This is a genomic window from Zooshikella ganghwensis, assembly GCF_018263875.1.
Classification (GTDB): Bacteria; Pseudomonadota; Gammaproteobacteria; order Pseudomonadales; family Zooshikellaceae; genus Zooshikella; species Zooshikella ganghwensis.
Map to the genome: position 1 here is coordinate 57,672 of NZ_JAEVHG010000019.1, position 41,514 is coordinate 99,185.

Below are 41,514 nucleotides of genomic sequence, written 5' to 3' on the forward strand. Positions count from 1 at the left end.
CTCAACTTCGTGACTATTGGAAACATCAACCTGATAAGTATAAAGGTTTAACTTATTCAGCCATTTTTTTTCAGAAAGTACATTAAGTGCAGCTTTGTCATTGTCTAGTGCAACAACATGTGCTCCCGTGTCCAGTAGATGATTTACCGTAGCTAAACCAATACCATTGGCTGCTCCTGAGACAACAATAATATCTTTATTAAAATTCATAGTATTTTTTTGTAACTCTGAAATAGTCCCAATACCAATTTATTTTTAGGTACAGTTATCAAGGGATGAGTAAATAAGAGACCACCGTAACAAAAGCTAGCAATACATTTGTGATGGGTATAAAAAATAATTGAGTGAAGTTAGCCTGATTCCAAAGCCAGGAATATCTCTGCTGAACACGCCGTATATCCTTCCCTGGAGGCTCAGTTGCCGCTTCCTTGCGGCAAATGGTTCAGCAGAAATAATCCAGCCTTTTCCATCCCAGCGAACATTTTGCAATAGCAAACATATTTAAGAAGTTCAAATTGATTCACGCGCGACAGGTATAATTAAAACGATAAACTCACCCCAGCATAAATCGTTCTCCCTCGCTCAGAAAACCCATAGTCTGAATCATAGCCCTGGGTTTTATCTTCAATATTGGTAATACCTGTCCTTAGTTGCAAGTCTTTGGTGAGCTGATATGTCATACCAATATCCGTCAGTGCATAGCCTTGCAAATCAACATCACCTTTCCTCCTGATTGAGTCTTCTTGCTCACCGACATAATGGGTTCTGACAAACGCGCCCATCGCATCCGTTACCTGCCAATCTAAACGCAGGTTAGCATTTTCACGAGGACGTTTATGAAGTATTTCATCGGTGTTTTTATCACGAGCATCGGTATAAGTGTAGTTTGCACTTAGAGAAACTGTGCTTGTTAAATCCACCCCAGCACTTAGCTCTAAGCCATCAATGCGGGCCGCATCCACATTTTCAAAAGTGATTGTGTCACCTACTATTTGTGCACTGGACTGGCGCTGAATCAAGTCATCAATATCCGTCCTAAATATTGTTGCACCCACATGCCAACCTGGCTGCTGGTAATTAATACCCAACTCATAACTGGTGGCCACTTCAGGTTCTAAGTTTGGATTACCCCGTAAAAAACAGCTACCACCACAACTTTTTAATCGATATTCCTCAGTCAACTGCAATAAAGAAGGTGCTTTAAAAGCTTTACCCACGCCCCCTTTAATGGTTAACGCTGCGGTTGGCGTATACACTAAATAACCACGGGGTGAAAAATGGGTTCCAAAATATTCATGGTCATCCAGACGACCACCTAAGGTGAATGACCACTCGGGGTTAATCAACCACTCATCTTGAAGAAATACCGCTTTTTGAGAAACAGTGGCTTCACCAGAGGTTTTAAAATCCCGCGAATTTTCAAGTTCGGTATGACGGTATTCAGCCCCCGTTGTCACCAAGTGATCACCAAACAGTTTAGAAACAAAACCATCCACGGTTTGGTTGGTTTGCTCCATTTTACCTGCCCCTGAAGCACCACGCTCGGTAAAGTTCATATCCTCTCGATAATAACGTAGCTGGGAATCACCCCATGCCCATTGACCAGAGTGAGTTAAACCATAAGTATAACGACGTATTTCCTGATCAGTAATGCTGTTTTTATTACGCTGTAAAAATTCACCATCACGCTCATCTTTATTATGGGTGATATCTAAATCCAACGTTTGCTGATCATTTATTTTCCAGTTTAAGTTACCTGCCACACTGTACAGTTCTTTTTTCTCAATAGGCGATAACTTATCTTCCTGGGCATTCGTTGTAGAAGGGTCATCCTGATAAGGTGTCCAGGCATCACGGTGTTGAGCATCCACACTTAAACTGTAGAATAATTTATTTTCAACCAGTGGGCCTCTTAGACTGACACTGTTGCGCGTTTCATTCCCCCCATCACTACCAAATGGTGATGAAAAATCAATACTGGCATTACCTTCAAACTGATTGGTGCCCTTTTTGGTAATGATATTGACCACCCCACCTAAGGCTTCTGAGCCATAAAGTGCAGACATAGGACCACGTACAATTTCTATACGATCAATATGGTCAACAGGGATTGTTGATAAATCAAAATCATTACCCCTAATCAATGTCACATTAGAGTCAACGCGACGGCCATTAACCAAAACCAGTGTATACGCACTGCTCAGCCCCCGGATATTAATTCCACGACGACCATTACCACCTTTTTGCTCCAGATGAACACCTTCAGTATGTCGTATAGCATCACTAATATCTGATACAGGTGTTTCCTGTAACTCTTTACCTGTAATCACTGACATCGATGCTGGCGCAGTGGTTAGTTCATGGGAAGTTTGTGTTGCAGTAACGACATACTTATCCAGCTGTAAAGTTTCATCATTAGCCTTATTGGCCATTGCAGATTGGTTAGCCACCGTCGCAATTACAGCAAGGGCGACAGGAGACATACGAACTGAGTTACCTGTTTTAGACGACATAAGCACCATCAACTTCTTTGACATGAGCCTTTTTTCGCACTTCTACCTTTCATCATGTCTAACCAGATAAGGCAGTGGCGACCCGGCAATTAACTGCTAAAAAATGTCTGTAACTCAGGCTTTCACGGATAAATTATATTTTATCCCTAATGATTTTAGGGTATCTTTTTTTAATCATATACCCATAGCGATGGGTATAAATGAATTAACTATTTTTTACACACATAATCAGCGTACAAATAAAACCATTCTGGTATGTATATGTACCTTGAAAACAATCACCCGCTTGATAATTTTCAGATAAACTCTGCGTTAGCTGAAGCAGAAAGGATTGTTCTACTGTATTTAGTGCGATGAGCTCTGCTGCATCAAAACCAAAAAACTGATTTATGTGTGGATATATTGCTTTGTAAAGGCTTTCTTTGGCGGAAAAAGCCAGGGTTAAAAACCAATTAAATGGACAGCCCCATTTTGCACAATTGTTTTGTTCCGTCAATGAGATAATTTGCTTAGCAATATCCCTTGCAACGGAAAGTGTAATTTCTTTTTCTAAATCAACTCCGAGTGCAGTTACATATTTTGAGTTAGCGACTACAGCCAGAGCAATATGCTCACTATGAGTAATAGATCCAATGATGCCTGCAGGCCAGCATGGACTTCGGTCACTATTTATGGGAATCATCACCGGCTGCTTAAAGCCTAAGGTATACAACGCCTGTTGTGCACTATAACGGCCCGCCATAAACTCAATTTGACGTTTTAATACCGCTTTGTTTAAGCCATCAGGTAATGTGATACCTAACTGCGAAAATGCTGATAAATAAACATCTTGCACCTTATAGTGACAACCACCTGAAAATAAAGTGCTTGTTGTGCTATTAGGAATAAGACCTGTGAATTTTACCGACTGATCTGCACCAATCATCGCTAATGCAGCAGCACGCGTTAAAGACGCATTGTCCTCTGGCTTATGCCTTTCTTTAAGCATTAAGCCACCTCCCTAGCAGTAAGTGCTTTGGCTACCACCACAGGTACCTCATCATCAGGAGACAGCAAAATATCTGCTTCAATATCGTACAGTTGCCTAACCAGCTCTGAGGTTAAAATTTCCCGCGGGGCACCACTAGCAATAACGCTTCCTGCCCGCATTGCCACCAAATGATCGGCAAAACGGGCTGCCGCGATCAAGTCATGTAAAACCAATACCATGGCTTTACCCTGTCGAGCTAATCCTTTGACTAATTGCAATACTTCCAACTGATGACCAGGATCTAGCATACTGGTCGGCTCGTCCAATAATACGACAGGTGTTTGCTGCGCTAAGACCATTGCCAACCAGCAACGCTGACGCTGACCTCCGGATAACGCATGCAATGAGCGAGTAGCCAAATCTGTCACTCCGGTTTTGGCCATTGCTTCCTCGACTGCCTGCTCATCATCGCTGGACCACTGACGAAATAGCCCTTGATGTGGGTGACGGCCAAATTGAATCAACGTTAACACCGACATTTCGCCGGGAGCTTCTGGCGTCTGAGGCAAGAGGGCCAACTGTTTTGCAACCTGCGCGGGTCGCGCCTGCCAAATATCATGACGATTCACTAAAACACGTCCCTGTTGGGGACGATGTAAACGCGCCATACTTTGCAACAAGGTTGACTTACCACAACCATTGGGTCCCACAATTACAGTCACTTCGCCCGCTTTAAGCTGAAGATCAACATTATTAACGGCAAGATAATCACCATAACTCACCTGTAACTGCTCGACATGAATTGCAACAGCCATCAACGTTTTACTTCCTTTTCCTGCAACAAAACCCATAACAAAAAAGGTCCACCCAGCAAGCTGGTCACAACCCCCACAGGAATTTCATTGGGTGCTAACACGATACGCCCTAAGGTATCTGCCACTATCACGACAATACCTCCCAACAAACAGCTATTACCGAGCCCTAGTACATGAGGGGGTAACCAGCGAGAAATTAAAATAGGGGCAGCAATCGCCACAAAACTGATAGGCCCACCAATCCCCACACCAAGGCCAGCCATTACTAATGCTAAGGCCAAGGCCATAAACTGGACTTGACGAACATTAACACCCAAGGACTGGACATGAGGTTCAGTGAACTTAAATAACCGTAAGTGCCAAGCTACGCCGAACGCGCTCACCAGGCAGAGCATCAGCAGTAAGCTGGCCGGCATCAGCTCGGTGTAATCACTATTGGCTAAATTGCCTAAAGTCCAACTATGCACTGCACTGGCATGCTGGGCTGTCGCCCTGGAAATCACCAAGTCATTCAGTGCTCTGGTAAAGTAGGCCAGGGCTACGCCAACCAATAGTATTTGATAGCCACGTCCTCCAATCCCCCCTGCCAAAAAGGCCAGTATAATTCCCACTAACACTGCTCCTAGTGGTGCTAACCACCAGGGTCCCAGTATATTCAAGGGACTTAACAGTAACCCCAATAATAATAAAAATGTGGCACCTTCATTCACCCCCAATACTTCTGGTGAAGACAAGCGGTTCTGCGTAATTTGCTGTAACAAGGTACCTGCCGCCGCTAGCGCAACCCCCGTTAACACGCCTGCTAATAACCGGGGCCAGCGGATATCCCACACTAAGAGTTGGTGAGCCGACTGCCCTGCTCCCTGACACAACAACCAAAAATCACCAAAGGAGATGGCTACCGAACCTTGCATCAGGGTAAAGAGGCTTGCGACGAGTAATAATAGCCACAGCAGCAAGTGAAGATAGAAAGCCCGCTTGGAGAAGGTTACCGTCCATTGAGCAAAGTGCAGACAAGCACAATCTATTTTTTTTATATTTATACTTTTTAATCGTTGCCTGCCAGCACGACCTGTATCCTTCGTGGCAACTGAATGAGAGCGACTCATGAACGCCGCCCTCCTGGAACCATCATCGGCTGGAGCCGTTTACTCCTCACTAACCAAATCAACAGTGGCGCTCCCACAGCAACCAGCATACTGCCTACAGGCATTTCAAAAGGTTGCATTATCCAGCGTCCTAAAATATCCATGGCTAGCAGTAAAGCACTGCCCAAGCCAAAGGCCATTAATAGCAAACCCTGGGTAGACTCACGCACTAACATGCGGGCTAAAAATGGCGCGAGTAACCCCAGAAAAGCAATGGGACCCGTCAAAGCCACCGCACTCCCTGCTAGCAAAGCAATAACCAACGATAATGCGAGTCGAGTCCGGTTCGGGTGATGACCTATTGCCGTCGCACTGGCATCCCCTAATTGTAATGCTGCCAACGGCCTGACTAATAACAACGCCACCACTATCCCTATTATGGTAAAGGGCAAAACAGCAAGTACCCGGTCCAGTTCAATGCCGGCTAATGAACCCAAAATCCAAAATCGAAACTGATCAAAAACCGTTTGCTTGGTTAGCAAAAGCATGGCTGTCAGGCCCTGGCCTGTTGCATTAACAGCAATCCCCACCAGCACCAAACGTAAGGGCGATATCGGTGCCTGCACACGATGACTGGCAAAGACAATAACCATATTCCCAGCCAGTGCACCGATTAAAGCTCCGACCATATAAGGAAAGCCCGCTTCTGCAGCAAAGAACACAATAGCCGCCACCACCCCCAGTGCAGCGCCAGCATTGATGCCTAACAGGCCCGGCTCGGCAATCGGGTTACGGGTAATACGTTGCATCAGCGCTCCTGCCAAACCTAAACTGCCTCCAGCTAATATTGCCGCCAGCGTCCTTGGCCAACGAATCGTCTCCATCACCACAGAGACTGTGGCTGGCAACTGCTCAGCAGGCTGGATAGTCGCTGGCGCTATCACTAATGACCTGAGATATGACAGGCTATCCTGTAAGCTGATATAGCCCGCCCCCACTAACATGGAAGCAACAATAAGCACGCCATTCACCAGGAAAACCAGCAGCAGTCGGTTGGCCCACGAGCTATGGTCTCTGGACGATAAACCCAATAACTGCTTTAACACTAAAAAACAGCGCCAGAAAGCTGAGCGCTGTGTCATCAGAGAACGATCAACGGCTTTTTCTGTGGACATGGACGAAAACCTTATGACTTGGGTGTCATACTATCCGCCACATCCTTGAGTACGGCCATTGCCGCTAAAGGTCCACCCACACTGGTCCATAGTGAGCCATCTACATTAACCACTTGCTTATTCTGTACCGCTTTTAATGACTGATAAACGGGCATCTGCTGCATCGTCTGCATGGCATCCACTGCTTTACCAGAAACCGTCAATGTCCCCACAAATAACCAGTCACCATCAATTAAAGACAACGCCTCCAGACTCAAAGGTGGAGAGTGTCCAGGTCCAGGCTGACGCTGTGCTGTTGGCCGCTGTAACTGAAGATCAGCTAATACATGGCTAACAAAGGCATCTTGCAACATGTATCCAGGCCCTTGAGGATTCCAGCGTACGACACTTACTGTCGCCTGCTGCTGATCACCAAGCTGCTGACGAATAGACTGAACCTGTTGTTGATAATCCTGAATAAACTGAGTAGCGGTAGCGTCTTTCTTAAGCCAACCTGCCACTCGCTGTAATGCTGTCTGCCAATCATCAGTAGACTGATAACTCACTGCAGTAGGTGCAATTTTCCTTAACTGCTTTAGCTGCTGAGGGTTAATGACCCCTCCTACTAAAATCAGGTCTGGCTGTAGTTGAACCAATTCATCCAGGCTAGGCTGTCCTAGCCGCCCAACCAGGCGAATATCCTGTAACTGCTGATATTGTGCTAAATAGCGTGGAATACCAGGTTGTCCACGACCTGCTGTTGTACCTACTGGCGTAATACCCAGTGCTAACAGCATATCCAGATCCATTTCACTGAGTACCACCAAACGCTGAGGTGCTTGTGATAATGTGACCTCGAATCCGGTAATATCGTTAAAACGTTGCCATTCCTGCTTATGGCGGGTCAGCTGTTCAGTACTGTGCTGTGCACTTTGTTGCACCTCCCCAGAGTTAGACTGTTCATCTGGTTGGCAGCCCACCAGTAGTAATCCTAAGCACAGCCAACATAGTGTGTTTAGTGCGCGGAACGCTGTACTTTCTTGAAAGCTAACCCTATGCATTACATCTCTCATCATCAGGTCTTATTGATTTAATTTAAGGATTATGAGTAGCGGTATTTTTCTGACTGTCAGTCACGTTTGAGGTATCAGGCAGCAATGACTGTAGACGCTGACGAAAGTCTTTAGGCAGCCGCTCTGTGCGCTGCCACATGGTACTTAGCCAAGCTTGGTCAGCCACCACCGATTCAGGTAGTTTTACCTCTCGCGCTAACCCTGAAAGAAATAGCACCCCTTCCACCATCGAGTTAACGGGAGGCACCTGCTCCGCAGAGACTGAAGTTTGAACTGGCAAATCAGCGTTTAAGGCTGCAAAGGGTAACGCCCCTAACCACCCTTGCTCAGAGGCAATGACCTGAGGCCAGACATAAGATGGCTCTGCATTATGGCTAGGAGTACTTAACAAACGATGCCGTAATTCAAACTGCAAGATATCCGTTGTCCACAACATATAGCTGCGTCCAGGCTGCTTTTCTGCCAACAGCTCTCCCAGTGTGGCCTTCACTGCCATTACCGAATTACTTGTCTTTTGCGCTGGAGTTTCAGTATTCGCTGAGGCTACTTGTTTAGCACGATTTCGCGATATCGGCTGTCGAGTGAGATGATAACCACCAAAGATCATCAAACCTTTACGCCCTTTGTTAAGCACCTCTAACTCAATGCGCTGGTAATAGCCTTGGTCACGAGCTGCCTGAAGCGCTTGCCAGTCACTGGGTTGCTTTATCTGGGCCCAGTCAAAAGCAGGCTCCGCAAGCACAATACGCAGCTGTTGGCTTTTTGGTCGTTGCTGGTTCAGCTGACGAACCATTTTAAAAAGCTGCTGATAGCCACTGGGCTGCCATACCACAAAATTCAACGTGTTTTGCCAGGCTTTTGCCAGCTCTGTCTCAGGAACTGGTGCTCCTGCCACGTACTCATCGACCACCGACTGATAGGCCGCATTACCAAATTCAACCACAATGTCATCGACTACCGCAGCCAGTTCATCTGAACGTAACAAGTCTGTAAATGCCGCAATAACGGCAGGATGCCAGTGCATCTCTGACACCCCCACTAAGTCATAGTGATCAAACAGCGCTGTTATTCCTTGGGCTGCAGGTTGCAGTGATGACAGTTTGGTCGCTTCTTCATCGCTGGATGGCTTATTCACAGATGGGATATTCATGACAACATCAGCCTGAGAGTCACTCCCTAAGTTTTGCTGTGCAATAAACTTCATACAGCATGCTTTGTAGGGTAAGGGTTCGTTTTGAGCATCATTTGACGCTCCAGGTAAAACAGCTGGCGATAACGAAGGTGTACTATCTGAGCTAAAACGTACCTGCCACCCTTGCGGTAACACCAGGGATACTGGCCAAATTGCCAGATCCCCTTGATGATTTTCCACCACCTGATAGTGAGCCATAGGTAAATCAAATACACTCATATCACATCACCTCCTTGTATCCACTTGCTTAGCGTATTCCCTATCAGTTCAACCATAGGTGGCTGTAGCATCATGCCATGAGTACAAGGCACATCATGACAATGAAGCTGTCCAGTGACATACGGCTGCCAACCATCACAATCCACACTGATCTCTGGGCGAGGTCCTGTTGCCTGGAAAAATACCGCATCACCCTGAAATACTTGGTGGTTTGAACTCCTTACCAAATGACTGTTATCAATCACCACCTGAGTAATCGCCTGCCAGGTTGCTTCAGATAAACTCGCAAGCGCACTACCCTGCTGCTTTAAGATTGATCGTGTTTGCATCGGCGTTAAGTGGTCAGGAAACCCTGTATCCGGCTCATAGCCTGCAATTCGTAACAATGCCTGCAGTGCTTCCTGCTCACCAACGGCTGGCATATTGCGCCATTGATCTGAGGGGTAAGCATCAACCAGTGCCAGTAGCTGAACCTCTTCACCTTGCTGTTGGAGCTGAGCTGCCAGCTCATGCGCCAACATCCCGCCAAAGGACCAGCCCAGCAATTGATAGGGACCTTCAGGTTGTACCTGCTTAATAACAGCCAAATAGTCACTGGCCATTGACGCTAAGGAACGCTGCTCATTTAAATATGGTCTAGCTTCTTCCGCTGCCAGTAAAGGTGCCTGTAGCCCATAAACTGGAGTATCCACTGGCAGGTAAGGTAACAGTCCGCTATAGCACCAGCACAAGCCTCCGGCAGGGTGAATGGCAAACAGTGGTCGTCCTGAACCTTGAGTGCGCAGTGGCAACAGCATTTCCAAACCATCATTGAGTGGTTTGTCTGCAGCCAGTGCCGTCACTAAGCCTTTTGCCGTAGGTTTCGCAAACACGGTACCCAGTGGTATCTCGACACCCACTACCTGTTGTAAACGACTTATTAATTTCACCACTGAAAGCGAGTTACCGCCTAGGGCAAAAAAGTTGTCATACGGACCCAGCACGGAAACACCCAAGACTTCAGCCATGATTGAAACTATTTGCTGCTCTCTGAACGAAGCTGGCGCATCTTTCAATGCCTGACTGCTCAACACAGGATCAGATAACTGTTTACGATCCAGCTTACCGCTGGGAGACAACGGCAGTGCTGATAGCACTTGAATGACTGGGGGTACCATATAATCTGGAAGCTGATTGACTATCACCTCTCGGACAGCCGTAATGAGTTCATCCTGATCTGCTGCAGAGGCCAATGTTGGCACAATATACCCCACCAGCATCGGTTCATTGCTGGGTGAGTGTTTGATCGCAACAGCCGCCTGGGCAACCAGTGGCTGCTGCGCCATCACGGCCTCAATCTCACCCAGTTCGATACGCAACCCTCTCAACTTAACTTGATGATCCATACGACCAAAATATTCCAGCTCACCTTGAGGGTTCCAGCTGGCCAGATCACCCGTACGGTACATACGCTGGCCATTCTCAGCGAAGGGATCAGGTACAAAACGCTCAGCAGTGAGTTCCCGTTGCCCTAAATAGCCTTCAGCCAGATTACGCCCCGCGATATACAGTTCACCCTTAACACCAACAGGCGTAGGTTGTAACTGCCGGTCTAATACATACATCCGGGTATTCCAGATCGGCTTACCTATTGGCACTGTTGCTGAATCCTGGTGCTGAGGACAGTCCCAATAAGTCACATCCACAGCAGCCTCGGTTGGACCATAAAGATTATGTAAAGTAGCCTGTGGTAAGCACTGATAAAACTGGATCACTGCATCACGAGGTAGTGCTTCGCCACTGCACATGACCTTTTGTAAGCTCGTACAGTTCTGTGCTGCTGGACAATCAAGAAAAGCTTGCAGCATTGAAGGCACAAAATGCATGACCTGGATAGCTTGCTGCTGAATCAGCTGCGCTAAGCCCTGCGGATCTTTATGAAGTTCTGGAGGCGCTACCACAAGGGTTGCACCAGTGATAAGCGGCCAAAAGAATTCCCACACCGAGACATCAAAGCTGGAAGGTGTTTTCTGCAAAACCTTGGAGCCAGAACGAATCACATATTGGTCTTGCATCCATAACAGCCGATTAACAATTGCCCGGTGAGAAACCACCACCCCTTTAGGCTTGCCAGTTGAGCCTGAGGTATAAATAACATAAGCAGGGTCGGTTGCCTGCAATGGCTGCCGCATTTCATTGGCTAAGGGCCAGTGATTTGGCATTGAGTGCCAGGGAACGTTCACACCAGAAGCATTGGCCCCATCATGCAACAGGTTATCAACAAAAACACAAGGAAAGCTGAACAGACTGGCCAGCGATTGGCAGGTCAGAATAAGCACTGGCTGAGCATGGTCCTGCATATAGCGAATACGCTCAGTAGGATAGTCAGGATCAATCGGTAGGTAAGCACCACCAGCCCGAATAATAGCTTGTTGGGCCACAATCAACGCCAGGCTTCTGGGAATAGCTAACCCGACAAATTTACCTGGCCCTACGCCTTGCTGAATAAGATAATGAGCCAGCTGATTCGCCTGATTAGATAGTTCGTCATAACTTAACCTGTGGTTTTCAAATACGACAGCTGTATTACTTGGTGATAAATGCGCTTGTGTCTTTAGTAAAGCATTTAGCGTGGTTTCGGGTACGACATGTGCAGTCTGGTTAAAGCCATTCACCAGCTGCTCAAACTCTCCAGGCAACAACATACCCAAACTGCCCAGAGGCTGTGAGAGGTCCGCTCGGCACCAGTTTTCTAGAAAATGCGGTAACCGTTGAGTCAGTAATGCCAGATCAGCATCACTATAACAGCTAGGGTTGCCCTCTAAGACCAATTGAAAACGTCCATCACGAACAAATAAATAGATTGATAAATCATCAACAGGGCCTGCAGCCAGATTATGAAGTGTCGCCGTTTCACCTAAAAAGTCGCTATCACCTTCAAAAGGCAACACATTGACTAAGGTATTAAACAGCGGACGTCCCTGCTGAATTAAGCCAAGGTCATGTTGAATTGCCTCAAACCGATAGCGTTGATGACGACGCGCGCCCAGAAACTGCTTAACCACTGTGCCCATCAGTTCACCCAGCGAGGTTTCTGCCGTCATAGCAATGCGCAATGGAATAACATTCACTTGCATGGTCGGGGTTCTTAGACTCACTGAGCCAAAACGCCCCATCATGGGTACCCCAAGTACCAGCGCTTCAGTATGCGTCATACGCTGCTGAAAGCCTGCCACTGCAGCGTAAAATACCAACTGCCAACTCACATCTGTCTGCTGGCTGATTGCTTTTAAATTCGCAACCAACTCATTACTCAGGGTAACCTGCTGACGACGTGGGCAAGATTGAGCATCTGCAGCGTAGCGACGGACACTCAACGAGCATGGCTCTGGTAAAGTAGCAAACTGCTCTAGCCAATAGTGCTTATCCTGCTGGCACTTTGCTGACTGCCAGTAATCCTGATCTTCCTTGAGCAGCACTGTAAGCGGTTGAAACAGGCAAGGTTTGATGGTGGAAGCGCTCACTAAAGCCCGATAGATTTCAGCAACGCGGGCAATCAGCAATGAAAAACCATAACCATCGATTGCAATATGGTGGATGCCTTGATACCAAAAATAGCGATCTGGAAATACCTTAATAATGGCCTGGCGAACCAGTGGTCCCTGCTGCAAGTCCATGGGTATTGATACATCATTCTGCATCCACTGCAGCGCATCTGCCACAGGATCAGCAGCACAACTACAATCAATGACCGCTACTTCAAGCTGCCGCTCATGATCAATACACTGCTGTGGCGCACCATCCACTAACTGAAATCGACAGTGAAGCGAATCGGCTTCTGAAACAGCTTGCTTAATTGCCTGCTGTAAAAAGTCCAGATTTAATTGCCCGCGAATATCAAGGTATTCCCCTGTATTGTATACGACACTTTGCGGGAATCGCTGTTGGGCATACCATATCCCAGCCTGGGCACGGCTCAGTGGCTGCCAATGACGTCCAGCCCTTTGTTGTGTATTCTTAGTGGGTAATCCCGCTGCTCCTGCTGTCGACTGCATTACTTACCTCACACAGATGCTGCTTGTGAACCCGTAACTAACTGTTCCCAACCCGCTAAGGTAGGATTCTCTGCCAGGTCCAGTAAGGTGGTTTTTACCCCTTGTTGTTGCCACTGTTCTAACAAAGTCATTACCCGTATGGAGTCTAAACCCAACTCTATTAAGTTATCGTCAGGCGCTAACTCGTCCAGCTCTACATCGAGCCAAGTAGCCACTTGTTGTTGCCAATTAACGATTGTTTTTACTGGTGATTTTTGCTGAGCACTGTGTACTAGAGTACTTATGTTATGTGGCCGAGCATTATGAACATCATCTGTCGTATGATCAATGTTATTTTCAATTAAACTATCCAGTAATGAGGCTGTTGATAGTGTAAAACCACAGCGCTGAGCAACATAATTAACTGCATTAAGATGCTCATCATAAGAAAAATCAGCGATCGCATCTGTGACAAAAAAAGCTTGAATATCATTCATAAAAGCATCTGCAGCGGTTAATTGACAGCCAATATGGGCATAAACACCACAAATAATAAGCTGATCCCGTCCCTGTTGGCGCATTTGCTGCAGCAAATCAGTACGCTGAAATGCACTGTACCGCCATTTTGTTAATACATGATCATCCGCTTCGGGAGCTAATTCGTTAATTATTGCAGTTTGGTTTGGGTCATCTGCAAGTCCTTTACCCCAAAAATCCGTTAATAAAGCACGCTGTTGTGGTGTTTGATTACCAGGCTGCGCTGAGTAGTAAACCGGCACGCCAAGCGTTTTTAATTGTTGTTTAATATGTTGAACATGCTCAATCACAGTGGCAATTAATGATGAATTATCACCATAAAAATCGAGAAAATACTGTTGCATATCATGCACCAGTAATACGGCACGTCTTGGGTCAACAGTCCATTTCACTTTATTTGCACTAAAGCAATCTTGTGATGGAATTTCATAACTACTAATCCGTGGAATAGCCACAGCAGCCAGCCTCCAACAAAAAATATTATCTAATAAAAAAACACTAAAAAAGCTGGAAAAATTATCCGCTCTTAATCCGATTACACTTACGTGTTTTCGCTTTCAAGCAAAGCACGCAACTGCTTTTTATTAACTTTACCAACTGGTGTTTTTGGAAACTGTTTGATAAACACAAATCGGTCAGGAATTTTGTAATTAGCAACACCCTGCGCCAACAAAAAACGCTTTAACTCAATTTTTTTCGGAGGGTCGATTGGTTGATTATCTTCTGTTGTCGGTAATGCAATAATAAATGCACAACTCATCTCACCGAGTACATCGTCCGCTACAGCCACTAATGCTGCATCTTGCACAGCTGGATGAGTCACTAAATAATTTTCAATTTCTTCGGCAGCAATTTTCTCCCCTCCTCGGTTTATTTGGTCTTTAGCCCGCCCTTCAACAACCAGATAACCTTGTTCTGTTAAACGAACACAGTCCCCTGTTCGATAATAACCATCATTAGTAAAGGCCTTTTGATTATGCTCTGGTGCATTAAAATAACCTTGAATAGTATAGGGACCTCGTGTTTGTAAATGCCCGACTGTACCCGTAGGAACCACTTCATCATCGTCATCAACAATACGAATTTCATCGGCTAATGACATCGGTTTACCTTGGGTATGAATGATGACATCTTCACTGTCATCCAGACGGGTATAATTCACTAAACCTTCAGCCATACCAAACACTTGTTGTAATTTACAACCTAATACTGGCGCTATCTGTTTGGCCACCTCAGGACTTAATCGAGCACCACCCACCTGCAAAACCTCAAGGCTACTGATATCCCACGACAACTGTTGTCTTGCTTGTAACCATACATTAACTAAGGGTGGCACTAGGGCTGTCATCGTTACCTGTTCTTGCGCTATCCATCGCCAACAATGGTCAGGCTGTGTGTCTGCAGCTAAAATAACCGTTCCACCGGCATAAAGTGTGCCCAATGTGCCAGGAGATGATAATGGAAAGTTATGTGCAACAGGCAACACGCATAAATAGTTACTATCAGACGTCAGTCGACAAACATCAACACTGGCTTTTAAACTATAAATATAATCATCATGAGTGCGTGGGATTAATTTTGGCGCACCTGTCGTCCCTCCAGACAATTGCAATAATGCTGGCATACTTGGATCAGGCTCAGATAGCGCTTGGACAAGCGACAAATCGCCTATCGTTAACAAATCATTAAATGATAAAAACTCTTCTGCCTCACCCACTACGATGACATGCTTAACCGTTGTCGCTTTTGCTCTTACCTTTCTGGCTAATGCGCGGTAATCATAGCCATGACTTTTATCCGCAATAACGTAGGCTTTTGCTTGGGCAAACTCACCAAAGTAGCTGATTTCTGCCTGGCGATGTCCCGGTAATGCCATAATTGGCCAAGCGCCTAGACGAAATAACGCAAAACAAATGGCAAAAAACTCAGCTTGATTTGGCATTTGCACAACAACAGAATCACCTGCTTGAATACCTAATTTAATTAAACCTGCTGCAAGTTGATCTGCCAGGTTATCCAGCTGTTGATATGTCCATCGATGGTTAGTATCAATAATCGCTAACTGATACGTTCGCTGTTCTGCCCACACACGTAACAGCTGACCGAAGGTAATGCCTTGCCAATAACCCGCCTGCCGATAATGCTCAGCAACTTCTGGCGGCCAAGCGGGTACCGATGTTAATCGTCCACTCATCGGTGTGTTATTCATGCCTTGCTCTAAATTACTTAAATTATTTACCGCAAAGGCATTTTTCTCTGCTGGATTAACCATAGTGATCAAGCAACCTCTGCAACATCGGTCAAGCCCACTGCATTTAGCATGGTTTTAAACTTAGTTGCTGTTTCCATTAATTCATGCTGTGGAATGGAACCTGAGACTACACCAGCGCCTGCGAATAAACGTAAGCGAAGGGCTTCAACCTCTGCACAACGAATCGTCACTACCCACTCACCATTCCCCTGGCTATCCATCCAGCCCACCATGCCTGTAAAGAAACCACGATCAAAGGGTTCAATTTCAGCAATGGCATCCCGCGCATGATTTGCAGGAAAGCCACATACAGCAGGTGTCGGATGAAGTGCTGACGCCAGCTCTAAAACCGTTGTGGCAGGATTTACCAGTTCACCAGAAATATCCGTTGACAAGTGCCACAATGTTTCTGTGTGAATCAGTGAGGGTTGATTTGGTACTGAAAGATTTTTACAAAATGGCTTAAGCGCTGAGTTCACTGACTCAATCACCAGGGCATGCTCATGTTGGTCTTTAGTGGAGTCCAATAAAGCATGTGCACGCTGTTGATCTTCATGGTGATCTGCACTTCGTGCCGCAGAGCCTGCAAGAGGATTCGTACGAATAGCCGTGCCTTGTTTATTAATCAGCAATTCTGGGCTGGCACCAACAAGTGTCTTACAGTGACTATTTTGCTGTTGTGTATCAACAGGTAAAGAAACGGCAAAGGTGTATCCTGCACGGTTATGTTGCGCCAATTTATGCAGCAGTTGAGACATATCTAATTGCTGAGGCAATGAAATATCCAATGCACGCGATAATACAACTTTACTGAGTTCTGAGTGTTTAAACCGCTGCAAAGCACTTTCAACCCCCTGCATATACGTTTCTGGCAAAGGTGTCTGCTGAATGGCGTAGCCGTTACTATTTGAACTTGTTATATTATTACTTTGATTTACATCACCTGCTGTATTTTTTGATACCTCAGGTAAAGGTTTACCCCAATTAACCGTTTCAGGCACCCATAAATGCATTGGCGCGTCTACAGCAAAGGGAATAGCTCCTACGATGATTGGATTCTCACTTCCTTTCGCTTGTGCTTCAGCCAACACCCCCTGTATGGTTGAAAACAAAGCGCGATCATTTAATGCCAAGTTTACTGAAGCTTGATTACCCGATGTTAATAATGAGTAATTAGCCGTTGTAAAGAAAAACGGGGTTTGCTGCTGATAAAACTGCGCAATCAAATCAACCCCAGTTGTTGTGGAACGTTTACTCTCATTCATGGAAACCTCGTAGCATACAACGACGACCTGTCTTATTTATCCCGTCTAGCGCTGAGGGGGGAACACAACAGTGTGTGTCCATGAATATTATTGCAAATGATAATGATTATCAATAAAATTTTACGACCGAACTGTCTTATTTGATTTTTATGAATGCTATTGGGCTAAGTAACGTTCATCTTCACAAGACCTACACTTATAGTTCGTGCACAGTCTTTAGACTTTTACCCCATGCATTGAAAGGTATACAACAATTAGCAGGTAGTTAATGAATATTAAAGCGTCCTTAACCCCATCTTCAGAACAAGCGGTCATCTTGCTGATGGTACTTGTGCAGTTTATTAATATGGTTGATTACATGATGGTCATGCCTTTGGGACCAGATTTTGCCAAAGCCTTATCCATACCTGTCGATGAGGCCGGTTTTATTGGAGGAGTGTATACATTTGCTGCGGCTTTTATGGCATTACTGCTAGCCAACCGCTTAGATCGCTTCGATCGTCGCTGGGCGCTTTTATGTTGCTTGGCCGGGCTCACTATCAGTACTTTTTTAGCCACGCTCGCCACCGGCTTTTATTCACTGATTGCCGCACGTATTGCAGCCGGTTTATTTGGAGGGCCTGCAGCTTCTCTGGCTACAGCCATTGTTATCGATCATGTGCCTGAAGAGCGCCGCGGCAAAGCCATGGCATTATTAATGAGTGCATTTCCTACCGCAGCAGTGATTGGTGTGCCTTTAGGTCTGGAAATGGCTCACTGGTTTAATTGGCAAGCGCCCTTTTATCTGGTCAGCGCCAGTGCACTGATTGTAATGGCGCTGATTTTCTGGATGCTGCCACCTCAAAGTGAACACTTAGCAGCAGCCCGTAAAAAACCACCATTTAAAATAACAGCTGCCTTAGCAGACCCAATGATGCTGCAAGGGCTGAGTATTACAGGTACAGCTATTTTTGCCAGTTTTCTATTTATACCTCACTTATCGCCTTATATTCAGTTTAACTTAGGCTTTCCACGTGAGGAAATTGGTACTTTATATATGATTGGCGGATTGGCCACCTATGTGATTATGCACATCACTGGTCGTTTAGTAGATCGCTTTGGACCTGTATCAATAACGTGGCTGGCTGCAGCAGGCTCTCTCACCATTATCTTCACAGGGTTTATGCCACCAGCATTATGGCCGGTGATGGTGACTTTTGCTGGCTTTATGGCCTTTAATGCCATGCGCAATGTTGCTGTACAGACAACCAACAGTCGTATTCCCGCGCCTCAACAAAGAGCGGGGTATATGGCAGCACAATCTGCCACACGCCACTTAGTCAGTGGTTTTGCCGTTGCTGTTTCAACGTTTATTTTAACCACCAGTGAAACAGGCGCCTTAGATCATATGGCAAGTGTCGCATGGCTTAGTGCATTATTTACGCTAATGCTGCCTTGGCAAGTAAGTCGTTTACACCGCTCATTAACATTACGCAAGCAGCAACAAGCAGAGAAGCGTGCTTTAGCCACATAATTCATTAAAGAAACCACTGTATTCACTACAGCTCGCAACTATTGGCCAGGTAATAGCTTGTGACCAGGTAATACGCTTGGTTGCAGCTGCCTGTCAACAGGCCCTAGTTTGTTTTAAACTGTTTAACCGCTGACTGCAATGTTTCAGCTAAAGAAGACAGGTCATGACTTTCTTTTGAAATTTGGTGTGTCCGCTCTGCATTGAGTTGGGTTTTATGGCTAATGTCTTCCACTGACTGATTTATTAATTCGGCCACACTGCTCTGCTCTTCTGCTGCACTGGCAATTTGCATATTCATACTGTTTATCGTATTTACAGCACTCGCAATATTTTTCAGCGATGCCTCCGCTTTTGTTGCACGCTGTACTGTTTCTGCCGCATAAGTACACCCTTCATCCATTTTAGTGACGGAGTTAGAAGCCTGCTGTTGAAGATTACGAATTAATGTCTGGATTTGTTGAGTCGATTCATGGGTTCTTAATGCTAAACTTCTAACCTCATCCGCTACTACTGCAAAACCTTTACCTTGTTCTCCTGCTCGTGCAGCTTCAATAGCCGCATTGAGTGCTAATAAATTCGTTTGTTCAGCAATGCTGCCAATAACATCTAAAATTGATTCGACATTAGCAGTTTCTTTAGCCAACTGTTTTATCACTTCACTGGTATTTTCGACACTGGTTACCAATGTAGAAATCGATTCAGTGACGCCAGAAACGATATCATGACCTTCAGTCGCCTGTTGATCCGCATGCTGGGTAGACTCTGCAGCGACATGGGCATTTTTTGATACTTCCTGAATAGAACTCACCATTTCAGTAATGGATGAAGCTATCTGCTCTATCCCACTTTGTTGCGCCTCGGTATCCTTTGCTGTATCTGATGTGTTGTTCGACAGTGTAGAGGCCAGTTGAGAAATATGCATGGAAGACTCTGTCACTTTACTAAGCACCTTACGAAAGTGCTGAGACATCAACTCAAGCTCCCTCAGTAACTGACCTACTTCATCCTGTTGCTGATTAGCTACAAACGATACGGCAAGATTACCAGAACTAAGCTGTTGTGCTACGGAAATACCTTTATTTAAATTAACTCGAATATTTTTAGCAATCATAAATGCTAAACATGTCCCTACCAATACTGATACCAAGGTAAAGATAACGGTGCGTTTGACCGCGCTACTTTCTAACTGCTCAGACTCCTGAATAATATCTAGTGTTAAACGCTCAACACCCGCCATTAATGAAATAATATGCTCATCAATCGTGTCCTGTTGTCGTTCTAGTTGTAAAATTTCACCTTCTATCAACTCAGAAGAAATATTTGAGGCAGCAAAAAAAGCTTGAACTTTAGCATCAAACTCAACAATTTCCCCTTTAAGCTTATTAAAGTCTTCGCGAATATTAACGATATTCTTCTCAATTTTCGCAGACCATTGTTTTGATAGTAAATTTACAACTAATTTATCGATTTCAGCTAGCCCTACTTGAACACCTTCAGTCGTTTTTTTGATAAGTTGTAGATTATGCTTGTTTACAACAGGTTCACTACCATCAAAAAAACTGGCACTCTCATTAAACTTCCTTTTTAAAATCAATCTTAACGCTCTTTCTATATAGATATTTTTTTCTAATTGCAGTGTAGATACTTCATTGGCGACACCTAAAAATGCAATTTCTTCCTTGGAAAGTGACTTGAGCTTATCAGACAATAACACTGTCTGGTTTAAACTATAAGCCGCAACAATAATGACAAAAAGCAGTAATAGCGTTGACAGTGACAGTATCTTTGCAAATATTTTTAAGTTTTTAAAAAAATGTAACATTGCCGTCTTCCCTGACGTGACTTAGCTTTAGAGGTACCCTTAGGTATTATCGTTTAAAATCATAGCGAATGATGATAATCGGTGAATTTTTTTTAAGCTAACCAATTAAAGGAAAGTATAGTTCGCAAAGCGCAATCGCACAGCAAACTACCCGTCAGCTATCCTCAAGACTACGGATCAACTTTAGTCTGTTAAAGATGCACACCGAAAGACCATGGATGTAAATTTATATACCCTTCACGAAGAGTATATTCTATAAGCTTACTGCGCTATCAATGATACCCTTAGCATTAACGCCATAGGGTAATGTTCCATATTGATGACTTGCTTCAGTTAGCCTGCTGTTGAAAAATGCATCTGCCACATCACTGTTACCATACTGAAGCAGTAAACTCGCCTGTAATAAAATAGCCATTTGTTCCACAATACGCCGCGCACTAAACTCCGCGTGCTGAACATCTTTAAATTGTGTTTTAAGCTTAGTTAGCAGCTTATCAAAGCGTAAGTCAGAACCTTTTGCTTGAGAAAGGGTTTGCATAAAAACATCAAGCACTTCTGGTTGCTTATTCATTGCCCGTAAAATATCAAGGCATTGAATATTGCCAGATCCTTCCCAAATTGCATTTACAGGTGCCTCACGATACAACCTTGGCATAACAGTTTCTTCCACAACCCCCATTCCACCAACACACTCCATGGCCTCATAGGTATGTTGAACTGCCCGTTTACAAACCCAGTATTTGCCCAATGCTGTTACCAAACGAATAAACATTTGCTGTTCTGTGTCCTCGGGCTGATCTAAAGCAAATGCTAAACGCATTCCTAAAGCCAATGACGCTTCTGATTCAACAACCAAGTCAGCTAACACATTGCTCATGAGCGGCTGCTCCACCAATAATTTTCCAAACGCTTTACGCTGTCGAGCATAATGTATTGCCTGTGCAACACCTTGCCTCATTAATGCTGAAGACCCCATAATGCAATCAAAACGGGTGAGAGATACCATATCAATAATGGTATTGACACCGCGTCCTTCCTCCCCAATCATCCAAGCCAGTGCACCACGAAATTCCACTTCAGAAGAAGCATTGGATAAATTACCCATTTTATTTTTTAGCCGCTGAATAAAAAATTGATTTTTTTCGCCTTCCGGACACCAGCGGGGCATTAAAAAACATGACAAGCCACCTTTACTCTGCGCTAATACTAAAAAAGCATCACTCATGGGGGCTGAACAAAACCACTTATGACCCACTATGTCATATGGTTCACCAGGTCCCCGTTTACTTAAAGGCTTAGCTGTTGTTGTGTTAGCACGAACATCTGATCCACCTTGCTTTTCTGTCATTGCCATGCCAATCGTTACACCTTTCTTCATAAAAAAAGGTTTATTATCAGGATCGTAATGTTGTGCATACACTTTAGGCAGCCATTCAGCCGCAATATTTGGCTGTTTTTTTAAGGTTGGAACCGCTGCGAAGGTCATGGTCAGCGGACAACCACTACCTGGATCAGCTTGTGTATGTAAATAGGCAATAGCCGCTCGAATTAAATGTGCATTAGCATAGTTTGACTGCCAAGGTAAACAATGATGTCCATGTTTTATCGCTGTCGCCATTAATTGATGATATGCAGGATGGTAATTAACCTGATCAATACGATGTCCATATCGATCATGTGATAGAAACTCTGGAATATACTTATTCGCGAGGAAGCCCGCTGACTGCAATTCATGTCCAACACATTTGCCATATTCCCAACACTTTTTTTCATTGCTATCAAACGCGTGGTTTGCTTTTGCTAATGACTGGCTAAACGTACGAAACCAATGGCCTAATATTGGATCAGACGAATAAGCATTATAGTTTTCTAAAGGTAAAGGCTGATTGATAACATTATGGGTTTCTGCATAACGTCTATAGCCCGATAATTCACACTCTTGTGAAATAATCTCTGTTTTAGTACTCACATCGCTAATTTGGCTGCTCATTTTTACATATCGTCCTTGATAATTATCTGTAAATAGCTGTCATAAGATAAAACACAAGCTTATTTTTATAAGCTAAGACATTGTAAACAAAGTTTCATATTAACTTTCAGGACTTTTTATATATTCACCACGCCGAGACTCAAGAATAAACTGGTCAACTCTACCTTGTTCCTGTAACATTTTAAGTCCTTTATTAAATAATTTCACTTTATATAAGTTTTTCGGTTTTTTCTTAGAAAACAGCATATGATAAACATAAGTAGTGATGACTTTAGGGTGATACGTCACCTCATCTTGCGCCGCTGTATCAAATTGTGTATTTAAAATAAAAAGCCCTAAATTGAGATCCATCGTAGTTATAGGAATACGACGCTTAAGTAATTTATCAAAGTTCATTTTATCTAAAGGAACTCGCTCCATTTTCAAGTGTATTCCCTTAGCAACTGCTTCATCATACCAAGTATACGATGCAGCCAAAACACCACCTATGGTTAAATTTTCTAAATCTTTCATCGTCCTCCAGTCAAAACGCATTGACTTCAGATGAAAAAAAACAGCAGGGCCTGTAATAATAGCGTCACTATAATAAAAATACTTCGCTCGCTCTTCAGTATATACCCATATAATAGTTGCATCCCAATGGCCTGCTTTTACATATTCATAACTTCGCGCCCACGGATAAAAGCCATATTCAACCTTTATATTAACTAGCGAAAAAGCTTCTCGAACAATATGAGCAGCGAGTCCATAATATTTTAAGTCTTCGGACAGGTAAGGAGGATACTCGCCAATAGCAATCCTTATTTTTTCACTTGAAAAGCTAAAACTAGCGATCATACTAAAAAGGACAGCAATTATTTTTATAAACACCTTATTCACCCTAAGGTTTTTAACAAAAAATTTATGACACATCCATAAACTCTAGCAAACGAACGACCACTAAATGAACTTTTGTTCCAATATATCTAAACACTAGGGCCTGTTAACACTATTTGAATCACCACTGCCGTAGACTATTTTTTCGCCTAGCAAGGCACAAGGAATGCCGTGTAGTCATTCTACATAAATGACTTGTAACACTGCTAGGTGGAAAAATAATCACGGCCCGAAGGGTTATGACGGTAAAAGCACTACTCGTTGTTGCTCATTGTTCATTTAGAATAACTAAACTTCACTCTTCGCGCCTAGATTAGTGCTTTTACCGTCATAACAGTGATATTCAAATAGTGTTAACAGGCCCTAGCATCTAGTAATATAATTCTTAAATACATATAATGAAGTAACCGCTATCATCAAGTGACTTGGCGGTAAATTAGCTGTTATCTACTAACTTACATTTATTTTTTTATGCATATTTTCAATATAGTAAAAAAATGGCCATTCTTAGGTTATTTAAAAGTGATAGCTTTTTGGCTTACTCTATGTAGCGCATTTGGTAGTAGCGTCTCAACTGCTAACACTAAATGCTCCGCCTCAGAAATCAAAAGCATCTGGGCCATCAGCCTTAGCTGTCGTGGTTGGTCTAGCCCTTGTTATGCCACTTCCAGTGGAGGATATAGCAGTAGAAGTGGCGCTAAAACGTTTGACTCTATTGATAGTGCACAGCGCTTTATCCGTCAGTTATCAAAGTCCATTCAACGCATGAATCCACAGGTAACTCAACTTGCTTCAGAGCAACATACCCCCTGCACTGAAGATGAATGAGGGCTTACTAGCCCTCATTCATCTTCAGTATTGTCAAATACAACAGAAAACAACTGATTAGCGATACATTTTAATACAAATAAAAACCGTCAATTATAACAAGGCAATCACACTTTAATGGACGCCTACCCACTAAAAAAACTGAATAGGGAACTTTTCTAGCAGGTTGCAATACCTATATTTCATATTTGCACATACGTGTAGTTATTTTAGTTACGATGAAGTTTATTAGCGATGCAATATCTATCTATTAAAAACAGTATAAATCACTAGCACTACCGCCATATCATACGTGACATTACGTATTCCCCTGACAAATATAATTCCATACATTTAATTGAAAATTTAAATCACTTTAAAACAAAAATAACAAAATATAATTTTTAATATTTTTTTATAATTTGTTTTATTTATATAAGTTGAAGATCGCCTATGCATAAAAAAGAAAACAAACGAAGTTTACCTTATTACTCTTTTTATACATTGTTAGCACTACTTTTCACCCATACTGTTTCAGCACATGCCAAAGATTACTTTCAAATAGAATCCAATAATGGCTACTGTCTTGATGTAAAAGGTAACGGCACAGGTAACTTAACGCCTGTTATTCCCTACCGATGCCATGGCCAGGACAATCAACTCTGGTTTATGGATCGTCGAGGTCGTATCCACTCTAAGTTTGTACCTCACATGTGTCTTGAAGCCGGTAACCCAAGACAGGGGAATACTGCATTTATCTATCAGTGTAATCGTGAAAAACACCAACGCTGGTACTGGAGTGGTCCTTATCTACATAATCGCCGCAATTCCAACTTTGTGCTTGATCACTTTACCGACAGAGGTCAAGTAGGTATATGGCAGTTCCACGGTAGATCCAACCAACAGTGGCGAGTGGTCAGGCAGCGGGTAAATGATGACTTTCCTTTCAGGTATCCAGAGGACCGTTACCAACCAAGATATAGCTGCAACACTTACAATATCAATGCAGGTCCTATTTGGGATAATCGAGATGCCAAATACAAATGCCCTCGGGTCTGCCGACAAGAAAGAGGAAAGTGGACCGGACATTGGAATACAACACAATGGGGGCAGGCCTCTGTTTGCGCGTGTAAAATCTGTGACTAGAGTGTCCTGATCACTCCACTCTCCTTCCTAAAGCCTCTTCCTTTTCCACTTCACTGGCTACTACTGTACACAGTAGCCAGATCTTTAACTGAAAACGCGATTGATTTTTTAAGGAAGGGTTCACCGCGTGTTAACAGGCCCTAAAGATTCTTGAAAAATCTGTTTTAAAGGCAAATTGATATGTGATTATCCTGTACAGTATACTATACCAAATCTGTAGTATAATCAGGCACTCTGTGTCATTATAGCGCTTCCCCTCTTAATCATTGGCTTGCAACCATTTTCACTCTGTATATAATCACAGTAACTGTATAAAAGACCAGTCATGGCGTGTATACTTTTAGTATGAGTTCTATCGGTATAGATACACGAACTTTTTTGAGCAAGCCTTGTTAATCAGGACAGTGTAATGACCAAGCTAACAGCGCGGCAAGCTGAAATTCTGCAATTTATCAAAGAGCATATTGAAGCCACCGGATACCCTCCTACTCGAGCAGAAATAGCAAAACAACTGGGGTTCCGCTCACCCAACGCAGCTGAAGAACACCTGAAAGCACTCGCCCGTAAGGGAGCCATTGAAATAATACCTGGCACATCTCGTGGTATTCGTTTACCCAGTGGCGACATATCAGGTCTACCTATTGTTGGTAATGTTGCCGCAGGAAGCCCTATTCTGGCAGCAGAACATATTGAAAACTACTGTGCTATTGAACCCGGCTTTTTTAACCCTAAAGCAGACTACTTCTTACGGGTGAAAGGCATGAGCATGAAAGATGCCGGTATTTTTGAAGGTGACCTTATTGCTGTTCATAAAACCCATGAAGCCCGTAATGGCCAAATTATAGTGGCACGTATTGCTAGTGACGTCACCGTGAAACGCTTCCATCAACTTCGCAACAAGGTTACGCTTTACCCTGAAAACGATGAGTTTAACCCTATAGATGTAGATTTAAAGCGTGATGAATTCACAATAGAAGGATTATGTGTCGGCGTTATACGCCACTAACTCCTGCTATGCTTAGAGGGTGATCCTATCAGGCAGGTTTAACCACATGCTGTCATTAGTCACTCTCAAGCGACTTATTCTTATCAAACAAGCAAAGGGTTGTATTGCCCAACTCCTCTGCATGTTGCTCATATCAGTGTCAAACCCAGCCATCGCAATAGACAGCATTCGCATTATAGTTCCCTATGGAGTGGGTGGTGGCTCTGACCAACATAGCCGAGCAATGGCACAAGCACTGGAGGATACCAGCACTCTCAAAGTCTTTGTTACCAATCGTCCTGCTGATGGGGGCACAGAAGCATTTAAGATATTTTTTAGCTTGCCCCCCGATGGTACCAACATCCTTCAAGCTACGGATAATCTTGTGAGTAATTATGTTACCGGACATATCCGCTACCACCCTAGCAAAGACCTTATTCCTATTGGTATTACTCAACTCACCTTCAATCAAATTTATGTGCGCAGTGATGACTCTCGCTTCAAAAACTGGAGTGAGTTTGTAACATTTGCTCAAAACAATGCCCCCATTACCATTGCTAATGTGGGTAATATAGGCTCTATGGAGCATCTCATGCTCAACCAGCTTCAACAAGCGCTTAACTTGTCCATTTTTCAAGAGAGTTATGATCGTCCCCAGCTGCGTTACCAGGCACTATTAAACCAGTCAGTCGATGCATTAATCGAGCAGCCTGGTGATGTTAAGTTTTTATTGGATAAATCTAAGATAAAGCCCATTATCAGCCTGGTTAACCAAAGACCTGCTGGCTTTCCAAGTGTACCTGCACTAGATGATGTGACGCTAAATATTACCCCTATGTATCGCTTCCGGGGTTTTTTTATCCATGCAGAAACTCCTCCCCACATAGTAAAAAAGCTAACACAACAGTTTCAACGAGCTTGGGCTTCTCCTTTATTTCAGCAGTTTAATGCAGATAGCTATATGGATATGTTGCCCCAATACATGGATCAACAATCTGCTATGCAATTTATTGATCAACTCATTATTCACTATCAATACCCGAAATAATAACTTCTGCCATGCATTCTTATGTCCACCTAGCAACCAAAACAACTAAACTGCACTGGCCGATCGTTAGGCTTTTTATATTTTTTTGGCTATTTAACAGTACGGTCCCACCTGTACTCGCTAAAACACTGGTACTGGGTGCTGAAGAATGGTACCCCTATATATCCCCAGAGCTTGAAGACAAAGGGTTTACTGGACGCGTCATCAAAGAAGCTTTCGCCCTTTCCCAGATCAACGTCGAGTTCCGCTTTATGCCTTGGGCTAGAGCCTTAAAAATGGCTCAAGAGGGAACCATTGACGGAACCTTTCTTTGGTATAAAACGCCTGAACGAGAACCTTTTTTTTACTTTAGTGAACAACCATTAGCTGAAATGACGGTCGTTTTTTTCCATTTAAAAAAATTTGACTTTACCTGGGAAACTCTTGATGACTTAAAAAAATATAGAATTGGTGCGGCTATTGGCTACCATATTTCAGATCAATTTGATGAATATGCCAAAGCAGGAAAAATTAACGTTAAACGTATTAAATCAGATACTCAAATATTAAAAATGCTGATACGCAGTCGTCTTGATTTATTTCCCCAGGATATTTTGGTGGGATATGGCCAAATCTATAAAACCTTTCCAAGGCATATTGCCATGCTTTTTACCAATAACACTAAACCTCTCACCTCACGTCCCGCTTACTTGCTGCTCACAAAACAAAGCCCTGACAACCAGGAGTTAATCAAATTATTTGATAAAGGCCTTCATACGCTTAAACAGAATGGCCAGTACGATGCCTACTTTGATGAACTCATAAGTGGTAGTTCACTACCATAACCTCCCCTGCTACCGACCTCTATCCTGTCACTGCTTTATTCCCGTCACAATACCGTCTCATTACTTTTAAACAGACTGCCCTATACTTAATTTGCCCAATAGCGAAAACCGTCACTGCTTAGGCCATGTCCGATTAATCAAGGACGCTGTTGTCAGCGTTCGAAAAACGTGAATGAACGACAGTTTGGGGATAAGTGCAGCATTATGATTCAGTCTGAGGAAATTATTCAGCATCCATTACCGGGTGAGCATATTGTTCACTATGCAGGCGATATAGTGACATTTCGTTTATCTGTACCCAATCATTGGCAAGGAACGGCCTGGTTACGCACTAATATTGGTCATGCTGATATCCAGCGCCAAGAGATCATTAACGAAGTCGACTATCAAGAAACCTCATTAGGCCGGGACTGGTTTGATATCCCCATGCCACAGTGTGCTAATGGTGAATACCAGCTGATGCTTGGCTTAACCGAAGTTGGCCACTTTGAAGCTAAAGCTTATTTTCTGCCAGGCAAGAAAAAAGATCCCTTATGGCCTACAGGCCACAACACCATCATCAATGTGGATACCGCTGAAGCTTGCTGTGCCAACAGTATCTACAATGCCTTTGTCCGCCAATTTGGCCGTAACAAGTCAGGCCTGGGATTTGGCCTCTCTCTCACGGATAAGCAACTTGATGACTTTGATAAATCCGGTTTCACGGTCATCCCTCCCTCAGGTACATTCCGTGATTTACGGGGTGAGTTGGACTTCATTATTAATGAGCTGGGCTGTCGCCATATATTACTGCTGCCTATTCACCCCACCCCCACCACTTATGCACGTATGGGGCGTTTTGGCAGCCCTTATGCCGCGCTTAGCTTTACCGCCGTTGATCCAGCACTGGCTGAGTTTGACCCCAAAGCCACTCCCTTAGAACAATTTATAGAGCTGGTTGATGCTGTGCACGCCCATCAAGGGTCACTATTACTCGATATTGCCATCAACCACACCGGGTGGGCTGCAGGGTTGCATGAAAGTCACCCCCAATGGCTCGCACGTTCAGCTTCAGGACAAATTGAAAACCCGGGAGCCTGGGGTGTTATTTGGGGAGATCTGACTCGGTTAGACTATGGGCATAAAGACCTTTGGCAGTATATGGCTAATATTTTTCTCACCTGGTGCCGACGTGGTGTCGATGGCTTCCGGGCAGATGCGGGTTATATGATACCTGATGCTGCTTGGCGCTATATTATTGCGAAGGTACGTCAGCAATACCCTGATACCATATTCTTATTAGAAGGTTTAGGTGGTCCTATAGCCAGCACACGTCAGTTACTTAATTACGCTAACTTTAATTGGGCCTATTCTGAGCTATTCCAAAACTATGACCGTAGCCAGCTTGAACACTATTTACCCGAAGCACTGGATATCTCACAGCACGATGGCATCACGGTCCATTTCTGTGAAACCCACGACAACAACCGGCTCGCGGCAACCTCACCAGTATGGGCGAGACTAAGAACTACTCTGTGTGCACTTCTTTCCCCACAGGGCGGCTTTGGTTTTGCCAATGGCGTGGAGTGGTTAGCCACTGAAAAAATCAGTGTGCATGGCTCTACATCATTGAACTGGGGCAGTATTGATAACCAGGTCGCGTTAATTCACCGTTTGAATACTCTCTTAAAACACCACCCAGTGCTCACCCAGCAAGGCCAGCAGCATATGTTGCAAACTGGACCTGGCAACTTCATCGTGGTACGAAGGCATCCCAACAACAACAGTTTTAACCTGCTTATTGTAGCTAACCTAGATACTCAAGCCTCATGCCAGGCATGTTGGCCCAAAGACAGAACACATTTAGAACCCCCTCCCTGGTATGATCTTTTATCAGGAAATTCTTATCACCCAGTTAACGAGCGTGATTTACAGAAACTCAACCTCAAGCCAGGGCAGGTGCTTTGTCTAACCGACCAGCATGATATGATTGCTCAGCTCAGACAGTATGAAAAAAACAGTCACCTGCCCTCCGCTCAACTCATCAAACAGCGCATAAGAAGCAAAGTACTTAAACTGCATCAGCATTATCAGGGTTGTGAGGATCTACGAGGGTTTAATCTAGACGAGCACTGTCAACTCCTGCAAAAAGATCCACGCGCATTTTGTACCAGCATTACGCCATTTACCAATGAACCCTATGTCATCACTTGGCGATATCCCCAGGATCAGTGGCGTGAAGTAATGATTCCGCCTCAGCATATGCTGCTGGTGCGCTGTCCTTACCCCTTTCACCTGACAGTCGGTGAGTCAAATAAAGCCGTACTGGTTAAAGAACAAAGTTTTCATCAAGGCTCACAGTACATAACTGTTATAGAGCCACTCAACACGCCAATACACCATCAACGGCGTATTCTGAAAATTAAGCTGTATACAACAGATAATGTCATTTCCTGCCAGGTCCCATTATGCTATCTAGCGGATGGCCTGCATGTTAAAACACGCAATATTTTTTTCCGCAACCAGCTCCTCGATCATCCTCATTTATGGCTGGGCACTAATAATCGTGGCGGTATGTCACGTGCTAGCAGCCAGTGGGGTTTACTCCGAAGCCGTTATGATGCTGCTTTGGCCGCCAATTTACATCCTGAGCATCCAGATGACCGCTGGATTATGCTGTCGAGAATACGTGGCTGGCTTAATTACCAGGGATTTACCCAAACCATTAGTCAGGCTAGCCTTGATGCTTTTGGCTGTCAGCCTGCACAGGGAGGTTATTGGTTATTTCATCTTCCTGTCGGACAAGGACAGCATGTTTTATTGAAGATTGGCATGGCAATGATTCCTGAACAAAATGCCGTACAATGGGTAATCTACCGCTGCCATCAAGATAATCACGAGGATCGTCTTGCTGACCAATCGGTAATTGATTTAGTACTTCGCCCGGATATTGAAAATCGTAATTTCCATGAAACAACAAAAGCCTACACAGGCTTGGAATCCAACTTTCCCAAAGCGATTCTTCCTAATTCACAAGGCTTCCGCTTTACCCCTGATCCTTACCATCAGCTCACCCTGCAAAGTACCCAAGGTAAATTTCATGTTTCCCCAGAGTGGCACTATATGGTGTACCGCCCTTTAGAAGGTGAGCGCGGACTCGATCCTGTTTCAGATTTATACTGCCCAGGCTATTTTGCTATTCCAATGGCCGGTGGTGAAACGATCACACTGACAGCACAAATTACTGCAGCAGATGAATCCCCCAAACAATACGACACCTTGCCTGTATTACTGGAAACCATCAAAGGTTGGATTAAGCAGTTTCCCAGCACAGAACCTTTGCCTGATGTATTACAGCCTGCCCTGCAACAATTTATTGTACGTCGTGGACAGTTACAAACCGTCATTGCTGGCTATCCATGGTTTTTAGACTGGGGACGTGACACTCTCATTGTAGTACGCGGCATAATTGCTGCGAAAAACTGGAACACGGCTGAGTCGATTATTCTGCAATTTGCTCAATTCGAAGAAAATGGCACATTACCCAACATGATACGAGGTAGTGATGCCTCTAACCGAGATACCTCTGATGCTCCACTATGGTTATTTGTTGCCTGCAACGACTTATGGCAAGCCACAGGGCGAGATGATATTTTTGGTCGCGATTGTGCAGGCCGCTCTCTGCACCAAGTACTTGTTGATTTAGCCAACGGCATTATCAAGGGAACCCCTAATCAGATAAGCATGGATGAAAAATCAGGGTTAATTTTTAGCCCTTCACACTTTACCTGGATGGATACCAATTATCCTGCAGGTACGCCTAGGCAAGGTTACCCTATTGAAATTCAGGCTTTATGGTTTGCCGCTCTGCAACTGTTAAGCAAAATTGCCCCCCATACATCTCGTTGGGCTGATCTGGCAGCGCAAGTGAAAAAATCCATTACTCAATATTATTACTTTCCTGAAGTGGGTTACTTAGCGGATTGTCTCCATTGTGTGCCTGACACTCCGGCAGCACAAGCTAAAGCAGACAACGCATTACGACCCAATCAGCTTTATGCCATTACCTTGGGAGCCGTCAGTGATCCAGACATCACTCACCGTATACTCGAAGCCTGTGAGCAACTGCTGGTGCCTGGTGCGATTCGAACCCTGGCAGATCAGCCAGTACAACCGCCATTAACCATTACCTTCCACGGCAAACCGGTCAATAACCCTCACCACCCTTATTTTGGTCACTACCGAGGAGATGAAGATACCTGTCGTAAACCAGCCTACCATAATGGGACTGCCTGGACCTGGGTATTCCCAGCCTATGCTGAAGCCTGGGTTGAGTGTTATGGCCCTAAAGCTGTGCCGACCGCCCTTGCCTGGCTGGGTTCTGCTTCACTGCTTATGGATGAGGGCTGTGTAGGACAGTTGCCCGAAATAGTTGATGGTAACCTCCCCCATCAGCATCGAGGTTGTGATGCTCAAGCATGGGGCGTGAGTGAACTATTGAGAGTCTGGCGAAAATTAACCATGCAAATGCCCGAAAATAGCGCCAAATAACTTAGCGGAAAAATGATTAATTATTCAGTATTTACCAATCGCTAAATGTTAAAAATTTTGTTGTATAGCCCAAGGTATAATCTACACTCTTTCATTGAGTCATAGACAAGCCAGCTATGCCTGGGTTGTTAATGGGGAATGCTGCAATGAGTTTAAAAAAACAATATTTAAAGTCTAAACCTGTGTGTAAAGTTACCTTTCGGATACCAAAAGACACCGTATCTGATGCACATAATGTGTGTATTGTTGGGGATTTTAATAATTGGTCAACCAACAATACCCCCATGAAAAATCTCAAAAATGGTGACTTCACTGCCACCCTTGAACTACGTCCAGGCCAGGAATATCAATTCCGCTATTTAATCGATAATCGCCGCTGGGAAAACGATCGAGAGGCTGACAAATATATTTTTAACAATTATGCCAATTGTGAAAATTCTGTGGTGATTGTATGACATTGTTCTTTCTTACTTTGCATTTGTCACACAAGGCTATTACTTCATGAAAAAGATCACTAGCTATCAGGTTTATCCACAAATTCCAGAATCCCTTGCTTTTCTGGAAACCCTTTCAAGAAATTTATGGTGGTGTTGGACACCTGATGCCATTGAACTCTTTCGTCGTATAGATCCTCATCTTTGGAGTAAGGCTAAACATAACCCACTGGCTTTTTTAACCTACATAGAACAAGATCGGTTAAATGCCCTGGCTGAAGATCGCAGTTTTTTGTCCAATTTAAATAAAGTCAAAAGTGAATTTCAGGAACGAGTCATTACATGCAAAGATCCCCAAAAAACGCCTTTTGGTAAAGAGGGCTGTATTGCCTATTTTTCTATGGAGTTTGGTATTCATGAAAGCCTGCCCATTTTTGCAGGAGGACTGGGAGTACTGGCGGGAGACCATTTAAAAGCCGCATCTGTCAATGATATTCCGTTAATTGGCTTAGGATTAATGTACCGCTATGGCTACTTCCGCCAATACCTTAACCAAGATGGCTGGCAGCAAGAAGACTACCCTCAAACCAATTTATTTCATCTGCCAATGGAGAAAGTAAAAGGTAATGATGGGCAAGATCTGATTATAAGCATTCCAGCCCCCAACCACCCCATTCGTTTTCAAGCATGGAAGTTACAGGTTGGGCGCGTTACATTGTTGCTAATGGATACCTATATCTCCGATAACACCGATGAAATAAAAGAAATCACTAATCGTTTATATGCAGCAGAACATAATACTCGATTGACTCAGGAAATTGTATTAGGCATTGGCGGGATGAAACTGCTGGATGCGATGGGTATTAACCCGTCAGTGGTCCACCTCAATGAGGGGCACTGTGCATTTGTCAATCTTGAGCGTATCAGCCAAGTGATACAAAAAGAACACGTCGATTTAAAAACCGCTATGGAAATAGTGCCACGCACCACCGTATTTACCACACATACGCCTGTGCCTGCAGGCCATGATAAATTTTCCCCCGAGCTTCTTGCGCCTTATTTTAAAGTGTACAGTGAGCTGTTTGGTTTGCCTGTCGAGCAAATTATTCGTTGGGGGCAGGAAAAAGATGAACAGCAACATGAGCCATTCTGTATGTCTTTGTTCGCGCTGCGTATGGCTCAACACTGTAATGGTGTCAGTGAGTTACATGGTCAGGTTGCCCGCCACATGTGGACCCATATTTGGCCCAGCCGTGCCGATGAAGAAGTTCCTATTGGTCATGTAACCAACGGCATTCATGTGTCGAGTGTTCTCTCACCAGAACTGGTCATGTTATTTGAACGGCACCTGGGTCCACAGTGGTACCTTGCTTCCCAATTAAAAGAGAATATGGCGCGAGTGGATGATATTTTTGAAGAGGATTTATGGCGTGCTCATGAACTCAGTCGATCACGACTGATTCGTTCGGTACGGGAGCATATGTCTCGTCAATATGGACGCAGGAATGCCTCTCGTCGCGTCATGCGTGCAGTAGAATCGGTGTTGGACCAAGATGCACTCACCATAGGTTTTTCAAGACGTTATGCAACGTATAAACGTGGAAACCTTATTTTCCGTGATCCTGAACGCTTAAATGCAATCGTCAATAATAAAGACCATCCCGTACAATTTGTTTTTGCGGGTAAGGCACACCCAAAAGATCATGAGGGTAAAGAAGTTATACGACAGTTAATTCATTATGCTGAACAGGAGCGTTTCCGCCATAAAATTGTTTTCCTTGAAGACTATGATATGCATACTGCACGACTGATGGTGCAAGGTTGCGATATTTGGCTCAATAATCCGAGAAGACCCATGGAAGCCTGCGGCACTTCGGGAATGAAAGCTGCTGTCAATGGTGTGCTTAATTTAAGTATTTTAGATGGTTGGTGGTGCGAAGGCTTTACCGATGATCGAGGCTGGCGGATTGGTAATGGTGAAGAGTATCATGACCCTGACTATCAGGATGCTGTTGAAAGCCAAGCACTTTATAATGTTTTAGAAAATGACGTTGTGCCCTGTTACTATGACCGCAAACCAGGAGGTATCCCTAATCAGTGGGTCTATAAAATGCGTGAATCCATAAAAATGGCCATGGCCGATTTTTGTAATTTACGCATGGTTAGAGAATATACAGAGCGTTTTTATGTTCCTGCCCATCAACGTATGCAAACCCTGCGTGAGAATCAATGGGCTGAAGCCAAACAACTAGCGGTTCAGCATCAACGTTACTTACAACACTGGCAGCATATTCATATTGAACCACCCACCTGCAGCTCAAGAGGTCCCTTTAAAGTCAACGACACATTCAATGTGACAACGGTGGTGCACCTTGGTCAACTCACTCCAGATGAAGTAGAAGTTCAACTTTATTATGGGCTGTTACATGGTGCAGATGACCTTTGTGAAGGACATGAAACTCCCATGATCGTTGCTGAGGACCGAGGTGATGGCGCCTATATCTATCGCTGTGACATTATTTGTGATGGATCTGGACAATATGGTTTTACCGTCAGGGCTGTCCCTCAATATGACGAATGGCTGAGGTTCCAGCCGCACTTGCTGACATGGGTTAATTGAAGCTGTGGATTAATTCATTAATATTTTATAAAACATTTGCAGTTAGTTTAACCGGGCTCGTCACCTAATGACGAGCCTGTCTTACTGATAATGTTTCATAAAAGTTAAAATGCCACAGAATAGCAATATTTGTTTGCTAGGATACCTGTCAGTCAGGTGACATTTTTATAGTCATTCAGTAACACGCTTACTGTTGTCTATTATTATCATACTACCCTGATGATTTTTTGGTTTCATTATGAAGCTTATCCACGAAGTGTACCCGCAGATTATTATGCCATGGAGTATTGAATGAACGGCGGTCGGAAGAATCCCCGTGTTTTGATTGTCACACCGGAGGTGACCTATCTTCCTGATAGAATGGGCAGCTATGCACAATACCTGACAGCAAAAGCCGGTGGCTTGGCTGATGTTTCCGCCGCACTGATCAGTGCCTTATTCAATCAAGGTGCTGATGTTCATGTTGCCCTGCCAGATTATCGTGCAATTTTTAAAGATCGTTTGGCGCCTTTTTTACAAAAAGAATATCGAAAACTACGACAGACAGTACCTGATAGCCGTTTACACTTGGCAGAGGATCGTGTTTTTTATTACCTTAACCGTGTTTATTCCGCCTATTATTTAGAAAATACAAAGCTATCATTAGCCTTTCAGCGAGAAGTCATTAATAACATAATACCCCGCGTGCAACCGGATCTTATTCACTGTAATGACTGGATGACTGGGTTAATTCCTTCTTATGCACGAAAGCTTGGTATTCCCTGTTTATTTACCATTCACAATATTCATAGCGTTAAAGCCACAATGGCGCATATTGAAGACCGAGGTATTGACGCAGCAGAGTTCTGGCAACACTTGTTTTTTGAACAGTACGCCGACTGTTATGAGTATGCCCGAGAATCAATTCCTGTCGACTTTCTAACCAGCGGGGTATTTGCGGGTCACTTTGTTAATACTGTCAGCCCTCGTTTTTTAGTGGAAATTGTTGAGGGTTATCATCATTTTGTACCTGATAGGCTTCGTCAGGAACTGATTAATAAATACTATGCTGGATGCGCCTATGGTATTTTGAACGCGCCTGATCCGGCCTTTAACCCCAGGACGGATAGCAAGCTACCATTACAATATGATGCCGCATCACACGTTGAAGGAAAACGTTTTAATAAACGCCATGTACAACAACAGTTGGGACTGTTAGTTGACCCCAAAGCACCGCTGTTATTCTGGCCATCACGGCTTGATCCGGTTCAAAAAGGCTGTCAATTGCTCGCAGATATTATCTACCATTTGATTTCTGATTACTGGCAGCAAAGACTACAAATGGTCTTTGTAGCAGATGGAGAGTATCAACGCGTATTTCGAGATATTGTCCACTTCCATGGTTTTCAAGAGCGCGTGGCTGTCTGCGATTTTAATAATGCATTAGAGCATCAATGCTATGCAGCTTCTGATTTTGTGCTAATGCCCTCCTCTTTTGAGCCTTGCGGCTTACCGCAAATGATTGGCCCTATTTATGGTTCTTTACCCATCGCCCATGATACCGGCGGTATTCATGACACTATTACCGATTTAAACACACGTAAAAACAGGGGGAATGGCTTTTTATTTAAATATTACAACCCAGAAAGTTTACGTTGGGCTGTTGATCAGGCTATGCGTTTTTATAAACGTTCTGTGGATACCAAAGCGAAACAGATTCACCGTGTAATGGAAGAAGCCATCACTTCATATAATCACGCCAATACCGCCAAACAATATATTGATCTTTACGAAAAAATGCTGCGCCGTCCACTCATTAGTAAATAAGTAGATTTCAAGGATGAATACGATCGTTAATGTACCTTCAATGTCAATCCATCATTTAGTTGACACCATTGTTCACAATGACCCCTGGTTAGCGCCTTATCGTAGTCAGTTAACCCATCGTTTAATCGCTATTGAAGCCAGACGCCAACAACTATGCCATACCCAACAGCAAGGTCACACCCCAAATGCACTGATTGATATTGCCAGTGGACACGAATACTTTGGTCTGCACTTTCGCAATAATCAGTGGCAGTTCCATGAGTGGGCACCAAATGCAACTGCCATTTACTTAGTAGGTGACATGAACCAGTGGCAACCCTCTGCTGAGTTTCAATTTCAACGTATTGATGGCCATGGTCACTGGGAACTGCTATTACCTGATACTGCCCTCCAACACGGCCAACATTATCGACTGCATATGGTCTGGCCCGGAGGCGAAGGTCCAAGAATTCCCGCTTATGCTCGACGTGTCGTACAAGATAGCCAAACCCTTATTTTTTCTGCACAAGTTTGGCGCCCCAACTCTCCCTATTGTTGGAAAAACCACTTCAAGCGTCCTAATGAAACACCGCTTATTTATGAAGCTCATGTAGGTATGGCGCAAGAAGAAGGTAAAGTAGGCAGCTACCAAGAATTTACCGTTAATACGCTGCCCCGAATTAAAGCGGCGGGTTATAATACTATTCAGTTGATGGGTATTCCCGAGCACCCTTACTATGGTTCTTTTGGCTATCATGTTTCCAGCTACTTTGCCCCCGCATCTCGGTTTGGTAGCCCTGAAGCGTTAATGGAACTCATCGATACGGCACATGGAATGGGGATTTCCGTACTTATTGACTTGGTGCATTCCCATGCTGTCGCAAATCATGTGGAAGGCTTGGGTTTATACGATGGTACGTCATACCAGTTTTTCCATGAGGGACCACGGGGACGTCACCCAGCCTGGGACTCCTGCTGTTTTAATTATGCAAAACCCGAAGTACTACACTTTTTACTCTCTAACTGTCGTTACTGGCTGGATAATTTCAAAGTAGATGGTTTTCGCTTTGATGGTATAACCAGCATGCTCTACCATGACCATGGGCTTGGACAAGCATTCACCTCCTATGATCATTATTTTAACCATAATGTTGATTTGGATGCTCTCACTTACTTGGCCCTTGCCAATCAAGTTATTCATAACCTCCGCCCTGATGCCATTACTATTGCGGAAGACATGAGTGGTATGCCTGGTCTGGCACTTCCTACCGCACAAGGCGGCATAGGTTTTGACTATCGTTTTGCCATGGGCATTCCTGACTTATGGATAAAATACACAAAAGATATCCGCGATGAAGACTGGTCAATTGTGCACCTTTGGCATGAACTGATTAATCGCCGTCATGATGAAAAAACCATCAGCTATACAGAAAGCCATGATCAAGCCTTAGTGGGAGATAAAACCCTTATTTTTCGACTGGCAGATGCTGCCATGTATTGGCACATGAATCGTGATGATGAGCATTTACTCATCGACCGAGCCATCGCTTTACACAAAATGCTCCGGCTTGTGACCTTAGCAACAGCAGGTCATGGTTACCTAAATTTTATGGGCAATGAGTTCGGCCACCCAGAATGGATAGACTTCCCCCGTGAAGGGAACCACTGGTCGTATCATCATGCACGTCGGCAATGGTCCCTGGCCGATAATCCTAACTTGAAATACTGTTTACTCAATAATTTCGATCAGGCCATGCTTGCGTTGTGTAAAACCTACGACGCTCTACGCTACAGTGATGTGCATTTATTGTGGGTTAGAGATGACGATAAGGTGTTGGCATTTGAGCGCCATGGATTAATTTGGGTCTTTAACTTTCATGCTAATAAATCATTTACTGACTATTCAATACCAGCCCCGGCAGGTGAGTATGAGGTGATATTAAGTAGTGATGATGAGCGGTTTGGCGGACATAACCGCCTTGCTACCGATACGCCGCATGTGACATTACCGGTTGAAGATTCGACCAGTGAAGGTCATTCGCAAAGACTTCACCTATACTTACCTACACGAACAGCCATCGTGCTTAAAAACCGTCAGTTTTGGTCTACTCAAAAACCAGGGTGAAAAGAATGTTTCTCAACCGAAAAATTGCGCCCTATATTGAAGAACGCAGTAATAAGCTGCTACTCACAGCCGAAGAATTACCAAGCTGTTATCGTATCAAACACATGTACAATATGGTGCAAATTACCCGCGCTGTTGAAATCTCTAAAAAAGGACTTATTCGCGGTTTTTTAGAACGAAAACGTAATGAGTACGAAGAAACCCTCGATGAGTTGATGTTAATGGCACCAGAAGATGCTAATGCCATCATCGGTATCAGGGTTTCAACAGCCACTCAACAATATGCCAAAGCAACTTACTTATATATCACTTATATAGGCACGCCTGTTTTTTATATTAAACAGCATAAGGTACCTACAAAACCTATTAATCCTGTCTAAACCAATACAACTAATTTGTGAAGGGTATAATCACTCAACAAACTATCCCATTGGACAAAAGAGCTAGATTATACCCCTTAAACAAGCCGTCAATCCTTCCCTGAAAGCTTGGTTACCGTATCCTTATATGACTTACTTTATCTAGGGCCTGTTAACACTATTTGAATATCACTGTTATGACGGTAAAAGCACTAATCTAGGCGCGAAGTGTGAAGTTTAGTTATTCTAAATGAACAATGAGCAACAACGAGTAGTGCTTTTACCGTCATAACCCTTCGGGCCAGGATTATTTTTCCATCTAGCGGTGTTACAAGTCATTTATGTAGAATGACTACATGGCACTCCTTGTGCCTTGCTAGGTGAAAAAATAGTCTACGGCAGTGGTGATTCAAATAGTGTTAACAGGCCCTAGCCTTTGTCTTATCAATTCGTTTATCGAATTATCTCAGCCAAGTCAAAATACGACAAAAGCAGCCTTTCATCACAAAAACTCAATTAGTTTAATCCCATTTTATTATTGATTTATTCCAATTTATTATCAAAAGATATGCTACCTATGCCTATAAAAAAAGGGTATAGACAGCATTACTATATATTCACGGTTAACACTTATTATTCAACTCTTGCCTGCAAATTCACTTTCCGTACTACTATTTTTTGATTATTTATTAAAAATGGAACTGGTTTACCATTTTATTTAACGAACCTTTGCTACACTTTATATTCAACTACCCCTCAGTCGTCGTGTGTTTTGTTTGGCATTTATGTGTCTTCTTTTTTTGTGTCACCTAGACATTGCTATTTACACAATCAGTTTTTTTGCGACACATAAAAAGTACATAACCATCACATAATTATCGCCATATTCATAACACAAATAGTGGGCAGTAACTGCAGCTATTGATGATGCAACAACTGGAATCACTAATGACAAGAGACTGGTAGTGTAAAGCAAGCGAATAAGTTTTCGCTTTAACACTAATAACCAAATCAACTGACGTGTACTACCCAATAACTCGTTTATTTACCTGATCACTTAGCAAGTGTTAACGGCTAGGTCATCAGGCTTTGCGTGCACTTAACAAGTCATATCCCCCTCTTAAAGGTGATTGGCTTGGTTTGCACGCCTTTGATAAATGCATTGAGGAGAACAGATTATGCACACCAAGCGCTTAACCCGCTGGTTGCCTAATAAATTGGCCATTGGTGTGGCCATAGGGCTGGGTTTATCCGGATTTACCCATGCTACTATGCTGAACGATGATTCAGCATTATTTCAGAATAACGCCAACAAAGTCGTCGGCACTTACTTTGTGGAATGGGGTGTTTATGGCCGTAACTTCCATGTTAATGATATCCCTGCCAAAAACCTCACCCATGTGTTGTATGGTTTTATCGCCGTCTGTGGCCCAAACGAATCATTACAAAAAGAAAATCCCCAAGGTTACAGTGCGTTAAAACGAGAGTGTGCTGATCAAGCTGATTATACTGTCACGATTCATGACCGCTTCGCAGCATTAGAAAAAAGCTATCCGGGTG

At 43.8% G+C, this 41,514-nt stretch carries 27 protein-coding genes and 1 pseudogene (1 of these 28 cut by a window edge); 13 read left to right on the plus strand and 15 right to left on the minus strand.

Features of this window, described 5'->3' with window-relative positions; translation table 11 throughout:
• From KHS79_RS20830 to dhbC, 12 genes are all read right to left on the minus strand, one after another.
• Positions 1–210: the beginning of a 2,3-dihydro-2,3-dihydroxybenzoate dehydrogenase gene (locus KHS79_RS20830; RefSeq protein ID WP_212721603.1), read on the minus strand. The gene continues 567 nt to the left of window position 1, outside the view; only the first 210 of its 777 coding nucleotides appear in the window; its start codon is at positions 208–210; its stop codon lies off the left edge, out of view.
• 329 nt (positions 211–539) lie between these two features.
• The gene (locus KHS79_RS20835) at positions 540–2,513 is read right to left on the minus strand and encodes a TonB-dependent receptor domain-containing protein (protein ID WP_212721622.1); all 1,974 of its coding nucleotides are present in this window, start codon (positions 2,511–2,513) and stop codon (positions 540–542) included.
• A gap of 205 nt (positions 2,514–2,718) precedes the next feature.
• Entirely contained in the window at positions 2,719–3,501 is a 783-nt protein-coding gene (locus KHS79_RS20840; protein ID WP_212721637.1) for a 4'-phosphopantetheinyl transferase family protein, read from the minus strand.
• A complete protein-coding gene (locus tag KHS79_RS20845) occupies positions 3,501–4,334 on the minus strand; it encodes an ABC transporter ATP-binding protein (protein WP_233468536.1) in 834 nt (277 codons plus the stop codon). The genes KHS79_RS20840 and KHS79_RS20845 overlap by 1 nt, the downstream gene beginning before the upstream one ends.
• Positions 4,298–5,407, minus strand: a complete 1,110-nt coding sequence (locus tag KHS79_RS20850) for a FecCD family ABC transporter permease (RefSeq protein WP_212721640.1) — start codon at positions 5,405–5,407, stop codon at positions 4,298–4,300. Before KHS79_RS20850 ends, KHS79_RS20845 begins: the two co-directional genes overlap by 37 nt.
• Positions 5,404–6,561 (minus strand): FecCD family ABC transporter permease, encoded by a 1,158-nt coding sequence (locus KHS79_RS20855; RefSeq protein ID WP_212721642.1) that lies wholly within the window; start codon positions 6,559–6,561, stop codon positions 5,404–5,406. The genes KHS79_RS20850 and KHS79_RS20855 overlap by 4 nt, the downstream gene beginning before the upstream one ends.
• A gap of 11 nt (positions 6,562–6,572) precedes the next feature.
• Positions 6,573–7,601 carry an ABC transporter substrate-binding protein gene (locus KHS79_RS20860; protein WP_212721643.1) on the minus strand — a complete coding sequence of 343 codons (1,029 nt, stop codon included), beginning with the start codon at positions 7,599–7,601 and terminating at the stop codon, positions 6,573–6,575.
• 34 nt (positions 7,602–7,635) lie between these two features.
• Positions 7,636–9,024, minus strand: coding sequence for an MbtH family NRPS accessory protein (locus KHS79_RS20865; RefSeq protein WP_212721646.1), 1,389 nt, complete (start codon positions 9,022–9,024; stop codon positions 7,636–7,638).
• Positions 9,021–13,058 (minus strand): non-ribosomal peptide synthetase, encoded by a 4,038-nt coding sequence (locus KHS79_RS20870; RefSeq protein ID WP_212721648.1) that lies wholly within the window; start codon positions 13,056–13,058, stop codon positions 9,021–9,023. The genes KHS79_RS20865 and KHS79_RS20870 overlap by 4 nt, the downstream gene beginning before the upstream one ends.
• An 8-nt stretch (positions 13,059–13,066) precedes the next feature.
• Positions 13,067–14,029, minus strand: coding sequence for an isochorismatase family protein (locus KHS79_RS20875; protein ID WP_212721661.1), 963 nt, complete (start codon positions 14,027–14,029; stop codon positions 13,067–13,069).
• An 86-nt stretch (positions 14,030–14,115) separates the two neighbouring features.
• A complete protein-coding gene (locus KHS79_RS20880) occupies positions 14,116–15,846 on the minus strand; it encodes a (2,3-dihydroxybenzoyl)adenylate synthase (protein ID WP_325167638.1) in 1,731 nt (576 codons plus the stop codon).
• Positions 15,847–15,851: 5 nt separating this feature from the next.
• The gene (dhbC, locus tag KHS79_RS20885; protein WP_212721662.1) at positions 15,852–17,090 is read right to left on the minus strand and encodes an isochorismate synthase DhbC; all 1,239 of its coding nucleotides are present in this window, start codon (positions 17,088–17,090) and stop codon (positions 15,852–15,854) included.
• Positions 17,091–17,358: 268 nt separating this feature from the next.
• On the opposite strand from dhbC, the gene KHS79_RS20890 reads away from it, so the two are divergent.
• The gene (locus tag KHS79_RS20890) at positions 17,359–18,603 is read left to right on the plus strand and encodes an MFS transporter (RefSeq protein WP_212721664.1); all 1,245 of its coding nucleotides are present in this window, start codon (positions 17,359–17,361) and stop codon (positions 18,601–18,603) included.
• Positions 18,604–18,706: 103 nt separating this feature from the next.
• On the opposite strand, the gene KHS79_RS20895 is transcribed toward KHS79_RS20890, so the two are convergent.
• From KHS79_RS20895 to KHS79_RS20905, 3 genes are all read right to left on the minus strand, one after another.
• Positions 18,707–20,425, minus strand: coding sequence for a methyl-accepting chemotaxis protein (locus KHS79_RS20895; protein ID WP_094787239.1), 1,719 nt, complete (start codon positions 20,423–20,425; stop codon positions 18,707–18,709).
• Positions 20,426–20,678: 253 nt separating this feature from the next.
• On the minus strand, positions 20,679–22,415 hold the full coding sequence (locus KHS79_RS20900) for an acyl-CoA dehydrogenase family protein (protein ID WP_212721666.1): 1,737 nt from the start codon (positions 22,413–22,415) through the stop codon (positions 20,679–20,681).
• Between the two features lie 99 nt (positions 22,416–22,514).
• Positions 22,515–23,285: a substrate-binding periplasmic protein gene (locus tag KHS79_RS20905; RefSeq protein ID WP_212721667.1), complete on the minus strand. Its 771-nt coding sequence runs from the start codon at positions 23,283–23,285 to the stop codon at positions 22,515–22,517.
• Between the two features lie 528 nt (positions 23,286–23,813).
• Between KHS79_RS20905 and KHS79_RS20910 the strand changes: the two genes are divergently transcribed.
• From KHS79_RS20910 to KHS79_RS20965, 12 genes and pseudogenes are all read left to right on the plus strand, one after another.
• Positions 23,814–24,119 carry a hypothetical protein gene (locus KHS79_RS20910; protein WP_212721669.1) on the plus strand — a complete coding sequence of 102 codons (306 nt, stop codon included), beginning with the start codon at positions 23,814–23,816 and terminating at the stop codon, positions 24,117–24,119.
• Positions 24,120–24,551: 432 nt separating this feature from the next.
• Positions 24,552–25,244, plus strand: a complete 693-nt coding sequence (locus tag KHS79_RS20915; RefSeq protein WP_212721671.1) for a ricin-type beta-trefoil lectin domain protein — start codon at positions 24,552–24,554, stop codon at positions 25,242–25,244.
• A gap of 409 nt (positions 25,245–25,653) precedes the next feature.
• Positions 25,654–26,250 carry a transcriptional repressor LexA gene (lexA, locus tag KHS79_RS20920; RefSeq protein ID WP_027709104.1) on the plus strand — a complete coding sequence of 199 codons (597 nt, stop codon included), beginning with the start codon at positions 25,654–25,656 and terminating at the stop codon, positions 26,248–26,250.
• 46 nt (positions 26,251–26,296) lie between these two features.
• Positions 26,297–27,277, plus strand: a complete 981-nt coding sequence (locus KHS79_RS20925) for a tripartite tricarboxylate transporter substrate-binding protein (RefSeq protein ID WP_212721673.1) — start codon at positions 26,297–26,299, stop codon at positions 27,275–27,277.
• Positions 27,278–27,288: 11 nt separating this feature from the next.
• Positions 27,289–28,101, plus strand: coding sequence for a substrate-binding periplasmic protein (locus KHS79_RS20930; protein ID WP_212721676.1), 813 nt, complete (start codon positions 27,289–27,291; stop codon positions 28,099–28,101).
• Positions 28,102–28,305: 204 nt separating this feature from the next.
• A complete protein-coding gene (locus KHS79_RS20935) occupies positions 28,306–32,631 on the plus strand; it encodes an amylo-alpha-1,6-glucosidase (RefSeq protein ID WP_212721678.1) in 4,326 nt (1,441 codons plus the stop codon).
• Between the two features lie 146 nt (positions 32,632–32,777).
• On the plus strand, positions 32,778–33,086 hold the full coding sequence (locus KHS79_RS20940) for an isoamylase early set domain-containing protein (RefSeq protein WP_027709100.1): 309 nt from the start codon (positions 32,778–32,780) through the stop codon (positions 33,084–33,086).
• Between the two features lie 46 nt (positions 33,087–33,132).
• Positions 33,133–35,685: an alpha-glucan family phosphorylase gene (gene glgP, locus KHS79_RS20945; protein WP_212721680.1), complete on the plus strand. Its 2,553-nt coding sequence runs from the start codon at positions 33,133–33,135 to the stop codon at positions 35,683–35,685.
• A gap of 291 nt (positions 35,686–35,976) precedes the next feature.
• On the plus strand, positions 35,977–37,491 hold the full coding sequence (locus tag KHS79_RS20950) for a glycogen synthase (RefSeq protein ID WP_212721681.1): 1,515 nt from the start codon (positions 35,977–35,979) through the stop codon (positions 37,489–37,491).
• A 13-nt stretch (positions 37,492–37,504) separates the two neighbouring features.
• Positions 37,505–39,595, plus strand: a complete 2,091-nt coding sequence (locus tag KHS79_RS20955) for an alpha amylase C-terminal domain-containing protein (protein WP_212721683.1) — start codon at positions 37,505–37,507, stop codon at positions 39,593–39,595.
• A gap of 5 nt (positions 39,596–39,600) precedes the next feature.
• Positions 39,601–39,975 carry a hypothetical protein gene (locus KHS79_RS20960; protein ID WP_051311584.1) on the plus strand — a complete coding sequence of 125 codons (375 nt, stop codon included), beginning with the start codon at positions 39,601–39,603 and terminating at the stop codon, positions 39,973–39,975.
• A 1,157-nt stretch (positions 39,976–41,132) separates the two neighbouring features.
• Positions 41,133–41,514: pseudogene (locus tag KHS79_RS20965) on the plus strand (hypothetical protein); the annotation flags it as partial.

What these genes read in the sequence shown, in the direction of transcription:
- KHS79_RS20925 (WP_212721673.1), top strand. Translation starts at nt 26,297, where the DNA reads ATGCTGTCATTAGTCACTCTCAAGCGACTTATTCTTATCAAACAAGCA.
- KHS79_RS20880 (WP_325167638.1), bottom strand. Translation starts at nt 15,846, where the DNA reads ATGGTTAATCCAGCAGAGAAAAATGCCTTTGCGGTAAATAATTTAAGT.
- KHS79_RS20835 (WP_212721622.1), bottom strand. Translation starts at nt 2,513, where the DNA reads ATGTCGTCTAAAACAGGTAACTCAGTTCGTATGTCTCCTGTCGCCCTT.
- KHS79_RS20960 (WP_051311584.1), top strand. Translation starts at nt 39,601, where the DNA reads ATGTTTCTCAACCGAAAAATTGCGCCCTATATTGAAGAACGCAGTAAT.
- KHS79_RS20865 (WP_212721646.1), bottom strand. Translation starts at nt 9,024, where the DNA reads ATGAGTGTATTTGATTTACCTATGGCTCACTATCAGGTGGTGGAAAAT.
- KHS79_RS20940 (WP_027709100.1), top strand. Translation starts at nt 32,778, where the DNA reads ATGAGTTTAAAAAAACAATATTTAAAGTCTAAACCTGTGTGTAAAGTT.
- KHS79_RS20855 (WP_212721642.1), bottom strand. Translation starts at nt 6,561, where the DNA reads ATGTCCACAGAAAAAGCCGTTGATCGTTCTCTGATGACACAGCGCTCA.
- KHS79_RS20850 (WP_212721640.1), bottom strand. Translation starts at nt 5,407, where the DNA reads ATGAGTCGCTCTCATTCAGTTGCCACGAAGGATACAGGTCGTGCTGGC.
- glgP (WP_212721680.1), top strand. Translation starts at nt 33,133, where the DNA reads ATGAAAAAGATCACTAGCTATCAGGTTTATCCACAAATTCCAGAATCC.
- KHS79_RS20915 (WP_212721671.1), top strand. Translation starts at nt 24,552, where the DNA reads ATGCATAAAAAAGAAAACAAACGAAGTTTACCTTATTACTCTTTTTAT.
- KHS79_RS20870 (WP_212721648.1), bottom strand. Translation starts at nt 13,058, where the DNA reads ATGCAGTCGACAGCAGGAGCAGCGGGATTACCCACTAAGAATACACAA.
- KHS79_RS20900 (WP_212721666.1), bottom strand. Translation starts at nt 22,415, where the DNA reads ATGAGCAGCCAAATTAGCGATGTGAGTACTAAAACAGAGATTATTTCA.
- KHS79_RS20890 (WP_212721664.1), top strand. Translation starts at nt 17,359, where the DNA reads ATGAATATTAAAGCGTCCTTAACCCCATCTTCAGAACAAGCGGTCATC.
- lexA (WP_027709104.1), top strand. Translation starts at nt 25,654, where the DNA reads ATGACCAAGCTAACAGCGCGGCAAGCTGAAATTCTGCAATTTATCAAA.
- KHS79_RS20955 (WP_212721683.1), top strand. Translation starts at nt 37,505, where the DNA reads ATGAATACGATCGTTAATGTACCTTCAATGTCAATCCATCATTTAGTT.
- KHS79_RS20950 (WP_212721681.1), top strand. Translation starts at nt 35,977, where the DNA reads ATGAACGGCGGTCGGAAGAATCCCCGTGTTTTGATTGTCACACCGGAG.
- KHS79_RS20930 (WP_212721676.1), top strand. Translation starts at nt 27,289, where the DNA reads ATGCATTCTTATGTCCACCTAGCAACCAAAACAACTAAACTGCACTGG.
- KHS79_RS20860 (WP_212721643.1), bottom strand. Translation starts at nt 7,601, where the DNA reads ATGCATAGGGTTAGCTTTCAAGAAAGTACAGCGTTCCGCGCACTAAAC.
- dhbC (WP_212721662.1), bottom strand. Translation starts at nt 17,090, where the DNA reads ATGAATGAGAGTAAACGTTCCACAACAACTGGGGTTGATTTGATTGCG.
- KHS79_RS20935 (WP_212721678.1), top strand. Translation starts at nt 28,306, where the DNA reads ATGATTCAGTCTGAGGAAATTATTCAGCATCCATTACCGGGTGAGCAT.
- KHS79_RS20895 (WP_094787239.1), bottom strand. Translation starts at nt 20,425, where the DNA reads ATGTTACATTTTTTTAAAAACTTAAAAATATTTGCAAAGATACTGTCA.
- KHS79_RS20845 (WP_233468536.1), bottom strand. Translation starts at nt 4,334, where the DNA reads ATGGGTTTTGTTGCAGGAAAAGGAAGTAAAACGTTGATGGCTGTTGCA.
- KHS79_RS20840 (WP_212721637.1), bottom strand. Translation starts at nt 3,501, where the DNA reads ATGCTTAAAGAAAGGCATAAGCCAGAGGACAATGCGTCTTTAACGCGT.